Source organism: Bradyrhizobium betae (genome assembly GCF_004123905.1).
Lineage (GTDB): Bacteria > Pseudomonadota > Alphaproteobacteria > Rhizobiales > Xanthobacteraceae > Bradyrhizobium > Bradyrhizobium betae_A.
This window is the reverse complement of record NZ_MZXW01000053.1, coordinates 56,241-113,044: the sequence shown is the minus strand read 5'-3', so window position 1 is coordinate 113,044 and position 56,804 is coordinate 56,241. Positions and strand designations below refer to the sequence as shown.

The following is a 56,804-nucleotide window of genomic DNA, read 5'->3' as shown; positions in this document are numbered from 1 at the left end:
TGATCCGGCCCAAAAGGCTGGTGACGAAAAACGCCCCCGGAGAGCCGGGGGCGTTTTTGTTTTGGGGGGCCGCTGCCGCATCGCTGCCAAACCCGTCATCCTGAGGCGCGAGCGGCGCGATGCAAAGCATCGCGCCGGGAACGGCCAGCCGGGCCGTCGCCCTTCGAGGACCGCTGACGGAGCGGCCACCTCAGGGTGACGGTTCGACGTCAATGACCGGGATGGAGATCTTACCGTTCGAACGCGGCCTTCAGCGCGTTGAGGTGCGGCACCAGCGGGTTGCCGATCGCGGGCACATCGACCGGCGGGGTGTGGATGGTGGTGTCGAGGCGGCGGACGCGGGTCTGCAGGCTCATCGAGCGGTGGATCAGATCCTGCAACTGCGAGGGCAGCTTGTCGATGGTGTCGGACGCGCCGGGATCGGCGGCCGAGAGCTTGACCTTGGTCTTTTCGCGGTTGGCCTGGACCAGCGTCATCTCACCTTCCTTCACCGCGCGGTGCAGCAGCAGCCACGAGGCGAGCTGCATCAAGCGGGTGGTGAGGCGCATGCTCTCGGTCGCATAGGTCAGGCTGACGGCGCGGTCGAGCGCCTTGGCTTCGGTGCGGCCGGCACCGTCGAGATAGGCGGCGGTCTCTTCGACCAAGTCCATGCCCTCGCGGAACAGGACGCCGAACGCCGCAGAATTGGTGAACCGCTCGCTGAGTTGAACGAGAGCACCTTCGGCTTGCAAACGTTCCATGGTTAACGCCCCTTACGCAACTGTTTACCCACCCGGCTTTGGCGCCGGCTTTATGATGAACAAATCATTGCGCGGGCGAGACCCGGAGTCCAGCGACAAGCGCGGATATGGTTTCCGCGGGTCATTCTTCGGTATGCAACCGGTGTGAGACGCAAAAAAAGAGCCGCCGGAGGACCGGCGGCTTTGAAAGTTGATAACAGGGAGGCGTCAAACAGAGTGGACAGGAGCCACTCGGTGTCCAAACGAGGACAGTTCAGTCATAAACCCGAAAGCTTAATGCGGAGTAAATGAGCGATTTTTTTGAGGGTTCGTTAGCCATGTCGGCCAGCGGCCGAATGCGCTGCGGAACAAACTGCTCGTCATTCCGAGGCGAGACGAAGTCGCGCTGACCCGCAATCAACGACTCAAGACGCTTGATGCGCCGCCGCTGTCGAAGACGCCGGCGGCGTCGGCTCGAGCGGAAGCTTGTTGTATTTGCGAAGGCCCTTGTCGACGAAGGATTCCGGCAGGAAGCGGCGCATCAGGCTGACCTGCATCGCCACCTTTCCCGCCGTGTAGCGCCGTCTAGGCGTTGCCGCATTGGCCGCCTTCACGACCGTATCGGCGACCACCTCCACCGCGTCTCCGGTCTCGACGATCTCGCGCATCAGCTTCTCTGCGTCGGCGCGCACGGCGTCATATGCCGCCAGCGGATGATCCGCCCGCGTGAGATTTTCCTCGAACGATGTGCGGGTGGCGCCGGGCTCGACCAGCACGACGCGGATGCCGTGCGTTCGCACTTCGTGGTCGAGCGATTCCGAGTATCCTTCGAGCGCATGCTTGGTCGACGCATAAAGCGCGTTGTACGGCGCGGGGATCAGCCCGAGGATGGAGCTGAGGTTGACGATCCGGCCCGCGCGCTGCCGTCTCATCACGGGCAGGACCGCATTGGTCAGACGCACCACGCCGAACACATTCACGTCGAACAACGCCTTTGCCTGTGCCGTGGAGGACTCTTCCGCAGCGCCGAGAAGTCCTATCCCGGCATTGTTGACGAGAAGATCGATCCGCCCGGCGCGGCTCACGACGTCCTCGACCAGAGCCTGGACCGAGGCGTCATCCGTGACGTCGCAGACCAGCATCGTCACCCCATCCGAGGTGTTGGCGGCCGGTTTCCGGCTGGTTCCGAACACCCGGTAGCCGTCGCGCCGCAGCGCTCGTGCCGTCGCCAGCCCGATGCCGGAGGACGCGCCGGTGACCAGCGCAACGCCGCGTGTTGTCTTGCTCATCTTTGTCCGCTCTCATTTTGCCGTGGAATATCGATGCGTTGGGTGTTACTACTAATTCAATAGTAAGTCACTATCGAAAAGATACGGACATGGTCAATTTGTCAGATCAACCCTGCGTGATCGCCCGGTGCGCCGCGCTGGTGGGGGACGCCTGGAGCATCCTGATCCTGCGGGACGCGCATGCCGGGTTCACCCGGTTCGACGAATTCAGGAAAAGCCTTGGTATCGCTCCGACAATTCTGACCCGCCGGCTGGCCACCTTGACCGAAGAAGGGTTCCTGGAGAAACGCCGCTACTCGGACCGGCCGCCGCGCGACGAGTACGTTCTGACCGCTGCCGGCAAGGACTTCCTGCCGGTGCTGTTCGCGTTCGGTGCGTGGGGATGGAAGCACCGCGGCGGGGGAAATGATGTCACCCGGTTCTTCGACGCCGAGGCCGGAACCGAGATCGACCCCGTCACGATCGATCGCGCAACCGGCGCGCCGATCGGAACGCGTCCCATTCGAATTGTCGCTCCGGAGTAGAGCGAGGAGGTCGTTACTTCTTGAAAAAACTATCCGCCGCGTCGCGCGAGGCGCGCTTCTTGGTGGCGGCTTCTTCCAGCCTTGCGATCTCGGCATTGAGCAGCGCGACGCGCTCGGTCAGTTCCTCCACCGACAACAGTGAGAGATCCTGTCCGATCTCATGGCTGATCTTCTTGCGCGGGCGGTCGTCGTCTTCCGTCGGCATTCTCGTTCCTCCTGCATGCGCCTGAAGCGGTTGCCAGTCCGGACCGCGCTGGCTAAGCAATGGCCTCGTTTCCTCCCGCACCTTTGCTCAAGGACACATCATGGACAAGCTGCCCGCGCAAATGACCGTGGTCGCCATTTCCAAGCCCGGCGGACCGGAGGTGCTGGTGCCGGAACAGCGGGCGCTGCCGCAGCCCGGCCCCGACGAGATTTTGGTCAAGGTGCAGGCCGCGGGCGTCAACCGCCCCGACGTGGCGCAGCGCTCCGGCGCCTATCCGCCGCCGCCCGGCGCCAGCGACCTGCCCGGTCTCGAAATCGCCGGTGAAGTGGTCGCAATCGGCAGCAACGCCAAGCGGCACAAGGTGGGCGACAAGGTGATGTCGCTCGTCGCCGGTGGCGGCTATGCGCAGTATTGCATCGCGCAGGACGCCCAGGCGATGAGCGTGCCGCCGGCACTCTCGATCAAGGAAGCCGGCGCGCTGCCGGAAACCCTGATGACGGTCTGGCACAATGTGTTCGAGCGCGGCGGGCTGAAGGCCGGCGAGACGCTGCTGATCCATGGCGGCTCCTCCGGCATCGGCACCATGGCGATCCAGCTTGCGAAAGCGTTCGGCGCAAAAGTGTTCGTCACCGTGGGATCGCAGGACAAGATCGATGCCTGCGTCAAGCTCGGAGCGGACCGCGCCATCAATTACAAGACCGAAGACTTCGTCGAGGTGATCAAGGCGGAGACGAACAAAGCGGGCGTCAATCTGATCCTCGACATGGTCGCCGGCGAGTATGTCGACCGCAACTATGATGCCGCCGCAGTCGACGGCCGTATCGTCCAGATCGCGACCCTCAACGGCCCCAAGGTCAGCGTCAACATCGCCAAGGTGATGGTGAAGCGGTTGACCCATACCGGCTCGACGCTGCGCCCCCGTAGTAATGCGGACAAGGCGGCGATGGTGGCCGCAATCGAGGCGAAAGTGATGCCGCTTTTGCGCGAAGGCCGCGTCAAGCCGCTGATGGACAGCGCTTTCCCGCTGGAAAAGGCAGCCGACGCGCACCGGCGCATGGAGACTTCGGCACATATTGGCAAAATTGTGTTGGAGGTCTAGGCCGCTGGCCCACCCGGCAAGGCGGAAACCCTTTGATTTTCCTCGCTTTCGTGGCATCTATCGCGACGCACCGAACCACTTCTGTCCGGTCTGAAATCGCCTTTACAGAGTTTGCGTCGAACGCGGAGAGCTGACCTTGCGTCTGATCAGGTGCCTCGCGCCCATCGCGCTGGGCCTCATGATTCTTGTCGCCGCGCATCCCGCGCGCGCGCTCGATGCCGTCAGCGTCCGCGGTGACGCGCCCGCGATCGACCTCACCGGTGTGCTCGAGCATCAGCGCAGCGACGCCGATCGTATCCAGGTCTCCACCGCGCCCGGCACCGACGGTATCGTCCGCCGCATCGAGGTGCGCGCCCGCGAGGGCGGCCAGAACTGGATCGTGTTCGCGCTCGCCAACAACACCGACGACCAGCTCGACCGCCTGATCGTCGCCCCGCATTACCGCATCGTGTCGTCAGGACTGTTGTGGCCCGACCTCGGGCTGTCGCGCATCGCCACCATCACGCCATCGACCGGCGACCGGCCGGAGCGGCAGGAAAGTCCGACCGCCGACGTGTTCCGCATCACGCTCGATCCCGGCGCCGTCATCACCTTCGTCGCCGAGCTGCGCACCGACAAGCTGCCACAGCTCTATCTGTGGGAGCCGGAAGCCTACAAGGACAAGGTCAATTCGTTCACGCTCTACCAAGGCATCGTGATCGGCATCTCGGGCCTGCTTGCGCTGGTGCTGACCATCCTTTTCGTGGTCAAGGGCAGCATCATGTTCCCGGCGGCCGCGGCGCTGGCCTGGGCGGTCCTGGTCTATATCGGCGTCGATTTCGGCTTCTGGGGCAAGGTGCTCGACATGTCGAACAACGCCGAGCGCATCTGGCGCGCGGCGGGTGAGGCGATATTGGCGGCCACGCTGCTGGTGTTTTTGTTCGCCTATCTCAACCTCAGTCGATGGCATGTGCGCTATTCGCACATCACGGTGGGCTGGCTGGCATTCCTGGGCTCCCTCGTCGCGCTCGCGCTGTTCGATCCGGCGGTCGCCTCCGGCATTGCGCGCATCTCGCTGGTGCTGATCGCCTTCGCCGGCTTTGCGCTGATCGTCTATCTCTCCACCCACGGTTTTGACCGTGCGGTGCTGCTGATCCCGACCTGGTTCCTGCTGGTCGTCTGGGTCGTGGCCGCCGGTATGACTGTCGCCGGCTCCGTCACCAACGACATCGTCGGCCCGGCCCTGCTCGGCGGACTCGTGCTGATCGTGATGCTGATCGGCTTCACCGTGATGCAGCACGCCTTCGCCGGCGGCGGCGCCACCACCGGCGTCGTCTCCGACATCGAGCGGCGCGCGCTGGCGCTGGCCGGTTCCGGCGACCTGATCTGGGACTGGGACGTTTCGGCCGACAAGGTTTTTACCAGCCCCGAGACCGAATCCCTGCTCGGCCTCAAGCGCGGCACGCTGGAGGGACCGGCGGCGTCGTGGCTGGAAGTGCTGCATCCGCTCGACCAGGACCGTTTCCGCGCCGCCCTCGACAGCGTGCTCGACCAGCGCCGCGGCCGCCTGGTGCAGGATTTCCGCCTGCGCACGCCGGACGGCCACTTCATGTGGTTCGCGCTGAAGGCGCGCCCGGTGGTCGGCTCCGACGGCGAAGTCTCGCGCGTGGTCGGCACGCTCACCGACGTCACTGAGCTGCGCAACGCCGAGGAGCGGCTGCTGCACGATTCCGTGCATGACAACCTCACCGGCCTGCCCAACCGAAAACTGTTCATGGACCGGCTCGGTGCGGTCGCGCATTTCGCCAAGACCATGCCGACACTGCGGCCGACGCTGATGGTGATCGACCTCGACCGCTTCAAGCAGGTCAACGATTCCGTCGGCATCGCGGTCGGCGATTCCATCCTGTTGACGCTGGCCCGCCGCCTCACCCGCATCCTGAAGCCGCAGGACACGCTGGCGCGGCTTGCCGGCGACCAGTTCGGCCTGATCCTGCTCTCCGAACAGGATCCCGCCCGCATCACCGCTTTCGCCGAGACCATCCGCAAGACCATCCGCGCGCCGATCGCTTTCAACGAGCGCGAGATTTTTCTGACGGCCTCGATCGGCCTCGCCCTTTCTGATCCTCAGACGCAATTGACTGACGAGATCATCAAGGACGCCGAGCTCGCGATGTATCACTCCAAGCGCATCGGCGGCGACCGCATCGATGTGTACAAACCAGCAATGCGTGCGCGAAAAACCGACCGGCTGACGCTGGAGAGCGAGCTGCGCCGCGCCATCGAGCGGCAGGAGCTCACGACCCTGTACCAGCCGATCGTGCGGCTGGAGGACCGCTCGGTCGCGGGCTTCGAGGCGCTGGTGCGCTGGGATCATCCGAAACTCGGACGCATGGCGCCGTCGGAATTCATCTCGATCGCGGAAGAGACCGGCCTGATCGTCGACCTCGGCATGTTCGTGCTCGACCAGACCGCAAAACAGCTCTCGATCTGGCAGCGCGCGATGCGTTCGCGCGAGCCGATCTTCGCGTCCGTCAACGTCTCCTCGCGGCAATTGCTGCGCCACGATCTGATCCACGACATCCGCACCGTGCTGTCGCGCTCCTCGGTGGCGCGCGGCACGCTGAAGCTGGAATTGACGGAATCGCTGGTGATGGAGAATCCGGAGCACGCCGCGCAAATGCTGACGCGGATCCGCGAGCTCGGCACTGGATTGTCGCTCGACGATTTCGGCACCGGCCATTCGTCGCTCGCCTATCTGCAGCGCTTCCCGTTCGACACCATCAAGATCGACCAGTCCTTCGTACGCACCACCAACCGCGGCACCCGGCCCGTGATCCTCAAATCGATCATCGCGCTCGCGCATGATCTCGGCATGGACGTGGTGGCCGAAGGCGCCGAGACCGATTCCGACGCGGTCGAGCTCTACCAGATGGGCTGCGAATACGCGCAGGGCTTTGCCTTCGGCGAGCCGATGGACGCGGACGCGGCGATGCGCCTGCTGACGGAAGTGCGGCTGGAAGCGGCGAGCTAGACTTGCTCGTCTTCCTCATACCCTGAAACAAGCCCCGCAGTGTGAGCGATGGGAAGGCTATCCGCGACGTTTTCGCTTGGGACGATCGAGGAGATCCCTGAGTCGGACGATCGCTGGATCGTATTGGTACCAAAGGGCGCCGAGCATCAGGCACGTCAATCCCGACGCTGCAAGCCAGAATTGCCAGTAATCGGTCAATTGCGAGAGCGTTCGATGATAGCGCGCAGCTGCCAAGGCGCATCCGCCGATGAATGACACCGCAAGCGTGCCGACGAATCCGAGAAGCATCCGTCGATGGTTCCAAAGCAATCCGACGGTCAGCGCCACGTATCCCACCAGCAGCGCGAAACCAAATGCGAAATCCTTATTGAACGTCTCCTGGATCGGGCCGCACCCCCTGACCACGTCCGCGCAATAGTAGGAGAATTTGATGCTGTTGGTGGTCATCCGAAACGGCACCCACACCAGCAACGTGATGAATCCATAGGTCAGACACAGAAATGCGTCCTCGTTCGGATTCTTCAGGATTTTGCCGTCGCGAGGACGGCGAATGGATACGGCCGCATAGATGATGGCCATGATGATGGCCGCCGAGAGCGGCCAGACCATCAAGAAAAAGGCAAGCGCGTAGAACGGAAACAGCGTCGAATAGGGAGCGTCCGTTCCCTTGAAACCCTTCGAGCCTTTCGCGATCATTCGCCAGAAGGCTTCCTGTATCTCCGATCGGGCGGCCGCGTAGCTCTGAAGCCCTTCAACCGCAGCCGCGCTCGCTTGCGGCCCCAAGGGCTGGTCGTTGTCCGATGGCGCATCCCGCATTGGCACAGTGAGATAGAAGAACACGTTGGGCCAACACCTGCCCCTCATCCAGAACTCGTTGCGATAGGCCTGCATCAGCGCGCCGCCCGCCGTGTATGAAGCCAGTCGCTCTTTGTCTTGCTGATACTGGAGCGCCGCCTCTGGCGATGAGGCCGGACCAGGGTCGGAGGGACCGGAGCAGGTCGACAGCAAGTTCGGATGAATGGTCCATGGGACCTGCGGTACGGATATTTCTGACACGGTCATCGCAGTTGCGAGGAGCATGCCGGCCCAAAGCGGAGACGAATAAGTCAACCGGTCCGTGAAGCTGCCCGCGTTGAACGTCGCCTCCAGGAGAATTTGCAGCGGGCGATAGAGGGCGAGCAAGATAAACGGCAGGAAAAACAGCGGCCAGATGAACATGCCGCTCCATGCCGTCGCCATCCCTATCCAGGCATCGTAGCCAAACTCCCTGGCACCAACTGCATTGGGAACGACGCCGCAGAATATCCAGACTGCAAATGCTGCCGCCACATAGCCTACAGTCCACCAAGACCCGAGTTTGCTCTCCCCCTGCAATCCGCCTACGGCTTCTTGAAGAACCGCGACGATCTCGTCCACGGATGCAGTCGATGCCACCGTCTTGGCATCGATGTGACAGAGCATTTGAATTTCTTCGTCCTTGAGATCCTGCTCGCTCGGCATCTTTGCGCCGCCGACCAGCAGCGGCACGATTTCCTTCTCCAACTCGAAGGCGGCTGCGTGCTCACGCTCGAGGACGTCGGGTTTACCCTTGTTTTCGTCGAACAGCCGAAGCCAATCCTCGCCGATCAGAGAAATGAACAAGTCGCAATTCGAAATGGCCTTGTAGATGCGACCTTCAAAATAATCGCCCGCCCTGATTTCCTTGGTGTCGATGAAAACCGCCTTGAAACCCAGGCTCTTGAGCGCATCCTTGAGACGGTCAATGAAAGGAGGCGTCGACGGCCCAGGCCCTCCCGGCCCAGGCACCTCGCCCAGCATAAAGGTATCGCGACGGCGATATGACACGAACGCACGCAACGCGCGTGCCATGACCAGTCCCCCCAACCTCACCAGCAGCGGTTGCAATGCTATATCCGGCAGGATGTCGAATCCAGCGATACCATCAGGAATTGAGGGCCGATCGTGCCTATTTTCCTTGCGATCGACGGGACACGGCACGCCGGCCGTCAGGGCTCCGCGTTGCGGTCCCTCGGGAGAATGTCACCCTGGAATGTTGAGGCTGCGGCCTTCTGCGGCGATACGCCAACCCGCCACATCGCCCAGCATCGCTTCGGCGGCGCTTTGCACGCGGGCGCGCAGGTGATCGAGGGACACAGGGTCGTTCGCGATCGCCTTGATGGCCCTTTCGAGGGCCGCCTCGGTCCGCTCTGACCGTCGGGCGATGCCTTCGAAATCGCCGATCACACGGATGCCGTAAGTGGCCGTCGCAAGCACCGGGAGGGCGACGGCCAACACCGTCACCCACGGTGGCTCATGCTCGGTGAGGTGCAGAATTGACGCTGACCATAGAACGATCAACAGCAGAACCGAAAGCGCGGCCGTGGCCCCAAACAAGGCCAAGCCAAAATGCTCCAGTCGGCGTTCCAGCTTTGCCATTTCGGAGGCGGTCGTTCGATGATACTCGCACTGGTCAACAAGCAACGCCAATATCGCGCAGCGCGCCGCCGAAAGCCCCGCTTCATCCAGCGATCCTGACAGGAAGCTTTGCTCGCGGCAAATCGCACGAACGTACCATCCGGTCCAGGCCGGCTCCACGCCCGTAAAGCTGTTCGGACGGATTCCCAGGGTCCACTGAACGAACGCACTGCGCAGGCGTTCGGCCACTTCCCGCGCCTCGAACCAGCGGGAATGCCAGCCAAGCCGCCGGCCAATCACGGTATTCACCCCGACGACCACGATCAGCGACAGCTCGATAAGAACAAAATACAGCTTCTCGTGCTCGGACAAGACCGAGCTCGCAGCAACAATGATGGCGATCGATGCGAACGTGAAGTTTACGACGAAGGCACCTCGGAACATCTGTGCGAACCGAAGTCCGATGGCGTCGGCCCAGCCGAAGCTGCCGACGAGGATCGAAGGCCTGCGTTCTTTCTCATCATTGACCGTGCACCCGAGCCTCGACAGGTCTTCGGCGAGCCTCTGCGGAGAAGAAGGCATCCAGTCGCGAACACGCATTGCGCGCACGCCGAACAATGTCTTGAGAGCCGGAAACCCGAGAAAGACATTGAGCCTGCGACGGCCTTCCGCGAGAAACCGCAGCAACGACCGGCGCTCGGCCTCCGACGCGGGCGGACGAACCAGCTTTGCAACAAGGCTCTCGAGCCCAGTCTCGAAATCGATGTCAGGCAGGTCGCCAACCCTGTGAGCCGGCACGGGGAAGTCGCTGATCTGGCTCCAGCGAATGACCGGCCCCGACTTGGCGCTGGCATCGACGTGGATGACTGGAACGTCGAGCCGCGCTGCGTTTTCCAATGTATCCGTGGTCCCGCCGCCACCGGCCGAAGGGCCGCCGTCCCAAATCGCGAGAATGATGTCGGATTGACTGAGCAAAGTCAGACTAAGTGTCTCGTAAGCCCGCGTCGTGTTCGAGCCATCGCCTGGAAGAACCAGAACAGATCGCGCCTTGGGGAGAAGACTGTTGAACTCCTCGCTGGATGCGGCTGTTGCAAACTGGGCGATATAAACTGGCCGGGGAAACGGCAGCACCACGTCGAGAGTCCAGCCCGGTTGTGCAAGCGCAGCGTGAGCGGCTATGCGGTCGGCGCCCTCGGCGAGAGGGCTTACAAGCGAAAGCAGGGGGGCGGCAGGCGAGAAGAATTCTGCATATGTCTTCTGTGCGACAGCCGCCTCCTTACCGAGACGCTCAAGCACGGTGGCGACGGCGGCCGCAACCTTGTCCCGGGCATGGTCCGGAAGCCTGTCCGGGCGATGGCCGACAATACCGACAGTAAGGGCAAACCTTGGCCTGGGGGGTGTATCATTCATTTTCTTCGACCAAAGGATGAAAAATATGACTGCCCCCTTCTTGGCAAAAATCAGGGACGTTTCCTAGTCCGGTTTGCGACCTCGTCCGATCCGGCTCCCGAAATGACGCCACCTTGGCCAGCGAAGGATCATGCGGGCCGCCCTCACCTGCGGCGAGATTTCAGCTTCGTGAACCGCACGCTCGCGCCATCAGGCATCCGCATCGCCTTAAATCCGGCCGCGAGGCAGGCCTCGCGTTGCGGCATCTGGATGTCGGGGCTACGCAGGCTGTCCCACCATGAGGCGCGATTGGCCGCGCGCGGCAGCGCCGCGCCGATGATCTCCTCGATCTGCTCGAAGGTCAGGACGAACTCGGCCTGCTTGTGCCGCATCAGATAGTCGCGCAAGGCGTCGTAGTCGTTCACGATTGTCCTCTCGTTGGAAGCCCGGACTGGCCTGCTCGGTTTTGCCGAAAAGCGTCAACCGATTAAACCGTTTCTTAACTCATTGCGGCAGCGCCGTCCCGCCTTAAACACTACTCAAGATTTCGGGCGCATCCATCGGGATCGGGAGCAAACGATGCTGTCTGGATGGCGCGAAGTCACGGCCCGCCGGCCGTGGCGAATTTCGGCGAAGCTGCTGATCATCTCGTCCGTGGTGACGGTGATCGGCTTTTCCGCCATTTGCGTCAACGTCATGCTGGACATGCGCCGGGGCGAGGAGGCGCTGGCCCGCCAGACGCTGGAGAACCTCGCCACCACCATCGAATCCGACATCAGCCGCAACATCGAGATCTACGATTTGTCGCTGAAGGCGGTCGCCAGCAACATGCTGCTGCCGGAGATCGCGACGGTTCCGAAGGCGATCCGCCACCTGATCCTGTTCGACCATGCGACCACGGCGCGGCACTTCGGCGCGATTCAGGTGTTCGATGCCGACGGCAGGCTGACCATCGATGCCTCCACGCTCGATCCCCTGCCGGCGAACCGCAGCGAGGAGGATTACTTCAAGATTCACCGCCACAATCCCGGCGCCGACCTCTTCATCAGCCGCCCGATGCTGTTCCGCGGCGCCTATTCGATCGTGCTGAGCCGGCGCATCAGCGACACCGACGGCGGCTTCCTCGGCGTCGTCGCCGGCTCGATCCGCTTCAGCTATTTCCACGAATTGTTCGAGCGGCTGAACCTCGACCCCGACGACACCATCACCGTGCTCAAGCGCGACCGCACCATCATGATGCGGCGGCCGTTTGACCTCGACGTGATCGGCACGAACCTCGCCGAGCGCCAGGCCTGGAAGGCCGACAATCTCAAAATCGGGACGTCCTATTCGGGCCAGGGCCCGGTCGATCCGACGCCGCGGCTCTATGCGCGCAGCGGCGACAGCGGGCCGCTGTTCGTCGTGGCCGGAAAGCCCTTGAGCGCCGTATTCGAGCTCTGGCGCAAGGAGGCCATTCGCATCGGCGCCGTGGTGCTGCTGCTCGCGCTGTTCCTGCTGGGATCGGCGATCGTGCTCGCGCGCGAGATCGGCCGGCGCGCCGAAGCCGAAAGCAAGCTCGAGGAGATGGCGACGACGGACGCGCTCACCGGTCTGAAGAACCGCCGCAAGTTCGATTCCGTCATCGACAGCGAATGGCGGCGCGCGATGCGCGCGAAGACGCCGGTTGCGCTGCTGATGATCGATGCCGATCACTTCAAGGCCTTTAACGACACCTTCGGCCACCAGGCCGGCGACCAGGTGCTGGTCGGCATCGCGATCTGCATTTCCGATTCGGTCAGCCGAGCCGGCGATTGCGCCGCGCGCTATGGCGGCGAGGAATTCGCCGTGCTGCTGCCGAACATTTCAGTCGCCGACGCCTACAAGGTTGCCGAGACGATCCGCGGCAAGGTGCAGGGCTGGTCCGACGACCAGACGATTTCGACCGTCTCCTGCGGCATCGCCAGCCTCGTTCCCACTGTTGGCATGGACTGGACGGTGCTGGTGGCCGCCGCCGACAAGGCGCTCTACGCGGCGAAGGCCGGCGGACGTAATCAGTCCGTGGTCGCGAGCCTTCCAAAACTGTCGCTGGTGGCGTGAGGCTGCTCCTCACCGCGGTCATTGCGCGCGACGCAATCCGCCACACCACCTGTGTCGTCCCTGCGAACGCAGGGACCCATAACCACAGGGAAGACTTTGACGAAGACTCGTCGTTCGGTACGCCGACCGACCGCGATCGATAGATCACGCGGTATGGGTCCCTGCGTTCGCAGGGACGACACCGAGGTTGTGGCTCTTACTCCCCCAGATACTTCTTCATCTCCGCGATCAGCCCATCGCGCAGTTCCGGCCGCTTCAGGCCGTAGGCGATGTTGGCGCGGAGGAAGCCGGGCTTGGAGCCGCAATCGTGGCGCTCGCCCTCGAACTCGACGCCGTAGAACTTCTGCGACTTGGCAAGCCCGATCATGGCGTCGGTGAGCTGGATCTCGCCGCCGGCGCCGCGCTCCTGGGTCTCCAGGATCTTGAAGATCTCGGGCTGGAGGATGTAGCGGCCGGTGATCGAGAGGTTGGAGGGCGCGGTGCCCTTGGCCGGCTTCTCGACCATGCCGTCGACCTCGAACATCTTGCCGGTGCGTTTTCCCACGCCGCAGATGCCGTATTGATGGGTGAGATGGTCGGGCACGGCCTCGACCGCGATGACGTTGGATTTTTCGCCGAGCTTGGCGGCAGTCTCGATCATTTGCTTCAGGCAGCCGGGCGAATTGAGCACGAGCTCGTCGGGCAGCACCACCGCGAACGGCTCGTTGCCAACGATGTCGCGCGCGCACCAGACCGCGTGGCCGAGGCCGAGCGGCGCCTGCTGGCGGGTGAAGCTGACGGCGCCGGCTTCGGGCTGGTTCTGCGCCAAAATCTCCTGCTCGGCCTTCTTGCCGCGCGCGGCCAGCGTCGCATCGAGTTCGAACATCTTGTCGAAATGATCTTCGATGACATTTTTGTTGCGGCCGGTGACGAAGATGAAATGCTCGATGCCGGCTTCCCGCGCTTCGTCATAGACGTACTGGATCAGCGGCTTGTCGACGATGGTCAGCATTTCCTTCGGCATCGCCTTGGTAGCGGGCAGGACGCGGGTGCCGAGGCCGGCGACGGGGAATACGGCTTTGCGAATTTTCATGGGATTGATCGAATACCTGAGGACGTGAAGGGAGCAATGGTCTCTTGCTAGCTTGTTTGCAGCCGCTAACAAAGGCGGATGTGGGGCCTCGCGATCCCAGAGTTAAGAAAAAATCAGCCACTAAAATTTCACCTTTGTTAAGCTATTGGCAACCGGTACCGGGCCTCCTGATGGCGGATTTTTGGCCGGACGGGTGAGGTATGATGCAATCCGTGGCAGCGCTGGCGAAACGTGCTGGATTTGTGACCAACGTAACAATCGTTGCGGCCGTCTTGTTGATGCCGGCCAGCGTGAACGCCCAGTCGCAAAATGGCCTATCCAATCTGTTCGGCGGCATTTTCTCCGGTCCCAATGCTGCGCCTCCGCAAGCCCCGCCCGGCCCCGGTGGCGCGCAACCCTGGACAGGCGAAGACGGCGCCTCCGGCCATCCGCTGATGACGGCCGCCGCGATCCGCGAGGCGGCCTCCAATTTCAACAATTGCGTCGCGGGCATGTGGCCCGATGCCGCACGCCGCAACATCACCCAGGAGAATTTTCAGCGCTTCACGGCAGAGCTCTCACCCGATTTGCGCATCATGGACTTGATGGACTCGCAGCCGGAGTTCACAAAATCGATCTGGGACTATCTCGACATCCTCGTGAACGACAACCGCCTGGCCAAGGGCAAGGAAGTCCTCGCCAAATACAAGGCTCAGTTCGACGCCACCGAAAAAGCCTATGGCGTCGATCGCTATATCATCGCCGCGATCTGGGGCATCGAGTCCAATTACTCGACGCAGATGGGCGACCGCAGCGTGCTGCAATCGACCGCGACGCTCGCCTGCATCGGCCGCCGCCAGGCCTATTTCAAGGATGAGTTCCTCTCGGCGCTGGAGATCGTCAATCGCGGCGATCTCAGGCCGGAGCAGATGCGCGGCTCCTGGGCCGGCGCCTTCGGCCCGACCCAGTTCATGCCGACCGCGTTCAAGCGCTTTGCCGTGGACGGCGACGGCGACGGACGCCGCGACGTCGTCGACAATCCCAGCGACCTGATTGCGTCGACCGCCAACAATCTGAAGAAGGACGGCTGGCAGAGCGGCGCGACCTGGGGCTTTGAGGTCGTGGTGCCGCAGGGATTCAACTACATGCTGGCCGACCGCGCCAAGGCGATGACGATCGCGCAATGGGAGAAGCTCGGCCTCAAGCGCCCGACCAACCAGCCCTTCCCGCATCCGGCGGAAAAAGCCTACCTGCTGGCGCCGGCGGGCGCGCAAGGCCCCGGCTTCCTGATGCTCCAGAATTTCCGGGTCATCATGAAATACAATCCGGCCGAGGCCTATGCGATGGCGATCGGCCATTTCGCCGACCGCCTGCGCGGGGGGCAGCCCTTCGTGCAGCCCTGGCCGCGGCAAGAGCGGGAGCTGGCCCGCACCGAGCGGCTGGAACTCCAGCAGCTGCTGGCCCAGCGCGGCTTCTACAAGGGCACTCCGGACGGCCAGTTCGGCGGCCAGACCCGGGAGGCGCTGCGCAATTTTCAGGCCTCGATCGGGGTCCCCGCGGACGGATTTGCCTCCTCCGACGTGCTGGACCGGCTGCGCGGGCGGTAAAATCGCGCCGAAAGTAACCCTGAACAGGGATTTTGGCAGGCAGCCTTGACGGGGGCGGCTGTTCCCCGGTGTATGGGGCAAGAATCTGCAAGAAATCTGCAACAGAATCTGCCCGTTTGGCGCCCGATTCCGTTATTATATTGAGCCTATTCCGTCCCCTATTGCGCGTGCCCGAGATCGCATGTCGAAGCCAAAATCCTTCTTCAAGGCGCTGACCGAGACCGGCCCGTTGATCGCGCTGGGGACGGCGCTTGCGATTCTGGTTTTGATCGCGGGACCGGCCTCGGCGCAGTTCTTCAACTTCCCCGGCTTCGGCGGCCCGCCCCAGCGGCAGGCCCCGCCGCCGCGCAACGGCGGAGGTGGCGGCGGCTGGTTCGGCGGCGACTTCTTCGCACCGTTCCAGCAGCAACAGCAGCAGGCACCGCGCCAGGATTTTTCGCGCGCACCTTCGCCGGCCAAGCGCGACGCGATTGCCGACAAGAACGTGCTGGTGATCGGTGACGCCATGGCCGACTGGCTCGCCTATGGCCTGGAAGACGCCTACAGCGAGCAGCCCGACATGGGCGTGATCCGCAAGCACAAGACCACCTCCGGCCTGATCAAGTACCAGCCGAAGGGCGAGCCGTCTGACTGGACGACAGCGGCGAAAGGCATTTTGGAGACCGAGAAGCCTGATGTGATCGTCGTCATGCTCGGCCTCAATGATCGCATCTCGATCCGCGAGGCCGCGCCCGACAAATCGGACAAGGCCTCGGACAAGGACAAGAAGAACGACAAGGGCGCCCGCGCCAAGCAGCAAGGAAAAGGTGACGCCAAGCCCGGCGACGCCAAGCCCGACGCCGCCGCCAAGCCGGACGACAAGCCTGCTGATGCCGACCTGCCGCAGGATGATGCCGACAACGCCGACACCCCGGCGGCCGCGCGCGAAAAGGCCGCGCGCAACCCGAACGGTCTTTACGAATTCCGCGACGAACGCTGGGTCGAGCTCTACGGCAAGAAGATCGAGGAGCTGGCCAACGTCCTCAAGGCCAAGGGCGTGCCGGTGCTCTGGGTCGGCCTGCCCGCGATCCGCGGCCCGAAGGGCACGGCGGACATGCTGTTCCTGGATTCGCTCTATCGCGAAGGCGCGGCCAAGGCCGGCATCACCTATGTCGACGTCTGGGACGGCTTTGTCGACGAAGCCGGCCGCTTCCTCCAGAAGGGCCCGGACTTCGAGGGCCAGATCCGTCAGCTCCGCAGCGGTGACGGCGTCTATTTCACCAAACCCGGCGCGCGAAAGCTCGCGCACTATGTCGAGCGCGAGATCACGCGCCTGCTGGCGGGACGCTCCGGCCCGATCGCATTGCCGAGCGAACCGGCGACGCCCGACACCAGCGCCGAGCCCGGCAAGCCGGCGCCGCGGCCGCTCGCCGGCCCGATCGTGCCGCTGATTGCGGCCTCGATCTCGACCGACCAATTGCTGGGTGGGCCGGGCTCGCGCCCCGCCGCCGTCGACGCACTCGCTGCGAAGACGATGGTGAAGGGTGAACCGCTGGCCGCTCCGGCCGGCCGTGCCGATGATTATGCCTGGCCGCGCCGCGAAGTCGGCCGCGAGCAGGCCAAGGGCGATACGCCGATGGCTGCGACGAATCCTGACGGCAGCGCGGCTTCAGGTACGCCCGGCGCTGCCGCTGCGATCACGCCGCCCAAGCTCGCGCCGAAGAAGCCGCCGGTGGTGCAGCAGCCGGCGCAAGCGCAACCGTCATTGCGCGATTTCTTCGGCTTCGGCTCGCCACAGCCAGCGCCGCGTCAACTCGCGCCAGGGCCGCGCAATCCGAATCCGAACGCCAATCCCGGAATCCCGCGTCCTCCGGGCAATGTCGGACGATCGGCGGAGATGTTCCGGTAAGCGAAGGTCTCGCGTCCCGGACGCGTCCCAGCACCTCCTGGTGATGCGACGCTGAGCCGGGACCCAGCTCTCCCACAACATCCACAAAAAGAATGGGCCCCGGCTTAGCAAAGCAGCGTTTCCTCGACGATGCTACGCATCGCCTGGGCTGCACTGCGTCCGGGGCACGAGTCCGCGTTAGCAGCTGTTAGCCGTAATAGCGCCAACGCGACGGCGGCGGACGGCGCGCGGGACGCGACATCAGCAGCGCGAGCGCGAAGCCGATGCCGCCGGCGACCAGCAGGGCGCCGAGCGGATTGTCCTGCACCTTCTTCGAAATCGCCTGCGCGCCATCGCGAAGAGTGTCGCCGCTGTTGTCATAGGCGTCCTTGGCGTAGCTTGCCGCGGTGTCCGTGGCGTCACGCACGGCGTCCTTGGCCTGACCATAGAGATTTTGCACGGTGCCTGCGGCCTCGCGTGCCTTGCCTGATGCCTGTGTCTGCGCGTCGCCTGCGAGATCACCGACGGCGCCTTCCGCGCGTCCGGCGAATTCCTTGGCCGATCCGACAATCCGATCCTTGTCCATGATGCTCCTCCTCAGGGGTCAGCCCAAGTAACCGATCAGGAGGAGCGCAGTTCCAAAGGGTTTAGAGAATGAGCCCGCCATCGACGACCAGCGTCTGGCCGATGATGTAGGACGACAGCGGCGAGGCCAGGAACAGCGCCGCGCCCGCCATGTCGGCCGGCGTGCCCAGTCGCCGCAGCGGAATGCGCGACAATGCACCTTCGAGCCGCTTGGGATTATCGGTCGTCACCTTCGTCATCTTGGTATCGACGAGGCCGGGCGCGATGCCGTTGACGCGGATGCCATCCTCGGCCCAGGCCTCGCCGAGCGTGCGGGTCAATCCGACCGCGCCGGTCTTCGACGCGTTGTAGGCGGGATTGCCCATGGTGGAATGATAGGCCGCGGTCGACGACACCATGATCAGCGCGCCCTTGGTCTCCCGCAACATGGAATGAAATCGCGTCGCGCAGGCCATCAGGCTCATCAGATTGACCTCGACGACCTTACGGAAGCCGGCCATCTCGAATTCACCGCGGCGATAGAGGACCGCGCCCTGCGCGAGCACGAGCACGTCGAGCCGATCGAACGATGGCTTGAACGCTTCGATCGCACTGGCGTTGCTGACGTCGAGCTGCGCATAGGAAAGACCGGTGAGATCGGAACCTTCCTCCGCAAGATATTCCTTCGCGTGAGCACGCGTGCCGCAAACCGCAACGGCTGCGCCTCTGGCGCGAAACGCTTGCGCGATGCCGTTGCCGATACCGCTGGAACCGCCGACCACCAGCACCTGCTTGCCTGAGAAATCGAGCTCGTTCGCCATCGCGGCCTCCCGTTTGTTTTGCTTGTTTGACCTCTCTGCGGATCGATGCCAGCCTTGTCAATCATAACAACAAACAAGACGCCGCGAGGAAACAGCATGGCCGACTTCAAAGAGCTCAGCAGGTCGGTGAAGGGCCTGACCGTTCTCGTCACGGGCGCGGCCAGCGGCATGGGGCGCGCGACCGCGCGTGTGTTCGCCGCCGAAGGCGCGAACGTCGCCGTCACCGATTGCGAGGCGCAAGGCGCGCATGCGGTTGCCAGGGAAATCGCAGCGAACGGCGGATTGGCGGAGGCCTGGAAGCTCGACGTCGCCGACGGCGGCGAGATCAAGCGCGTGGTCAGCGATGTCGCGGCGCATTTCGGCGGGCTCGACATCGTCGTCAACAATGCCGGCATCTCCGTGCGCGTCGCGATCGACGACGAGGCTTACGAAGACGCATGGGCCAGGGGAATCGCGGTGATGCTGACGGCGCACCCGCGCGTCATCCGCGCCGCACTGCCTCACTTGCGCAAATCGAAGTCCCCGCGCATCGTCAACATCGCCTCGACCGAGGCGCTCGGCGCGACCGGATTGCACAGCCCCTATTCGGCAGCGAAGGGCGGCGTTGCGAGCCTGACGCGCTCGCTCGCAGTGGAGCTCGGCCGCGAGGGCATCACCGTCAACTGCATCTGCCCGGGACCGATCCGCACCGCCATCACCGACCGCATTTCGGAGGAGCACAAGACGATCTACGCCAAGCGTCGCACCGCACTCGGCCGTTATGGCGATCCCGAGGAGGTCGCGCACATGACGCTGAGCCTGTGCCTGCCGGCGGCATCGTTTCTCACCGGCGCGGTGATCCCGGTCGATGGTGGGTTGATGGCGCGGAATGCGTGAGAGGTATGCACGCCGAGCGTTGACATCTGCGGTTGCGGGAGTAGCTTTTTTGCCAACAGAGCGGGAGCAACCGCTCGCGGTCCGCGGGAGAAAACGCCATGACGATCGCCATCCGGCAGCTTCAGACGCATTTTGTCGGCGAGGTTTCCGGCCTCGATTTACGAAAGCCGCTCACGCCGGACGAGGCCCGCGAGGTCGAGTCCGCCATGGACCAATACGCGGTGCTCGTCTTCCACGACCAGGACATCAACGACGAGCAGCAGATGGCTTTTGCGCTGAACTTTGGTCAGCGTGAGAATGCGCGCGGCGGCACTGTTACACAGGCGAAAGACTACAGACTCCAGTCGGGACTCAACGACGTCTCCAATCTCGGCAAGGACGGCAAGCCGCTGGCGAAGGACAGCCGCACGCATCTGTTCAACCTCGGCAACTGCCTGTGGCATTCCGACAGCTCTTTCCGCCCGATCCCGGCAAAATTCTCGCTGCTGTCGGCGCGCGTGGTCAACCCGAAGGGTGGCAACACCGAATTCGCCGACATGCGCGCGGCCTATGACGCCCTCGACGACGAGACCAAGGCGGAGATCGAGGACCTCGTCTGCGAGCACTCGCTAATGTATTCGCGGGGATCGCTCGGCTTCACCGAATACACCGACGACGAGAAGCAGATGTTCAAGCCGGTGCTGCAACGGCTGGTGCGGACCCATCCGGTGCATCGCCGCAAGTCGCTGTATCTGTCATCGCATGCCGGCAAGATCGTCAGCATGAGCGTGCCCGAAGGACGGCTGCTATTGCGCGATCTCAACGAGCACGCGACGCAACCGGAGTTCGTCTACGTCCACAAATGGAAGCTGCATGATCTCGTGATGTGGGACAACCGCCAGACCATGCACCGCGTCCGCCGCTACGACCAGTCGCAACCGCGCGACATGCGGAGAGCAACGGTGGCAGGGACCGAGCCAACGGTGCAGCAGCAGGCGGCGGAGTAGGCGCGCCGACCGACAGTGTCATCGCCCGGCCTTGACCGGGCGATCCAGTACTCCGAGACGGATGTGATAGAGCCGATACGCTGCGGTGTACTCGATGCCCCGGTCAAGCCGGGGCATGACAGCGGAGGGTGGCGCACGACACCGAGGGGGACGCAATAGCTACGCGTGCCCGGCCTCGTTCGAGAGCATGCCGGGGTCGATGCCGATCTTGCGCAGGGCGCGGCCGTATTTCTCGTCGACGTCGTCGCCAAAAATCAGATCGGCATCGGCGTCGCAATGCAGCCAGCCATTGCTCTGGATCTCGGTCTCGAGCTGGCCCGGCGCCCAGCCGGCATAGCCGAGCGCGAGGATGGCGTGCTTGGGGCCGGAGCCGTTGGCGATCGCGCGCAGGATGTCGACGGTCGCGGTGAGGCAGACGCCGTCGTCGATCCGCAGCGTCGCGTTCTCGATGTAGAAATCGCTGGAGTGCAGCACGAAGCCGCGGCCGGTGTCGACCGGACCGCCGCGCAGCACCTTCATGCTTTCGGCATTCTCCGGTAGCTTGATGTGCTCGCCCTTCTTGATGATGCCGAGCTGCTGCAACAGTTCGGGGAAGTCGATGCTGCCGGCCGGATGGTTGACGATGATGCCCATGGCGCCTTCGGCCGAATGGGCGCAGAGATAGATCACCGAACGCTCGAAGCGCGGATCGCCCATCACGGGCATCGCGATCAGAAGCCGGCCGTCGAGATAGCCGGCCGAGTTGGCGAGCGCGGGGCTCGCGCCGCGCGTGCTTTCGCCCGTCCTCTTGCCTGTGGGAGTCATCGGTGAAGCACTCCGGTTTCAATTCCTATCCTGATGTCGGGCCGGGCCGCTGTCAAATCAAGGCTTGCAGAGACTTGATTCGAATGCATCCATCACAAGCAATTCAATGGTTTGCCCCGGGGTGACCCTGTAAAGACGTGCCATGCTGACAAGAGTTCCCCTGCGTGCGGCGATTGGCGTCGCGACAACCTTGCTTGCGTCGTCACTGGCGATGGTAGCCCGTGCCGACGATTCTTCGCCGTGGCAGCGCGACGGACATTCCGCGGTGCGATTGCTCGCGGGCTCGCGCAGCGGCGCGGTCCTGCTCGGCGGCATCGCCTTCCAGATCCAGCCGGGATGGAAGACCTATTGGCGCATGCCGGGCGATTCCGGCGTTCCGCCGCGGTTCGACTTCTCGAAGTCGGACAATGTCGAAGCCGTGACAGTGATGTGGCCGGCGCCGCAAAAATTCGACGACGGCGCGGGCGGGCATTCGATCGGCTATCACGACCAGATCGTGCTGCCCTTGCGCATCGTCGCCAAGGCCGCCGACAAGCCGGTGACGCTGCGCGCCGAGATCAATTACGCGGTCTGCGAAAAGCTCTGCATTCCCGTCGAGGCCAGTGCCGAGCTCAGCTTCAACAACGTCGCCTCGACCGAGGACACGAACTTGCGTGCCGCGCTGGACACCGTGCCGAAGCCCGCCAACATCGGCGATCCCAATCCGCTGACCATCCGCGACGTCAGGCGCGACGGGCCCAAGAACGTGGTCGTCGATGTGGTCGTGCCTGACAGCCGCAACGTCAATCTTTTCGTGGAAGGGCCGACGCTCGACTGGTCGCTGCCGATCCCTGCGCCGGTCGAGCCCAGCCCGCCCGGCGTGAAACGATTTTCCTTCGAGCTCGACGGGCTGCCGCCGGGCGCCAAGCCTGATGGTGCGGCGCTGAAATTCACGCTGGTCGGGCCGGAGAAGTCGTACGAGTTCAATACGAATCTGGAGTGATGTCTCCCGTCGTCCCGGACAAGCGTAGCGAAGCGGAGCGCCGATCCGGGACCCATAGCCACAGGGAGTGGTTTGGCGAGGACGCGGAGTTATCAGCTAGCGCAAAAACTTCTCCCTGGGGTTATGGATCCCGGATCTGCGCTGACGCTTGTCCGGGACGACAGCGGGGCTGAGGCAGCAGCACGCCCACCCAACCGAATCTTAACGAATGGTTGCTAATCCCCAAGGCTGCCGCAGCATGCGGGACGCCTTGATACGGACGCCCTGGGGACCCTCGACTTGGCCGTGATGGATGCAGAACCTGCAACGACCGGACCTGCCGGGCTGATCGGGCGGCTGCGTGCCAAATTGACCGGCGGCTCGAGCGAGGCGTCGCTGACGCGGCGGCTGGCCGGCACCATCTTTATCATCCGCGTCATCAGCGCGGGCCTCGCCTATTTCTCGCAGGTGCTGCTCGCGCGCTGGATGGGCACCTCCGACTACGGTATCTATGTCTATGTCTGGACCTGGGTGCTGCTGCTCGGCAGCATGATGGACCTTGGCATCTCGGCTTCCGCGCAAAAGATCATTCCGGAGTACCGCAGCAGCGGCGAGCAGGCGCTGCTGCGCGGCTTTCTTTCCGGCAGCCGCTGGCTGACCTTCGCGGTGTCCGCGCTGGTGTCGCTTGGGCTTGCCGGCATCGTCAAGCTGCTGTCGCCCTGGATCGATCCGGCCGAGGTGCTGCCGCTCTATATCGGCTGCATGACGCTGCCGGCTTTCGTCGTCGCCAACACCCAGGACGGCATCGCGCGCTCGCATGACTGGATGCAGCTCGGCCTGATGCCGCAATTCATCATCCGCCAGGCGCTGATCATCGGCATCACGGCCGCGGCCTTCCTGCTCGGCTATCATCTCGGCGCGGTCGCCGCGATGGTGGCAAGCGCCGGTGCAGTATGGATCGCGATGACCGGACAGATGGTGGTGCTGAACCGCAAGCTCGCCGATCACATCGAGCCGGGCCCGAAGGCCTACGACATCGGCGGCTGGCTTGCCGTCTCGCTGCCGATCCTGCTGGTCGAGAGCTTTTATCTGCTGCTGTCCTACACCGACGTGCTGGTTCTGCAGCAGTTCCGCCCCTCCGACGAGGTCGGCGTCTACTTTGCGGTGGTGAAGACGCTGGCGCTGGTCTCCTTCATCCACTACGCGATGTCGGCGACGACGGCGCATCGCTTCGCCGAATACAACGCAAGCGGCGACAAGGCACGCCTGTCGGCCTATGTCGCGCATGCCATCAACTGGACGTTCTGGCCCTCGCTGGCGGCGACCATCGTGCTGCTCGCGCTCGGCAAGCCGCTGCTGTGGTTGTTCGGCCCGCAATTCATGGTCGGCTACGACATCATGTTCGTCGCCGCGATCGGCCTCGTGGTGCGCTCTGCGATCGGTCCCGTGGAGCGCCTGCTCAACATGCTCGGCCAGCAGAAGATCTGCGCGCTCGCCTACGCGCTGGCCTTCGTGATGAACGTCGTGCTCTGCATCGCGCTGGTGCCACGCTACGGCGGACACGGTGCCGCGGCCGCGACCTCGATCTCGCTCAGCTTCGAGACGGTGCTGCTGTTCTGGATCGTGCGGCAGCGGCTGGGGCTGCACGTGCTGGCGTTTGGCAAATAGGCCTGACCGCTTGCCCTGGCTTACGGGGAACGCCATTTCGCGAGATGCCCGTGTGCGAGGCTAAATGACTGCCCAATTCGGGTCGGCAGCATGATTCTACTTATTTGGGGCCAAGTAGTTGCGCCTCCGGGAAATTATATTCTACGTCATATTGCCAACTGACGAGATAAACCTAAGATTCCCCGGACATGATCGATCCACTCTACGTCGCCTCCGGTTTTGGCGTCGGCCTGCTTGTCGGGATGACCGGCGTGGGCGGCGGCTCGTTGATGACGCCGCTGCTGATCCTGTTGTTCGGCATTCATCCCTCCACCGCTGTCGGAACCGACCTGCTCTATGCCGCCGCCACCAAGACCGGCGGCGGCGTGGTGCATGGCTGGTCGCGCAGCGTGCACTGGCCGGCAGTGCTGCGGCTTGCCTGCGGCAGCATTCCCGCGAGTGCGCTGACGCTGCTGGTGCTGTGGAAGCTCGACCTCAAGAGCGATTCCGAGCGCAATCTCGTCAACCTCGTGCTGTGCTTCGCGCTGCTGCTGACCGCGACCTCGCTGATCTTCCGCAAGTCGATCATGGAGCGCTATCGCCGGCGCCTCGAGCAGGTCGGCGAACGCACCACGGCGATTGCGACCGTCATCACCGGCATCGTGCTCGGTGTGCTCGTCTCGATTTCATCCGTCGGCGCCGGGGCGGTCGGCGTCACCGTGCTGCTGCTGCTCTACCCGCGCCTGCCGATGGCAACCATCGTCGGCTCCGACATCGCCCATGCGGTGCCGCTGACGCTGGTGGCCGGCATCGGGCACTGGCTGCTCGGCTCGGTCGACTGGGCGCTGATGGGGGTTTTGCTGATGGGCTCGCTGCCCGGCATCATCCTCGGCAGCTACAGCGCGACGCGCGTGCCGGAAACGGTGCTGCGCCTGACGCTTGCCTGCGTGCTGTTCGTGGTCGCCGGCAAGATCCTGTTCGCGGAATTGAATTTGCAAGCCGCGATCGTGACGGCGCTGGCCTGGAGCCATTGAGCGACGAGCGGACGACGGAATCGTAGGGTGGGCAAAGCGGAAGCGTGCCCACCATCTCTCTCAATCGCGGAAGCATGGTGGGCACGGCGCAAGTGCGCCTTTGCCCACCCTACGGCATCGAGGCCTTACTCCGCCGTCCAGCCGCCGTCGATCGACAGGTTGGTGCCGGTGATCTGCGCGGCATCGTCGCCGCACAGGAACAGCGCGAGGGCTGCGACCTGCTCGGACGTCACGAACTCCTTGGTCGGCTGCGCGTCGAGCAGCACGTCGTTGATGACCTGCTCGCGCGTGAGATTGCGGGCCTTCATCGTGTCGGGAATCTGCTTCTCCACCAGCGGCGTCCAGACATAGCCGGGGCTGATGCAGTTGCAGGTAATCTTGTGGGTCGCGACTTCCAGCGCCACGGTCTTGGTCAGGCCGGCGATGCCGTGCTTGGCCGACACATAGGCCGACTTGAAGGGCGAGGCGACCAGCGAATGCGCCGACGCCGTGTTGATGATGCGGCCCCAGCCCTTCTTCTTCATGCCGGGCACGGCGGCGCGGATGGCATGGAAGGCCGAGGACAAATTGATCGCGATGATCTGGTCCCACTTCTCGACCGGAAATTCCTCGATCGGCGAGACGAACTGGATGCCGGCATTGTTGACGAGGATGTCGACCGAGCCGAAGCTCTTTTCGCCGAGCGCGATCATCCCGGCGATCTCGGCGGGCTTGGTCATGTCGGCGGGCGAGTAGACCGCCTTGACGCCGAAATCGGACTCGATCTTCGAACGCTCCTTCTCGATGTCCTCCGGCGAGCCAAAGCCGTTGATGACGACATTGGCGCCCGCGGCCGCGAAGGCGCGCGCATACGCAAGGCCAATGCCGCTGGTCGAACCTGTTACGACGGCGTTTTTGCCTGACAGACTACCCATCTTATTCGCTCCTTTTTGGCGGGGGCGCGGTGACGTCCCCCGTGAGATCGTAGGTCACCATGGTCTCGCCGGACTGCGGCTTATCGAGCCAGTCCTTGTGGCGCATCGACAGATGCACGTCGCGCACGCCGCTTTCCCAATGCTCGACCATCGCGACATGCGAGAAGTCGTAGTCCTTGGACGAGGATTCGTAGTTCTTGCTGCGGTAGATCAGGTGCACCACCGTGACGGTGCTCTCACGAGATGCCTTGGCAAGGAATTCGACGGAAGGGTCGTTCTTGAGATAATCGGGCAATTTGGAAATCAGGTCGCGCACCGCCCTGCGGGCGTTGTGGATCTGCTTGTTCTTGTCGGTGTTCATCCGGGTCCGGCTGGAGAAGCGGATGTCCTTCTCGCGCTCGGTGGCTTCGAGCAGCGAATTCGGCAGGTCGCCGCGGGCGCTGAACAGATCGACCTGGAAGATCAGCATGTCACGAGCCACCTCGGCATCGAGCACGTAATCGAGTGGCGTGTTGGAGGCGATGCCGCCGTCCCAATAATGCTCGCCCTCGATGACGACGGACGGAAAGCCGGGCGGCAGCGCCCCGGAGGCCATGATGTGCTCCGGACCGATCCTCTTGCCGAGCTTCTTGAACTCGTAATTGTCGAAATATTTGAAGTTGCCCGAGGTCACGCCGACGGCGCCGACGGAGAAGCGCGTCTTGAGATCGTTGATGCGGTCGAAATCGACCAGACGCTCCAGCGTCTTCTTCAGCGGGGAGGTATCGTAATAGCTCTCGGCCTGCGGGCTACCGGGCGGCCACATCGGCGCGGGCGGAACGCGCGGCACGAAGAAGCCGGGCACGCCGAAGGTCGCGATCAGCGCGGCGCTGGTGGAATTGAACAGCTCGCGGCTGTGGTCGCTCTTGCCGATCGGCTTCCACGGCACCGGCGCGGAGACCATCTCCCAGAATTCCTTGAGCCGCTTGACGCGGGTGTGGCCTTCGTTGCCGGCGATGATGGCGGCGTTGACCGCGCCGATCGAGATGCCGGCGACCCATTCCGGCTCAAAACCGTAGCCGCACAGCGCCTGATAGGCGCCGGCCTGATAGGAGCCGAGCGCACCGCCGCCCTGGAGGACCAGGACGCGTTGTGCATTCGCGGGGACGCTGGCGGATTCCGGGCTATGATCTGTCATCAGGGAACAATAGCAAATGGCGAGCCACCGTGGCGACAGTTTCGCCGCGGCACCAATGCATCCCGGGATCAAGTCTGGCTTATCGAGGGTCCGTCGAGGCCAGGATCATGGTCCAGAACACCTTGTACTTGGTGCCCGGAGCATAGCTCGCCGCAATGCCCAATTTTGTGACACCGCCCTTGAGCATATTGGCGCGATGGGGAGGCGAGTCGCGCCAGCCGGAAAACGCTTCCGCCAGCGTATGATAGCCGGCCGAGACGTTCTCGACCGCCACAGTCGCGGGATAACCGCCGGCGCTGAGGCGCTTGGCCAGCGGCGCGCGGACGTCATGGTCCATCTTGTTGGCCGCAGCCATGGCCTGGGACTGGGATTCAGCGAGACTCATCAGGGCGGGATCGATCACGACGGTGCCGAGGGCGTTGTTCTGGCGGTATTGCGAGATCATGATCGCGGCAGCCTGCGCATCGAGCTTCGAGCCCGGGACGGACATGTCGGCATACATCGACGGCTGCTGGACCGGCGGCTCATTGCCGGCACAGCCGGCGAGCAGCAAAGTGATGAGAATTGCGGCCGCAGCGCGCATGAATCGAGGCCCCCAAATGAAGGGCCGTTGTTGCATACCAACCGTGGCTGAAAGGTGAATTTTAAGGAAAATTTGACCTGCCGGAGGCCGCTCAGGCGCCCGCAAATATCCGGTAACGCCGCGGATTGAGGCCAATCGTGTCTCCGGCGCGCAATTCCCTATTGCGGGGCGCGTCGATCTCGATGGTCTCGCCGCCTGATAGTGCGACCTCGGCCCGCTGCACGGGGCCGAAATTGCGGACGTGCTGGACCGCGCCCTCGAAGGCGCCGGAGCCGGGCGGGCCGACCAGCATGTCGTGTCGCCGCACGAACAGTTTTGACGCGCCAGGCGCAAGGCCGTCGGCGGCGAGTGGAAGCGGCTGGTCGCCGAGCCTGATCACGCCGCCCTCGACCTGGACCGGCAGCTCGATGGACTCACCGATGAAGCCGTGGACGAACGCGGTCGCCGGGGTCTCATAGACGTCATCGGGCGACCCGATCTGCTCGATCCTGCCCTTGTCCATGACGACGACGCGGTTGGCGACTTCGAGCGCCTCCTCCTGATCGTGGGTGACGAAGATCGAGGTAACGTTGATCTCGTGGTGCAGTGAGCGCAGCCACCTCCGCAGCTCCTTGCGCACCTTGGCATCGAGCGCGCCGAAGGGTTCGTCGAGCAAGAGAATCCGCGGCTCGATCGCGAGCGCGCGGGCAAGCGCGATGCGCTGACGCTGGCCGCCGGAAAGCTGGCTCGGATAGCGGTCGGCGAGCCAGTCGAGCTGCACGAGATCGAGCAGCTCTTTGACGCGCGCACGGATCGTCGCTTCGTCCTTGCGGACCGCGCGCGGCTGCACGCGCAGGCCGAAGGCGACATTCTCGAACACCGTCATGTGTCGGAACAGCGCGTAGTGCTGAAACACGAAGCCGACGTGACGCTCGCGCGCGCCCTGCGCCAGCGCGTCCTCGCCGTTGAAGGCGACGTCGCCCGTATCAGGCCAGTCGAGGCCTGCGATGATCCGCAGCAGCGTGGTCTTGCCGGAGCCTGAGGGACCGAGCAGCGCCAGCAATTCGCCATTGTCGACCTTGAGATCGACACCGTCGAGCGCTTGGAAGCTGCCGAACTTCTTGACGAGATTCCTGACTTCAATGGTCATTGACGTCTTGTCCTTCGTCGAGATGATGTTCGAGAACGGTCTTGGCGATCAGGGTGATCAGCGCCAGCATCGCCAGCAGCGAGGCGATCGCAAACGCAGCGACGAACTGGTACTCGTTGTAGAGAATCTCGACCAGCAGCGGCATGGTGTTGGTCTCGCCGCGGATGTGGCCGGAGACGACGGAGACCGCGCCGAACTCGCCCATCGCGCGGGCATTGCAAAGCAGGACGCCATAGAGCACGCCCCATTTGATGTTGGGCAGCGTGACGCGGAAGAAGGTCTGCAAGCCGGAGGCGCCGAGCGAAATCGCGGCCTCTTCCTCCTGCGTGCCCTGCTCCTGCATCAGCGGGATCAGCGCGCGCGCCACGAACGGGAACGTCACGAACGTCGTGGCGAGCGCGATGCCGGGCACTGCGAACAGGATCTGGATGTCGTGATCCCTGAGCCAGCCGCCGAAATAACCCTGCGCACCGAACAGCAGCACGAAGACCAGACCGGAGATCACCGGGCTCACCGAGAACGGCAGGTCGATCAGCGTGATCAGGAAGGTCTTGCCCGGGAATTCGAATTTGGCAATCGCCCATGCGGCGACGAGGCCAAAGACGAGATTGAGGCCGACCGAGATCGCCGCCACCAGCAGCGTCAGCTTGATCGCGGATAACGCCTCCGGGTCGGCGAGCGCAGCGAAATAGGCGAGGACGCCCTTCGAAAACGCCTGCGCGAACACCAGGACCAGCGGCAGCACCACGAAGGCGGAGAGGAACAGCACCGCCAGCGCGATGATGACGATCCGCACCGCGGGCGGTTCGGTGCGGAGGCTGTCGCGCGCCGCTGCGGCGTGCGCACGTGCGCGCGCATCGGGCGGGGTCAGCGAGACGGGCTCTGCGATCTGCATCGTCATCGCATCCCCCTCAGCGCGCCGGAATCCGGCTCTGCGCCCAGCGCTGGAGCCGGTTCACCGCAAAGATGATGACGAAGGAGACGACGAGCATGACCACCGCGATGGCCGTCGCATCGGCATAACGGAATTCGGAGAGACGGATCACGATCAGCAGCGGCGCGATCTCGGAGACATTGGGCAGATTGCCGGCAATGAAGATCACCGAGCCATATTCACCGACGGCTCGCGCAAAGGCGAGCGCGAGCCCGGTGAGCAGCGCCGGCGCGAGGGAGGGCAGGATCACGCGGATGATGGTTTGCCAGCGGCTGGCGCCAAGACTACCCGCAGCTTCCTCGATCTCGGGATCGAGATCCTGAAGCACCGGTTGCACGGTACGCACCACGAAGGGAATGCCGATGAAGATCATCGCGACGAAGATGCCGACCGGCGTGAACGCCACCTTGATACCGAGCGCGGCGAGCGGCGCCCCCAGCCAGCCCTTTTCGGCAAACAATGCGGTCAGCGCGACGCCGGCAACCGCCGTCGGCAGCGCGAAGGGTACGTCAACGATCGCATCGAAGATCCGGCGGCCGGGAAACCGATAGCGCACCAGCGCCCAGACGATGATGCTGCCCATCACGAGATTGACGCAGGCCGCCGCGAAGGCGAGGCCGAACGAGACCCGCAGCGCGTTCAGGGTCCGCCGGCTGGAGAGGATGGCCCAGAACTGTTCCGGGCTGAGCTCGAGCGATTTCAGGAACAGCCCGGCGAGCGGAATCAGGATGATGACGGACAGCCAGGACAGCGTCAGTCCCATCGTGAGACCGAAGCCCGGAAGAGTCCGTCGTCGTGCTGCAAGTGCGCTCACCAGGCCCCCTGTTGCCCCTCCGACAGCGCCCGATCAGTTCTTGTAGATCTGATCGAAGACGCCGCCGTCGGCAAAATGTTCCTTCTGCGCCTTGGTCCAGCCGCCGAAAATTTCGTCGATCGTGAACAGCTCGACCTTCGCGAAGGAGTTTTCATACTTTTTAGCGATCTCGGCATCGCGCGGACGGTAGAAGTTGCGCGCGGCGATCTCCTGTCCCTCCTTGGTGTACCAGTACTGGAGGTAGGCGTCGGCGGCGTTGCGGGTGCCCTTTTTGTCGGCAACCTTGTCGACGATCGTAACAGGCGGCTCGGCAAGGATCGACAGCGGCGGTGCCACGATCTGGAACTTCTCCGGACCGAATTCCTTGAGTGCGAGATACGCCTCGTTCTCCCAGGCGAGCAGCACGTCGCCGACGCCGCGCTCGACGAAGGTCACGGTGGCGCCGCGCGCGCCGGTGTCGAGCACCGGCACCTGCTGGTAGAGCTTTCCAATGAACTCCTTGGCCTTGTCGGCCGAGCCGTATTTCTTCTGCGCAAAGCCCCAGGCCGCCAGATAATTCCAGCGTGCGCCTCCCGACGTCTTTGGATTGGGCGTGATGACGGCGACGCCCGGCTTGAGCAGGTCGTCCCAGTCCTTGATGCCCTTGGGATTGCCCTTGCGCACCAGGAACACGATGGTCGAGGTATAGGGTGATGAATTCTGCGGCAGCCGCTTCTGCCAGTCGGCCGCGGTGAGGCCCTTGGCCGCGATCGCGTCGACGTCATAGGCGAGCGCCAGCGTCACCACATCGGCCTGCAATCCGTCGATCACGGCGCGCGCCTGCGAGCCGCTGCCGCCATGCGACTGCTTGATCTCGACGCTCTTGCCGGTTTCCTTCTGGTAAGCGCTCGCGAATGCCTTGTTGAATTCGGCATAGAGCTCGCGCGTCGGATCGTACGACACGTTCAAGAGATTAATGTCAGCAGCGAGAGCCGAGCCTGCCAACAATCCAGTCACGAGCAGCCCTGCCGCGAGCGGAACGATACGGCGCATCATGTCCATCTCCATTCGCCTCGACGACTTCAGCGTCACCGATGGCATGCGGGCATAACTCGGGGCGAAACGCGTTCAAGTCAACGGAACCTGATTTTCTTGTTTGAAGACTCGCAGCCTGACTGTGCTACGAAGTCTTCATCGTGTGGATGCCGCATTCTGTCTTGGCCCGGCCGCGCCAGCGACCGGCGCGCGCATCCTCGCCTTCAGCCGTTCTGCTCGTGCAAGGCATACACCCAACCGACAGGAAACCGGAGGCAGCCAGTGGATGACGCGGCAATTTGGCGCGGACGAAGATCGCCTCGAGTTCCTCGCGCGACACATTGGCGAAGGGGTTGAACTTCAACCGCGCGCCGTCGTCCTCGACAACCGGAATGTCGGCACGCGTATTGCCCTGAAAGCGCTTGCGACCGTTGAGCCAGGCATCGAACGGTTTTAGCGCGCGCGCCAGCGGCTCGACCTTGCGAATGCGGCAGCAGGCGTCGGGGTCGGAGAACCAGAGGTCGCGATCGGCATCTTCGCGCGCCAGCGTCTCTTCCGCCGGCTTGATCGAGCGGACGTCCTTGAGACCCAGCGTCTCGATCAGCGTGTCGCGATAGGCCAGCGTCTCCTCGAATAGCCAGCCGGTATTGAGGAAGATCACGGGGATCGCCGGATCGACGTCCGCCATGACCTTCAGCAGCGTCGCCGATTCCGTTCCGAAGGACGACACCAGTGCGAGCTTTTCACGACCAACCGCCTTCAGAGCCATAGCGACGACCTCTGCGGGAGAGGCATCGCGCAAGGCGCGATCGAGCTCTGCCGCCGAAGGCAGCGTGGACACGGACGAGACCTGAGGCGCGATTGCGTTCACGTGCCGACACCTTCGGAGTGACGCAGCTGCATGCGCCGGTGCAGCGCCGTGATACGGCCGTCGCCGGTCGGCTGGTAGAACACCGAGTAGCGCTTTGCCGTCAGCATGAAGGCTTCGGCATCGGCCTGCTTCTTGACCTCGAAGGAATCGAAGCCGGCACGCAGCATGAACACGAACTGGTCGCGCAGCACCTGGCCGGTGGCGCGCAGATCGCCACGATAGCCATAGCGTTCCCGCAGCAGCCGCGCCTGGCTGTAGGCGCGTCCGTCGCGGAAGCTCGGGAACACCAGCGCGACCACGGCGAGCTTGACGAGATACGGCACGAGCTCGGCGATGTCGCGATTGTTCGGCCAGATCACGCCGACCTTGCCGGCGCGCTTGAGCAACGCATCAGCCTCGCCGACGAAACGCTCGGCCGGGACCAGGATGTCGCCGCTCTCGGGCAGCGGCGTGTCGACGGCGAGCTTGACGAAACTGTCGTCGACGATTTTTCCGCCGTTAACGAGTGGCATAGACGCGCTCCTTGAAGGGTTCGACGCCGAGGCGTTTTACGGTGTCGACGAACAGCTCCTCCGGGCGCTCGCGCAGCGCAAGATAGGCTTCGACGATGTCCTCGACGACGTCGGCGACCTCGTCGAACTTGACGCCGGGGCCGATCAGATTACCCAGCGCGGCACTCTCGTCGGCACGGCCGCCGATGGTGATCTGGTAGACCTCCTCGCCGTTCTTCTCGACGCCGAGAATGCCGATATGGCCGACATGGTGGTGACCGCAGGCATTGATGCAGCCGGAGATGTTGATGTGCAGACGGCCGATCAGGTTGGCGAGCTCGTGATTGGCAAAGCGCCGCGTCAGCTCCTGCGCGATCGGGATCGAGCGCGCATTCGCCAGCGAGCAATAATCCAGCCCCGGGCAGGCGATGATGTCGGTGATCAGGTTGACGTTCGGCGTTGCCAGGCCAAGCTTGTCGAGCGCCTTCCACAGCGCCGGCAGGTCGCGCTTGGCGACGTGCGGCAGAGCCAGGTTCTGCTCGTGGCCGACGCGAAGCTCACCGAACGAATATTTGTCGGCGAGATCAGCCAGCGCATCCATCTGCTCCGCCGTGGCATCGCCCGGAGGCGCCCCGATCGGCTTGAGCGAGATCGTCACGATGGAGTAGCCGGGGTTCTTGTGCGCGGCGACCGAGTTCTTGCGCCACGCTTCGAAATCGGGATCGGCCGCGGCCTGCCGCAGCTCGTCCGGCATGTGCGGCAGCTTTTCATACGCCGGATAGATGAAGCGCGAGCGGATGTCCTCGATCACTTCGTCATCGATCTGAAGCGAGGAGTAGCGGATCTGCTGCCACTCCTCCTCGACCTCGCGGGAGAATTTCTCGATACCGAGCTCGTGCACCAGGATCTTGATGCGCGCCTTGTAGATGTTGTCGCGGCGGCCGTACTGATTGTAGACGCGCAGGATCGCCTCGATATAGCTCAGCAGATCGCGGCCGTGAACGAAGTGCTTGATGGTCTTGCCGATGAACGGCGTGCGGCCGAGGCCGCCGCCAACCAGCACCTCAAAACCGGTTTCGCCCTTCTCATTCTTGATCAGGCGCAGACCGATGTCGTGAACCTTGATCGCGGCGCGATCGTGGTCCGACGCAGTGATCGCGATCTTGAACTTGCGCGGCAGGAACGAAAATTCCGGATGCAGCGTGGTGTGCTGACGGATCAGCTCGGACCAGATACGGGGATCCTCGATCTCCCCGGGCGCGACGCCGGCCCACTGGTCCGAGGTGACGTTGCGCATGTTGTTGCCGGAGGTCTGCATCGCATGGATGCCGACTTCGGCGAGATCGGCCAACGCGTCCGGCAGGTCCGAAAGCTTGATCCAGTTGAACTGGATGTTCTGCCGCGTGGTGAAATGGCCGTAGCCGCGGTCGTATTTGCGCGCGACATGGGCAAGCGCCCGCAACTGGTTCGACGCCAGCGTTCCATAGGGAATCGCGACGCGGAACATGTAGGCGTGTAGTTGCAGATAGACGCCGTTCTGCAAGCGCAGCATCTTGAATTCGTCCTCGGTGAGCTCGCCCGAAAGGCGGCGCTGCACCTGGTCGCGGAATTCCGAGACGCGCTCGTTGACAAGCGTGCGGTCGATTTCGTCGTAAGCATACATTGAAGCGTGCCTTAACCCTGAGCCGGCAGCTCGATGGTGACGCCGGCCTTGCGGATCTGTTCGCGCAGATTGCCCGGCTCGATCTTGCCGTCATCGCCAAGCTGCACCGGTGCGATATAGGGACCGATGGCGCCGACGTCATCGGCAACGGCTTCGGCAAGCAACGCCTTCGCCTCGTCGGAATTGCGCACGATCGCGGCATCAGCGAGTTCCGCCGACCAGCCCTTGCTGCCGGTCCGGTAGACGACGATGCCGTCCCAGGTGCGGTTGGCGGTCACGATGGAGGGACCGGCGATCTTGATTTTCTGTTGCAGGGGGGAGGTCATTCGGCAGCATCCAGGAGGTCAGAGATGATTTGTTTGGGTGTTTGGCGGCGAAGCGAACCGGCATGCCGGACCACGTCGCCGATGACGAGGATGGCGGGACCGCCATGGGTCCGCCGCACCAGCTCGGGCAGGTCGCGCAGCGTGCCGATCGCGCCTTGCGCGTCGGGACGCGTGACCCGGGCGAACACGCCGACCGGTGTCTCCGGCGAACGGCCGGCGGCGAACAGGCCGGCGCGGATCGCGGGCGCAGCCGTCATGCCCATGTAGACCACGACGGTCATCTTGGTGTCGGTCAGCGTCGACCAGTCCACGGTCTCGGCGTCGCGCGCCTTGTGCGCGGTGAGGAAGGTGATCCGGGTCGCTTCATGGCGGTAGGTGAGCGGCACCTCGAAATCGGCGGCGCCGCCGAGGCCTGCGGTGATGCCGGGAATGATCGAATAGGTGACGCCGGCGGCGCGCAGCGCTTCGACCTCTTCGCCGCCACGGCCGAACACGAAGGGATCGCCGCCCTTCAGCCGCACCACGCGCTGACCGGCTTGCGCGGCCTCGATCATGCGCTTGTTGATGGCGTCCTGGCCGATGCCAGGCTTGCCGACGCGGCGGCCGACCGGAACGCGCGTGGTGTCGCGGCGGATGCGGTCGAGAATTTCGGGTGAGACCAGCTCATCGTGAAAGACAATGTCGGCGTCCTGCAACGCGCGCAGCGCCTTGATGGTGAGAAGGTCAGGATCGCCGGGACCGGCGCCAACCAGCGCGACCGAGCCTTCCGGCTTGTCGGCGCGCGCGAATTCAGACGGATCGGCAATCGCCTTGAGCGCGGCATCCGCGTCGCTTTTGCGGCCGGCGAGCACGGCCGCGCCGATCGGGCCGTCAATGACGCGCTCCCAGAAGCGGCGGCGCAGCGGAAACTCGGCAATGCGCTCGTTGATGGATTTGCGGAAGCCGCCGATGAACTCGGCGAGCTCGCCAATGCGCGCCGGCAGCAGCGCCTCGATCTTCTCGCGCACGCGCCGCGCCACCACCGGCGAGATGCCGCCGGTGCCGACCGCGACCACGACATCGCCGCGATCGACGATCGCCGGGAAGATGAAGCTGGAATGTTCGAGATCGTCCATGACGTTGACGGGCAGACCGAGCGCCTTGGCGCGGACCGACACGGCGACACCGACGTCGCCTGCGCCCGCGCATACGATGGCGATGACACCTGACAGATCGGCGGTCAGCGGATCGCCGGCCGCGATTTCGATACGCGCCTCGTCCTCGGAGCTCAGAGCCAGATCATGATTGCCGTCGATCGCGTGCACGCGGAGGCGCGCGCCGGCAGCGGTGAGCACGCGCAATTTTGCGCGCAGAAGCTCTCCCGCGCCGATGAGGACCACCGGACCGGCCTTGAGATCGAGGAACACCGGCAAGAACCGCATGCGATACTCGCTTCCCCCACATCCGGGGTTGACTGGAATTATTTTCTATATATGTGTCGTTTCGAGCGCGCAAAGAGAAATTTTTTTCTTCTCTTCTGCACCGCAACTATAGAAAATTCGCCTCCAAACGCAAAGTGGCAGAGATGCATCTTCTCAGGACCGATTCCGGTGCAGATGGACGGGATTCCCGGCCCGCCGTTTCCGAGCAAATTCCTCTCGGGCTGACTGCCCCCAGCATGGACCATTTGGACCAGCTGGAAGCACAGAGCATCTACATCTTCCGCGAGGCTTTTGGCCGTTTGAAGAAGATCGCCCTGCTGTGGTCGCTCGGCAAGGACTCCAACGTCATGATCTGGCTGGCGCGGAAGGCATTCTTCGGCCGGCTGCCGTTCCCGGCCCTCCATGTCGATACCGGCAAGAAGTTTCCGGAGATGTATCGCTTCCGCGATTATTACGGCAAGGAATGGGATCTCGATCTGCGCGTCGAGCCCTGCCCGCCCATCGATGCCGTCGACCCAACGCTGCCGCCCGCCGCCCGTTCCGCCGCGCGAAAAACCGAGGGCCTCAAGATGGCGCTCGGCAAATACGGCTTTGACGGCCTGATCGCCGGCATCCGCCGCGACGAGGAGGCGACGCGCGCCAAGGAGCGCGTGTTCTCGCCCCGCGGGCTCGAAGGCAATTGGGACGTCCGCGACCAGCCGCCGGAGTTCTGGGATCATTTCAATGCATCGCCGCCACAGGGCGCGCATTTGCGCATTCACCCGATCCTGCATTGGACCGAGGCCGACATCTGGGCCTACACCAAGCGCGAGAACATCCCGATCATCCCGCTGTATCTCGCCAAGGACGGCAAGCGCTACCGCTCGCTGGGCGATCAGGACATCACCAACCCGGTCGCCTCGACCGCGTCGAACATCGACGAGATCCTGATCGAGCTCGAGCAGACCAAGGTGCCGGAGCGCGCGGGACGCGCGCTCGACCACGAGACCGAGGACGCCTTCGAGCGCCTGCGCGTCGCCGGCTATCTCTGATCCAAGGACGCGAGCGCGACATGAACATGATCGTTACCCCCGCTTCGCCCGCCACGCCGAACGGCACCACGCGACCGCAGGTCCGCATCGTCATCGTCGGCCATGTCGACCACGGCAAGTCGACGCTGGTCGGCCGCCTCCTGCATGAGACCGGCAGCCTGCCCGACGGCAAGCTCGAGATGCTCAAGGCCGTCAGCGCGCGGCGCGGCATGCCGTTCGAATGGTCGTTCCTGCTCGACGCGCTCCAGACCGAGCGCGACCAGGGCATCACCATCGACACCACGCAGATCCGCTTCCGCACCAATTCGCGCGACATCGTGCTGATCGACGCGCCCGGCCATGCGGAGTTCCTGCGCAACATGATCACCGGGGCGTCGCAGGCCGACGGCGCGGTGCTGATCATCGATGCGCTCGAAGGCGTGCGTGACCAGACCCGTCGGCACGGCTATCTCCTGCATCTGCTCGGCGTGAAGCAGGTTGCGGTCGTCGTCAACAAGATGGACCGCGTCGATTTCTCCGCCGAACGTTTCAAGGACATCAGTGACGAGATCTCGGCGCATTTGCAGGGCCTCGGCGTCAAGCCCACAGCCGTGATCCCGATCTCCGCGCGCGACGGCGACGGCGTCGCCGAACGCACCGACCGCATCGGCTGGTACAAGGGACCGACCGTGGTCGAGGCGCTGGACCGGCTCGAGCCGGCCCGGCCGCTGGAAGCGCTGGCGCTGCGCCTGCCGGTGCAGGCGATCTACAAGTTCGACGACCGCCGCATCGTCGCCGGCCGCATCGAGTCCGGCAGCCTCATTGCCGGCGACGAGATCGTGATCATGCCTGCCGGCAAGATCGCCAGGATCAAGACGGTCGAGAGCTGGCCGGTGACGCCGGTCGCAGGACGTCAGGGCGCGGGCCGCTCGGTCGGCATCACGCTCGACCGCGAATTGTTCATCGAGCGCGGCGACATCATTGCGCATACCGACGCCGCCCCCCGCGAGACGCGCCGGCTGCGCGCACGCATCTTCTGGCTGCACGACAAGCCGCTCGCCAAGGGCGATCAGCTGCTGGTGCGTTGTGGACCGAAGGAAAGCCGCGCCACCGTCGTCGCCATCGAGAAGGCGGTCGACCCCGGTGAGCTCTCCAGCACCGAGAACAAGGCGATCGGCCGCAATCATGTCGGCGAGATCGACATCTCCCTGTCCAATCCGATCGCAACCGATCCCTACACGGAAAATCCGCGCACCGGCCGCCTCGTGATCGAGGTCTCCGGGCGCATTGCCGGCGGCGGCCTCGTGCTGTCGGTCGATGCCGGCCAGCGTGCCGTGCCTGTCGACATCGTGCCGGTGGAATCCGCGCTGCGGCCGGACGAGCGCTCCGCCCGCTATCGTCACAATGGCGCGGTGGTCTGGCTCACCGGCCTGCCGGCCTCCGGCAAGTCGACCCTGGCGAAGGCGCTGGAGCGACGGCTGTTCACCAATGGCGGCTCGCCGATCCTGCTCGACGGCGACACGCTGCGCGCCGGGCTCAATAGCGATCTCGGCTTCTCCGCCGCCGACCGCAGCGAGAACATCCGCCGCCTCGCCGAGGTCGCCACGCATCTGGCCCGCAACGGCCACATCGCGATCGTTGCCGCCGTCTCGCCCGCCCGTGAAGACCGAGCCACCGCGCGCCGCATCGCCGACACCGCCTTCCGCGAGATCCATGTCGCGACACCGGCCGGCGTCTGCGAGGAGCGCGACCCCAAGGGCCACTACAAGAAGGCCCGCGCGGGAGCGCTTGCCTCCTTTACGGGCATCGGCAACGACTACGAGACGCCGCAAGCGGCCGAGCTCGTGATCGACACCTCGGCGCGGACGGTCGCCGAGGCGGCCGACGAGATCGAGCAGATGCTGAAGACCACCGGCGTGCTGTTCGATGAAGTCGTGGACCTCGCTGCGAATATTTGAGGCTGTCCTAGTCCCCGCTGTCGTCGTCCGGCTTGACCGGGCGACCCAGTATTCCAGAGACAGCGTTGGGATACGGAAAAGCCGCTGCGTACTGGATTCCCCGCCTTCGCGGGGAATGACACCGGTGTGTGCCGCCCTCACCTCACCTTGACATTTTGACAAGCCCCTGGGGGTCTTCTCACCGCCCCGATTTTGGGGCTAATAGGTCTCTGAAAGCTGCCCCCTGTGGGCGCATTTTGCTGCTGTCGGGTCAAAAGCAGCCAAAAACAGCCATTTCCAACAAGAAAGACCATCATGAAACGCGTCGACGCCCACGGATTGAAGATCGCTCCCGTCCTGTTTGACTTCATCGCCAAGGAAGCGGCCCCGAAAACGGGGATCGCGCCGGATGCGTTCTGGGCCGGCGTTGCAGGCATCATCAAGGAGTTGGGGCCGAAGAACCGCGCGCTGCTGGCGGTGCGTGACACGCTGCAGGCCAAGATCGACGACTGGCACCGCGCCAGCAAGGGCAAGGCGTTCGACCTCGACGCCTACACCGCCTTCCTGAAGGAGATCGGCTATCTCGTCCCGGAGCCCGCGACGCAGAAGGTCGAGACCGCCAATGTCGACGAGGAAATCGGCAAGATCTGCGGCCCGCAGCTCGTCGTCCCCCTCACCAACGCCCGCTATGCGCTGAACGCGGCGAATGCGCGCTGGGGCTCGCTCTATGACGCCTTGTACGGCACCGACGCGATCCCGCACGATCCGTCCGAGAGCGGCAAGGGCTACAACAAGGCCCGCGGCGACAAGGTCATCGCGAAAGCAAAAGCGTTCCTCGATGCCGCCGCGCCGCTGGCGACCGGCAGCCACACCGACGTCACCGCCTATAGCGTGGTCGCGGGCCAGCTCGCGGTGAAGCTGAAGAGCGGCAACGCGACCGCGCTGAAGAACGCCGTGCAGTTCGCGGGCTTCCAGGGCGATGCGGCCGCGCCGAGCGCCGTGCTGCTCGCCAACAACGGCCTGCATGTCGAGGTCAAGATCGACCGCAGCAGCACCATCGGCAAGGACGATCCGGCCGGCGTCGCCGACATGATCATGGAATCCGCCGTGTCGACCATTCTCGACATGGAGGACTCGGTCGCTGCCGTCGACGCCGAGGACAAGGTGCTGGTCTATCGCAACACGCTCGGCCTGATGAACGGCACGCTGTCGGCCGACTTCGAGAAGGGCGGCAAGACGCTGACGCGTTCGCTCAATGCCGACCGCTCCTACAAGACGCCTGACGGCAAGAGCGAGGTCAAGCTGCACGGCCGCAGCCTGCTGCTGATGCGCAATTGCGGTCACCACATGTTCACCGATGCGGTGCTGGACGAGAGCGGCGAGGAGATTCCGGAAGGCCTGCTCGATGCCGCCGTCTCCGGCCTGCTCGCGATCCACGACCTCAAGGGCAACTCCAAGACCAAGAACAGCCGCACCGGCTCGGCCTACATCGTCAAGCCGAAGATGCACGGCCCCGACGAAGTGTCGCTGACCTGCGAGATTTTCGACCGCGTCGAGAAGTTGCTCGGCCTGCCCGAGAACACGCTCAAGGTCGGCATCATGGACGAGGAGCGGCGCACCACCGTCAACCTCAAGGCCTGCATCCAGCGCGCCTCCAAGCGCATCATGTTCATCAACACCGGCTTCCTCGACCGCACCGGCGATGAGATCCACACCTCGATGGAAGCGGGTCCGATGATCCGCAAGAACGAGATGAAGGCGCAGGCCTGGATCAAGGCCTATGAGGACTGGAACGTCGACATGGGCCTGATCGATGGCTTGCCCGGCCACGCCCAGATCGGCAAGGGGATGTGGGCCGCGCCCGACAAGATGGCGGACATGCTGCAGCAGAAGCTTGCCCATCCGCAGGCCGGCGCCACCACTGCCTGGGTCCCCTCGCCGACCGCGGCGACCTTGCACGCGCTACACTATCACCAGGTCAACGTCACCGCGCGCCAGCAGGAGCTGACCAAGGGCGGACCCCGCGCAAAGCTGTCGGACATCCTCACCATCCCGGTGTCGAAATCGAACTGGGCACCCGACGACGTCAAGCAGGAGATCGACAACAACTGCCAGGGCATTCTGGGTTACGTCGTGCGCTGGATCGACCAGGGCGTCGGCTGCTCCAAGGTGCCTGACATCCACGATGTCGGCCTGATGGAAGACCGCGCGACCTTGCGCATCTCCAGCCAGCATCTCGCCAACTGGCTGCACCAGGGCGTCATCACGGAAGCGCAGGTGATGGAATCGCTCAAGCGCATGGCCGTCGTCGTCGACAAGCAGAACGCCGGCGATGCGATCTACAAGCCGATGGCGCCCGCCTTCGACGGCGTTGCCTTCAAGGCGGCCTGCGACCTCATCTTCAAGGGACGCGAGCAGCCGAACGGTTACACCGAATACATCCTCACCGCGCGCCGCCGCGAGGCGAAGGCGGCTGGTTGAATCTGCTCACTTGGATGTCAAAAGCCCCGGCCTCGGCCGGGGCTTTTCGTTGGGCGAAACGTCGCGGCGCGCATCGGAACGGCCGCTCGCCGGTCGCGTTGTACGGCCATCAACCCCATGGGAGATGGTCATGGACTGGAATCGCATCGAAGGAAACTGGAAGCAGTTCAAGGGTTCCGCGAAAGAGAAGTGGGGCAAGCTCACTGACGACGACCTGCAACTGATCGAGGGACGCCGCGAGCAGCTCGAAGGCCGGCTTCAGGAACGTTACGGCAAGGCAAAGGATCAGGTTCGTCAGGACGTCGACGACTGGCTCAAGTCGCTGCACTAGCCCAGCACGAACGAAGCCCCGACTCAGGCCGGGGCCTTTTGTTGGACACCCGTAGCCCGGATGGAGCGAAGCGAAATCCGGGGCCGCTCGCCCGGCAGGCGGCACCTTCCCGGATTGCGCTGCGCTCCATCCGGGCTACAAGGCCCCCGCTAGAACACCGTGAGGTATTTCAGCAGCGACACCACGCCGATGATGATGACGATCACGCGCGCGATCTGCTTGGCGCGGCCGTCCATCGGCAGCATGTTGATGAGGTAGAGCACGAGAATGACGACGAGAAAGGTGACGAGTGCGCCGACCAGCATCGCTAGGACCCCCCTTCAGGCAAATTGCTGACAGTCTCTTAACGCGCAACTCCCGCGTTGGTTCCATCGCAGCAACCCACTGCAACTTCTAGTAAATGCGTACTTCTACGATGAGCCGCCCCTCCTAAAACTTTACCCTTTTCGTTTCAGATGCGGAAACCGTTTGGGCCATGAGCCGCAAACGGCATGCGATTGCCGAACTGCCGCGCCCCCGTTTGTCGATGTTGCCGGGCGTCTTCACGAACTTTGAAATGGGAATTTTGGGGGGACTTCGATGCTCAATCGTCTGACCATATCCGCGCTGCTGAAAGCAGTGATTGCGATCACGTCGGTCTGTGTGGTGATTGCGCTCTCGCTCACCGCCTACGAGTCCTGGGGGCGCCTGAAGACCGCCAGCCGCATCTCGCAGATCGCTGACGCCTCCGCCGATCTGTTCAAGGCGATGCACAATCTGCGCACCGACCGCTCGACCACCAACCGGCTCCTCAACTCCACCGAGCCGATGGATTCCGAGATCGAAAAATATCTGCGCGCGATCCGGGACGCCGAGATGCCGGCGATGGCACGCGCGCTGGCGCTGTTGCCCGCCATGGAGTTTCCGCAGTCGAGCACGTTGGTGCCGGAGCTCGCGCGTCTGTACAAATCGGCGAGCGAGCAGCAGAAGCAGTTTTGGGAAGACGTGGCCAAACCGAAGGATCAGCGCCGCGCGGGCCTGCCGAAGGACTACATGGGGACGACGCAAGGGCTGCTCGAGACGCTGGACAAGCTCTCGAACGTTCTGGCCGCAACCGTCAACCACCAGGACGCGGCGATCGACCAGTTGCTCTCGATCAAGCAGAACGCCTGGCTGCTCCGCAACACCGCGGGCGAAGCGTCGCTGATCGTCTCGACCGGTCTCAACGCCGGCCGCATCACGCCGGAGGCCCGTCTCGCCTATACCCAATTCGTCGGCGGAACGACCGCGATGTGGCAGGCGCTGGAATTGTCGACGTCCGGCATGCAACTGCCGCCGGCCCTGTCGTCCGCCGTGGCCGCAGCCAAGACCGCCTATTTCGATCCGCAATATCTGGCGCTTCGCGATCGTCTCGCCAACACACTCGCCAATGGCGAGAAGGCCGAGATGACCGCGAACCAATGGACTCCGGTCACGGTGGGACGCCTGTCCAGCGCGGTTGCCGTGGCCGAGAGCGCACTCGATGCCGCCAAGGGCCATACGCTGGATCAACGCGACGCAGCTCAACGCGCGCTGATTATGCAGCTCGTGCTGCTGGCGCTCGCCATCGGCCTTGCCGCCGGCGCGATCATGCTGGTCAGCCGCCGCGTCATCACCCCGCTCAACACCATCCGCGATGCCATGCTGAAGGTCGCCGGCGGCGATCTGGCCGTCAACAGCGGCTATCTCGACCGCCAGGACGAGATCGGCGCGCTGGCCGGCGCGCTGGAAACCTTCAAGCAGCAGGCGACCGAAAAACTCAAGATCGAGGAGCACGAGCGCGAACGCAACGTCGGCGCAGCCGCACGCCAGCGCGCCGTCGAGGCTTATGTCGGGGAGTTCGAGGGCGCCGTGCGCAAGACGCTCGGCGAATTGAGCGAGGCGTCCGGCGAGATGCGCAAGACGTCAGGCGATCTCTCAAACGTGTCGCGTCAGACCAATGACCGGGTCCAGACGGCCGGGAAGGCTTCGAACGACGCGTCCATGAGCGTCGACAGCGTCGCCGCGGCCGCCGAGGAGCTCTCCGCCTCGATCAACGACATCAGCCAGCAGGCCGCGCATGCCGCAGGCATCGCCAGCCGCGCCGTGACCCAGGCGCGTGAGACTGACGGCACGGTGCAGGGATTGCAGAAGTCGGCCGGCCGCATCGGCGAGGTCGTCGGCCTGATCAACACCATTGCGCAGCAGACCAATCTGCTGGCGCTCAACGCGACGATCGAGGCGGCCCGCGCCGGCGATGCCGGACGCGGCTTCGCGGTGGTGGCCTCGGAGGTGAAGTCGCTGGCGAGCCAGACGGCGAAGGCGACCGAGGAAATCTCCGAGCAGATCGCCGACATCCAGAAGGTCGCGGGCGACGCCATCAACGCAATCCAGACCATCGGCGGCATCATCGGCGAAGTGAACGAGGTCGCGACCGCCATCGCCGCCGCGGTGCAGGAGCAGGGCGCGGCGACCCAGGAAATCACCCGCAGCACGCAGTTCGCGGCGCAGGGCACCAAGAACGTCACGGACAACATCACCGGCGTGAAGGCCGACGCGGACGCCGCCGCAGCCGCTGCCGACAACGTCAAGCACGCCTCCGAGATGCTGGAGAGCCAGAGCCGCCAGCTCGGCCATGAGGTCAGCGACTTCCTGGGGAAGATCCGCGCGGCGTAAGGGCTGCGAGTTGGGTCCCGGATCGGCGCTCCGCTTGTCCGGGACGACGGCGGAGATGGAGGCGACAGCGCCGCGCCCCACCCGAAGCCACCTACTCCTTCGCCACCACCGGCACCTGACGGAACCTTGCGCGGACCGACTCCGGCAGCGGAGAAAAATTCATCGCAACACCGCGGCGGTCGTTGGCGTTGCGGTTGGCGACGACGAGGCCCTCGCTGCCCGCGACGATGTCGCCCTTGCGCAGGGTGGGATCCTCCTCGGCCTTGACCTGAGCGAGACCGACCGGATCCTTGCCGTTGCAGGTGCAGCCCGCGACGATCTCGTTGCGATAGCGGAACGCGTTCGGCAGCTCGGAATAGGATTTTCCCTTGTCCGTCGTAGCGTCGTCGATGTTACTGCCGTAGACCAGCGAGGTTTCCGACGTCGGGCAGAAGCTCTTGCAGGATTGCGCCTTGCTCTCGGCATCATTTCCCTGCGCCGGGAAGTAGCGACCGTCGCAACCGCGCACGCAATAAGCGGTGCCGCCGCCATAGGAAGCCCGCTGGCGCGGTGTGTCGTAGCGCGGCATGTCGTCATTCGCGAACGGCATCTGGATTTGCGGCGGCGGCCGCCTTCCGAAGCCACCGAACAGCGCCGAGAAGAAATCCTCCGCATGCGCCGATGGCGTCAGCGCGAGGCCGACGGAGGCGACGGCGAAGACCGCCGCCGCACCGCTCGCCAGTTTGCTGATCGAACGTCCAGTCATGTGACCTCACTCAGTTTCTTTAGTTCACGGCCGACGTCGGGATATTCAGCGCCTGCCGGCCTGAGGGCAGCGTCGTCATCGCCGGACGCTTGCGCCAGGAATCATTCCCCTTGTCACCTCCCTTGGCCATCAGCGGCGCATTCTTCGGCAGCACCACGACCTTGGTGCCGACACTGACGCGGCTGAAGAGATCGCTGACGTCCTCGTTGGTGAGACGGATGCAGCCGGAGGAGACGAACTTGCCGATGGTGGTGGGATCGTTGGTGCCGTGGATGCGGTATTCGCTCGAGCCGAGATACATCGCGCGTGCACCGAGCGGATTGCCCGGGCCGCCGGCGACGAAGCGCGGCAGATAGGGCTGGCGCGCGATCATCTCGGCCGGCGGATGCCAATCCGGCCATTCCGCCTTGCGCGTCACGCTCTGCACGCCTGCCCAGGTGAAGCCTTCGCGGCCGACGCCGACGCCGTAACGGATCGCGCGGCCATTGCCGAGCACATAATAAAGGTAGGTGTTGGCGGTATCGATCACGATGGTGCCGGCGGGCTCACCGCGGTCGAAGCTGACGATTTGCTTGCGCAGCCGGTCAGGCAGCGCAGCGTCCTCGTCCGCGGCTTGCGGCCCAGCCGAATAGCCCTGCGAATAGGTCGCCTGGTCTTGCGGATAAGCCTGCGGCTGCATCGGCGCGTAGCCGAGCCTCTGGGCGTGTGCCGCGAACGGCACGGTCAGCAATGCTGTCGCGAAGGCAAAAGCGGTGACGGCGCGCGGCGAGAAGCTGCGGCGGGCTGAAGACAACTTTGTCATGTGCTGCCCCGTGAGATGTCTGCATCAGGGTGATGCGGCTTCCTAACAAACGCGGACGAACCGACTCAAGTTCCACTGAGCGATGCGGCGATGAAGTCACAGTCAAGCGAGCGCAGCTTCACGAAGCCGCGATGGAACCGGAGCCCACTCTGCACGTTGGTTGAACGGGTCATCAATGGGCGCGCGGAGGCTCCCGTGCGGGAGAAGTATTGTGCGCGTCCTTCCCAGTGAACGTCTGATGTCCGGCAGCAGCGAAGGTGAACCCCTCCCCGGCAGTCATGCCGAGTTGCCGCCGGTGATCCGCCGCGCCGAGTTCGTCGCCTTTGCGCTTGCCGGCCTGCTGCTGATCGCCGTGGTCGCGGTCCTCTACATTGCGAAGGCGTTCTTTCTCCCGGTCGTGATGGCCATTGTCGCCGGGACCATGTTGTCGCCGGCCGCATCCTTCCTGGAGCGGCGGCACGTCCCGCGTGCGGTCGGCGCCGTCCTGATCGTGATCGCGGTGACCGCGCTTGTTACCTTCGTGTTCGCGCTGATTGCGGCGCCCGCGATGGAGTGGAGCTCGCGCCTGCCCGAGCTCGGCGCCCAGTTGAAGGACAAGCTGCACGTCTTCGACCGGCCGCTGGCCTTGTGGAAGGAGCTGCAAATCATGGTCGGCGGCCCCGAGGGGTTGCCGGGTTTCCAGGTGCCGAAATTCGAATGGGTGCAGCCGACGCTGGAATTCCTGTCGCCGACCTTCGCCGAATTCCTGCTGTTCTTCGCCACGCTGATCCTGTTCATCGCGAGCTGGCGCGACCTGCGGCGGGCGCTGATCATGACCTTTGGCGACCGCGATGCACGCCTGCGCACGCTGCGGATACTGAATGAGATCGAGATTCATCTCGGCAATTACCTCCTGACCGTCACCGTCATCAATATCGGCGTCGGCATCGCAACCGGCGTTGTCTGCGCGCTCACCGGCATGCCCAATCCGGCCGGGCTCGGCGCGCTCGCGGCGGCGCTCAACTTCATCCCTATCATCGGACCGATCGCGATGTTCGTCGTCCTGGTCGTGGTTGGGCTCGTCGCCTTCCCGACGCTGGGTGGCGGGTTGATGGCCGGGCTCGCCTTCGGCGGCATCACCTTCCTGGAAGGGCACTTCGTCACGCCGACCATCATCGGGCGCAGGCTGGCGCTGAACGCACTCGCCGTGTTCATCGCACTGGCGTTCTGGACCTGGCTGTGGGGGCCGATGGGCGCGTTCCTGTCGTCGCCGCTGCTGATCGTCGGGCTGATCCTGAAGGAGCACCTGATGCCGGTGAATTCGCCGCAGCTGCCGCAGGAGTAATGGGATCCCGCGAACGGAACTTCCGTCATAACGAAACGTTTTCCGGCTATCTCAGCCGCCAACAATTCGGAGCCCCAGATGTCAACGAGCAACGCCGAAGCCGGGATGAGAGACTGGACCGACAAAGCCACCAGAGAACGCCTCGAGAAGGATGTAGCAGCCGTGAAAAGCGATATCGCCGCCCTCACCGATCAGATCACCGACGCGCTCAATACCTTTGCAAACGCCACGGGCAAGCAGGCTCGGCGTGGTTACAAGCAGGCACGCGAGAACATGGATTCGACGCTCGACGACATGTCGGAGCGCGGCAGCGCCATGATGGGTGCGGCGCAGGACGCCTACGGCTCGATCGAGGAGACGCTGGAGGACGCGATCACGCAGCGGCCGCTTGCGACCGTCGGGATCGCGCTCGGCATCGGCTTCCTGATCGGCGCCGCCTGGCGCCGGTAAGGCTGCCGGGATCGCGGTGACGGCGCGCTGTGGCGCCGCCGCGATCGGCTGGCGCAAATTTGGCTTGTGGGGCATTGAGGAGCAAGTCCATGTTTCAACGCATCATCGATGGTATCAGCGCATCGACCGGCGCGACGGTCCGGCTGACGTCGCTCGCCGCAGGCGCTGCGTTCGCGCTGTTCATCACCACATGCTTCCTTTGCGCCGCCGCCTTCATCTCGGTGCTCCAGACCTACGGACCGGTGCAGGCCTGCCTCGCCGGCGCCGGCATCTTCTTCCTGCTGACGCTCACCGCTGCCGGGACCTATTGGGGCTACAAGCGCCAGATGCAGGAGCGTGCCCGGATCGCGGCCGAGCGCGCCGCGAAATCGGCGGCCTCGAGCATGCTTGCCGATCCCATGCTGATCGCGACGGGGCTTCAGATCGTGCGCGCCATCGGGGTCAAGCGGCTGCTGCCGATCCTGGCGATCGGCGGCGTTGCCCTTGGAATCATGGCAAGCCGCGCCGGCGCCCCCGACGAGGCGGCGGCTGAGCCGGCCGAGTAGCACTGGCAATCCGGATCAGTTCCGGCTGCGGACGATGCAGATCGCGGCTACCGCGAGCGGAACGGTCAGCGCGATCCACGACAATTGTAGCCATATTCCAGTCTGGCCCAGCAGCGCCGACAGCAGGCCGAAAATGCTCAGCGCCGCGAGCAAGGCCGGCCAGCGCCAGATCAGGCTCGGCGAACGGTTGGTCATTCTGCCGCTCCCGGCGACGACAACGGCAGAGCCGAGGTGGACCGTTGCGGCGTCTTCGCGGCCCGAGACCGCGCGAACCAGAGATACAGCCCGCTGCCGAGCACGAAGATGGTGACGAGGTCAAGCACCACCCAGATGATCTTCAGCGGCATGCCGCCATAGTCGCCGAAATGCAGGGGACGCGAGAGTTCGAGCGCGCGCAGATACCAGGGCATGGTGACCGCGGACGCCAGCGCGCCGCTTCTGGCATCGACCAGCACCGGGCTGAACAGGCGCGAGGTCAGCGGCTCCTTGCCCTTGGTCCAGACCACGTAGTGGAAGGGCGAGCCGAATGGCGAGCCCGGATACACCACGCTGGTCGTGGTCATATCGGGCAACGCCGCCTTCACCGTGTCATAGGCCGCTTGCGGCGAAGACAGTTCGGAGGCCTGGGGCATCGGCTTGCCTTGCAGCGGCGCCAGCATCGCGCGCACGTCGGTCTGCTGCCACAGCGCAAACAATGGCGTCGAGAGCTCGTTGATCACCCCGGTGGCGCCGACCACCAGCGCCCAGCCGAGCGTGACGACACCGAGCAGATTGTGCAGGTCGAGCCATTTCAGCCGCGCCGATCGGGCGGCACGCACGGTGCCGAAATCCAGCTTGCGCATGAAAGGCCCGTAGATCGCGATCCCGGACACGATGGCCGCGATGAACAGCAGCGCCATCGCACCGAGGAACAATTCGCCCGCGAGCCCGGCGAACAGGTCGCGGTGCAGGGACAGCATCAATTGCAGAAAGGTGAGCCCGTCCTCGCCGAACGGTTTCGTCTGTTTCAGCACGGCGCCGGTGCGGGCGTCGAACCGGATCGAGTGAAGCGCCCGGCGATTGGCCTTGAACGCCTCCCAGGAGCTCGCCATGAATACCATGATCTTGGGCTCGTCATCGTCGACGAACACCGAGAGGATGGTCTCGCCGGGATACATCATCCGGCTGGCCTCGACGACCCGGTCGAGGCTGATGTTGGGCGTGCCCTCGGCGACCTGCGCATAGGGCAAGGCGTCGTCGAGCAGGCCGTCGATCTCGTCGCGCAGCACCAGCGGCAGGCCGGTGATGCAGATCAGCAGCAGGAACAGCGTGCAGATCAGGCTCGACCATTTATGCACGAACAGCCAGCGCCGCAGCGCCGGCTTTCGCTCGTATACACGTTCCTCGAAGATGGCCTGATCGCTCATGCAGTGACCTCACCAGCGGTAGCGCAACGTCGCGATGACGTTGCGGCGGAGACCGTAATAGCAGCCAGTATCCTGGCAGACCTCCACATACGTCTTGTCGAAGATGTTGGTCACGTTGGCACTCGCGAGAAAGCCCTTGAACTGGGGACCAAGGGCCGCAAGGTCGTAGTGCACGCCGAGATCGAACAGGGTCGTGGCGGGAACGTCGAACGTATTGAGCGAATTGCCCGGCGCGGCGCCGAGATAGCGGACCCCGCCCGACAGGCCGAAGCCGTCGAGCGCGCCCCCGTGAAATGTGTAATCCGCCCAGAGCGAAGCGGCATGAAGCGGTATGCCGGGAACGCGCTTGCCGAGGTTCGTCGTATTCGACTCGGTATTGACGATCTCGGTGTAGGTGTAGGAGCCGAGCATCGTGAGATTGCGGCTTATCTCGCTCTTGCCTTCGAGTTCGACGCCACGTGAGCGTACCTTGCCGGTCTGCACGTTGGAGCGCACGCCTCCGATGATGTGGGTCGGGTCGGGGTCGGGCGTCAGCACGTTCTGCTGTTCGAGGTTGAAGGCCGCCAAGGTCAGGAGCGTCTTCGGATCGGGCTGGTACTTGACGCCGACCTCCTCCTGCTGGCCCCGCGTCGGCTTGAATGCCTGGCCGAAGAAATTGGTGCCGAGCCGCGGCTGGAAGGATTCGGTGTACTGAACATAGGGCGCGACGCCGTTGTCGAACTTGTAAAGCAGCGCGGCGCGCTTGGTCAGGGCGCCGTCCGATTTCGGCGCGGTCGTACCCGCTAGGAGATTGTCGGTGTTGAGGTCAGCCTGGTCGTAGCGCAGGCCGAGCAGCGCGACGAAACCGCCGAACTTGACTTGGTCCTGGCCATAGAATCCCACTTGCTCGAGGTTCTGGCGGTTGTAGGAGGCGACGGAGAGCGGCGGAAGCGGCAGACCGTACACCGGATTGAAAGCATTGATCGCGGGCACACCGATGGTCGCGTTGCGGCCGAGCGCAGTATCGACGGAGTTGCGATAATCGATGCCAAGCAGCGCGGTGTGATCGAGGGGACCGGCCCGGAACTTCAGCTCGCCCTGATTGTCGAGGGCAAGGGAGCGCAGCGTCTCATAGGTCGCGAAGGCGCCACGCGCCAGGCTGAACGGATTGGTCCCTCCACTGGGAGAGACCACCGCAAAGTCGGTCGAGTTGTCCATGTAGCGAAGGTTCTGCCGCACCGTGAGCACGTTGTTGAAATGGTGCTCGAACAGATAGCCGATGGAGGCCACCGTGCGGTCGGTCTTGTCGAAGCCCGGCTCACCCGAATAGAAGCTGGTCGGAATCTTCGCGCCGCCGGCGACGGGGAACACCGTGCCGTTGGCCGGCAGAAGGTTGAAAAAGCCCGCCTTGGGGTCGCGCTGATAGGTGCCGAGGACCGTGAACGTGGTCTGGTTGTCCGGCCGCCATGTCAGCGACGGCGCGATCGAGACGCGCTGATAACCGGTATGATCGACCTGGCTGCCGACGTCGAAGCCGGACGCGGTGAAGCGGTAGAGAAACTCCTTGTTCTTGTCGATCGGCCCGGACAGATCGACGCCTGCCTGAGCACGACCATAGCTGCCGGTCGAGACGAACATCTCGTGATAGGGCTCGAGCGTCGGCCGCTTGGAGACGAGGTCCACCACACCGCCGGGTGAAGCCTGGCCGTACAGCACCGAGGCCGGGCCATGCAGGATCTCAACGCGCTCGAGATTGAACGGCTCGACGATCGGATAGGCAAAGATGCCCGCATTCATCAGCCGGAGCGAGTCGAGATACTGATCGGCGAGGAAGCCGCGAATGTAGATCTGGTCGAAGCGTGCATCCGCACCGGTCGCCTCGGCGCGCACGCCCGACGTATAGCGCACCGCCTGCGAGACGCTCTGCGCGCCCTGGGCCTGGATCTGGTCCTGGGTCACGACGGAAATCGCGACCGGCGTCTCGATCAGCGGCGTATCGGTCTTGGTGCCGGTGCCGCTGCGGGTGGCGACCATGCCGTCGACATGGCCGAAGGCCGATTCCTTGCGACCGGCACCGGCGCCAGCCCCGGCTGCGGCCGCCGCCGCGGCGGCGCGGGCGGCAGTATTGGCGCGGGCGGCGGCTCGCGCACGGGCTGCGCTGCGGCTGCGCGCGGAGGACGGGTTGGCACGCTTCGGAGCCACGCTACCCTCGACGATGACCGGGATCAGCTCGGTTGCCGAGCCGCCGGACGAACCTGCCGTCGATGATTGTGCCGCCGCCGCTCCACTCATTGCCAACAAAACAACCGAGCTGACGGCCCCCACGAACCGCCAGCGCCCCACTTCCAGAATGCCCACGACACTTCCCCAACTTCCGACGGCTGCACATCGGCAGCCGGAGCTAGGAGTTACCGCAGCGGTTCAGTGCTACGGGCTAGAAGCCCTCCAAGCTGGAGATTTTCCATTTCCAGACTTCAGAAGCTCTGCAACCACCCGCAGAATGATGCAGCATCGGCGCCGACAGGTGCCTGTCCGCGCGGGTCCGGGAGGACGACCATCGCCGATGCCGCCCGGCGACCGCAGGGGCAGACCGTCTTCCTTTGCAAAAATTGCGTCACCGGCAAATCGACCGGACGCGCAGAAACGCAGCGACCCGCTTTGCGCAATTTTGCGCCATTCGGTACAAATTCCCGCCCACTCACGCAAACGCTACTCGGATGGGCAGCCAGTTGCCGGTAAAAGCATCATCCTGATTCCAAAACCTATTTTACTCAATGAAACCGTCCGTCAAGGTGAACCTCGCCGCATTTCATCACGACGCCAGGCTTTATCTGACGCTCGGCATTGCCAACTGGTCGGTGTTCGTCGACCACATCCCGAACAACGTCGTCAATTTGCTGACGCTGCGCAATTTCGGCTTCAGCGGCGCGGCCGATCTGTTCGTGTTCGTGGTGGGCTATGGCGTCGCCATCATCCACGGCAGGATCGCGCTGGAGCGCGGCTATGTCGTCGCGGCGACGCGGATCTTTCGCCGGGTCTGGCGGCTCTATGCCGCCTATGTCGTGCTGTTCGTCATCTATATCGACACCATTGCCTATGTCGCCTCGCAGTCGATGGCGCCGGAGATCATCCACGAGTACAACATATCAGGCATTCTCGAGCATCCGCTGCGCATCCTGATCCGCGGCCTCGTGCTCCAGGAAGAGCCGCTCAATCTCGACCTGCTGCAATTGATGATCCCGCTGATGGCATTCTTTCCGTTCGCACTGTGGGGTCTGTTGCGGCGGCCGAACGTGACGCTGGCGGCATCGGTTGCGCTGTACCTTGCCGCGCGCTGGTTCGACTGGAATTTCCGGGTGTATCCGGACCAGGAATGGACTTTCAATCCGTTCTGCTGGCAGATGCTGATGGTGCTGGGCGGCTGGTTCGCCGTGACAGGCGCGCCCGGACGCGCGCTGCACGGGATGTCCTGGCTGCGAATCCTCGCGGGCGCCTATCTCCTCTTCGCGATGGCCGTCACTCTGATGCGGCATTCGCCGGCGCTGTCTCCTTACCTGCCGGACGTCGTCCTCAACGGCATCGCGCCGACCGACAAGGAAAACCTCGCGCCCTATCGCGTGATCCATTTCCTCGCGCTCGCCTTCCTCGCGACCCATTTCATTCCGGCCGATCACCCCGGCCTGAAATTGCGGCCGCTTCAAGCGGTGATCACATGCGGCGAGGAATGGCTTGCGGTATTTTGCGTCGCCGTGTTCCTGTCCTTGGCCGGCCATCTCATCCTGATCACCGGGGCGAACCTGGTGGTGATGCAGATCGCTGTGAGCCTCGTCGGCTTCGCGGCGATGACGGCGGTGGCTTATTACATCGCCTGGTCGAAGCGGCAGGACCTGCCCGCGGCGCTGCGGCAGCAGGCCTAGCTGGCCAAAATAATCGTGCGATTCTGCTAGGCCGAAAGCTGTGGCTGCGCTATGCCGAATGGCTTTGCGTGAGGAGACCGGCGTGGCGATGGTGAAGGGCGGCGGTGACGAGGCTGACAGCGCACCCAGGCGCGGCCGGCCGCGCTCGATCGAGACCACCAACGCCATTCTCGAAAGCGCCTATGCGCTGATGGCGGCCACGGGTCTCGCCACCACAACGATCGACGCCGTCGCGCGCCACTCCAGCGTCTCCAAGATGACGATCTACAAATGGTGGCCGTCACGTGAAGCGCTGCTGATCGACGCCTTCCTGCATCACGCCGCGCAGATGCTGCCGCTGCCGCCGGTGAGTTCCGGAACGCCAGCGGCGCGCGCGCGCCGCCATGCCGCGGCCTATGCCGAAGCGCTCCAGGGCGAGTTCGGCAAGGTGCAGCTCGCCGTCATCTCCGAATGCATCTCCAGGACCGGTTCGGCGGAGCTGTTCTACGCGCGCTATCTGCAATTCCGCCGCGATGCGCTGGTCGAGATGATCGCCGCGGGCCAGACCGACGGAAGCGTTCTGGCCGAGGCGGCGCCTGAAGATCTTTACGACGCGATCTACGGCAGCCTGTTCTACCGCTACGTGTTCGGCATCGCGCCGATCACGCCGGCCTATGCGCGCAATCTGGTCGACATGGTCTTGCAGCCGAAGGATTAGCGAGGCGGCTATCGTGCAGGCCTGACCGGCGCGGAGAGCTTGTCGGTGCGATCGCGCTCGGTCATGTCGACCACCGTTTCCATCGGCGCGGTGAGCTCATAAACGTAGGAGACGTCGGTGAAGTAGCGCTTGGCGGTGCCGCCGAGCGCCTCTGGCGCGACACGGTCGAGCAGGATCAGGCCGAAATCGGAATCGGGACGACGCGTCGCCTCGCTGGTGTTGAACTCCTCCCAGCGGAAATGGAAGACCTCATCGGTCCCCTCGCCCGTCACCGTCCAGTTCGCGGTGATGTGCGGATGCTTGCCGACCAGCGACAGGCCCTCGTCGGAATGCGAGGCGAGCTCGAAGAACAGCAGCGACAGGCTTTGCGCCGCGCGCGCGCTGACCGCGATATCAGGACCGGTGACGGCGATGCGGTCGGCGTGCGGAATGGCGCGCGCCTCGAACAGGCCCTTGAGCTTGACGCCCTGCCACTGGCTCTCGCTGAGCAGCGAGACCACGTTGGACATGGCGTGGATGCGGCCGATCAGCAGCTCGCGCGCGCCATCGATGTCGGCGCCATGGCGCAGCGTTCGCGTCACGATCGACTGGATCACCGCCAGGATGTTCTTGACCCGGTGGTTGAGCTCGTCGATCACGGCCGTCAGCCGGCGCTCGAAGCCGATCCGCACCTGGATCTCGCGGCTGAGCCTTAAGTTGTTGTAGGCGACATAGCCGAACAGGCCGCACACCATCGCGGTGATGGCAAAGCCGATCGCCGCCACGATGATCGCGGTCTGCTCGGCGCGCCGCGCGGAATTGGTCTTGGCGTAATAGCCGAGCTGCCAGTCGCGTCCGCCAAAGCTGACGGTGCGCGTTGCCGATGGCGCCGGGCTATCGACCGCGGTCATGCGCGTGGAGACCACGCCCTGGTCGTTGGCGACGAGCTCGCCGCCGTCCTTGCGTGGATCCCTGAGCGCGACCGAGAACAACGACATGTCATCGTTGGTCAGCATCAGCGAAGCGAGCTCGTAGGAAAACGTGATGAAGCCGACAGGCTCCGTCGCGCCCTCGGGAATCACGGGGGCCGCGACGATGACGCCGACCGCCCCGTCCGCGCGCAGCAGCGGCACCGGATCGGAGGCGACAGACCTTTTCTCGATCCGGGCCCGGGCGAGCATCGCGCTGCGGACGGGGTCCTGGTCGTAGCTGCGGCCGGGCAGCGCCTTGGTCTCGTCGCTGCGCGGCTCGAGGTCCATCAGCACGTCGATCGGCTGGGTAAGGTTTGCGGAATTGATCGGCTTGTCGCCGTAGTCGCGGATCTCGGGCTTCGGGAAGCCGGCGGCCGCGATCGCAGCCTGCGCCGCGGCAAGCTCGTTCGGCTGGAGCCGGGCGACCCAGCCGGCCACGACGAAATCGGTCTTGAAGGCGTAGATCGCCGAACGCAGCGGCTCCAGCATGTTGGGCTTGAGCACCGATGGCGCGCGGAACAGGCCTGAGGCGACACGCGCGAGCAGCTCGCGCTCGGTCAAGCGATCCTGGACCAGGCTCGCATGGACGTCGATCGCACGCGCCAGCGCGATCCGGTCCAGCGCCAGCTCCTGGTCGTGGACGCGATAGGCCGCCAGCCCGGAGAGCAAGACCCCGAGCAGAGCGATGAAACCGATGATGAATCCCAGCCGGACCACGCGACTACTCAGGCGGAAGCAGGAGGTCGGCAATAAACACGGAGCATATGAACGCCGCTCGAACGGCCATGTGCCGAAACAGGGTGGACCCCAGTGGCGGAGATAATGGAGGAGGAGGCATCAGTACGCAACTTGGGTCGCCTGAAAAGCTTAATCTGCCCGGCCGATCGTCCGGCCAGATTGGCTTACAAGGCGGATTTGCCCCGGGCGCCGCGAAAGTAATTAATCGCCATGTCCGAAATTTGTTCCGCAAGATACGGCTTCGCCCCAGGCGTTAACGGCAAGAACGCCTGCGCCAAGTCGTCGCGTCGGTCAGCCCAGCCGTTTCAGGCCGCCTTTGGCCTCGATGAAGCCGACGATGCGGTCGAGCCCCTCGCTCTTCTTCAGGTTGGTCATGACGAAAGGGCGCTCGCCGCGCATGCGCCTGGCGTCCGTCTCCATCTTTTCGAGGGATGCGCCGACATGGGGTGCGAGGTCGATCTTGTTGATGACGAGGAGGTCGGAGCGGGTGATGCCGGGGCCGCCCTTGGACGGGATCTTGTCGCCGGCGGCGACG

The 56,804-nt window shown here is 64.2% G+C and carries 52 protein-coding genes (2 of these 52 cut by a window edge); 22 read left to right on the top strand and 30 right to left on the bottom strand.

Annotated features, from left to right (window positions below):
• Positions 1-3 carry the end of a 50S ribosomal protein L31 gene (rpmE, locus tag B5V03_RS35645; protein ID WP_008137002.1) on the top strand. It extends 225 nt beyond the left edge of the window, so only the last 3 of its 228 coding nucleotides appear in the window; its start codon lies off the left edge, out of view; its stop codon occupies positions 1-3.
• Between the two features lie 227 nt (positions 4-230).
• Here rpmE and B5V03_RS35640 read toward each other — a convergent pair whose 3' ends face one another.
• On the bottom strand, positions 231-740 hold the full coding sequence (locus tag B5V03_RS35640) for a DUF1465 family protein (RefSeq protein WP_129275059.1): 510 nt from the start codon (positions 738-740) through the stop codon (positions 231-233).
• Between the two features lie 404 nt (positions 741-1,144).
• Complete coding sequence (locus B5V03_RS35630) at positions 1,145-2,008, bottom strand: oxidoreductase (RefSeq protein WP_129275058.1); 864 nt, start codon at positions 2,006-2,008, stop codon at positions 1,145-1,147.
• An 89-nt stretch (positions 2,009-2,097) separates the two neighbouring features.
• Between B5V03_RS35630 and B5V03_RS35625 the strand changes: the two genes are divergently transcribed.
• Positions 2,098-2,532: a winged helix-turn-helix transcriptional regulator gene (locus B5V03_RS35625; RefSeq protein WP_129275057.1), complete on the top strand. Its 435-nt coding sequence runs from the start codon at positions 2,098-2,100 to the stop codon at positions 2,530-2,532.
• 13 nt (positions 2,533-2,545) lie between these two features.
• Here the strand turns inward: B5V03_RS35625 and B5V03_RS35620 are convergent, their stop codons facing one another.
• Entirely contained in the window at positions 2,546-2,737 is a 192-nt protein-coding gene (locus B5V03_RS35620) for a DUF1192 domain-containing protein (RefSeq protein ID WP_129275056.1), read from the bottom strand.
• 100 nt (positions 2,738-2,837) lie between these two features.
• Between B5V03_RS35620 and B5V03_RS35615 the strand changes: the two genes are divergently transcribed.
• Together B5V03_RS35615 and B5V03_RS35610 are read left to right on the top strand one after the other, a co-directional pair.
• Positions 2,838-3,836, top strand: coding sequence for an NAD(P)H-quinone oxidoreductase (locus B5V03_RS35615; RefSeq protein ID WP_129275055.1), 999 nt, complete (start codon positions 2,838-2,840; stop codon positions 3,834-3,836).
• A 136-nt stretch (positions 3,837-3,972) separates the two neighbouring features.
• Positions 3,973-6,849 carry an EAL domain-containing protein gene (locus B5V03_RS35610; RefSeq protein ID WP_164988506.1) on the top strand — a complete coding sequence of 959 codons (2,877 nt, stop codon included), beginning with the start codon at positions 3,973-3,975 and terminating at the stop codon, positions 6,847-6,849.
• 57 nt (positions 6,850-6,906) lie between these two features.
• Here the strand turns inward: B5V03_RS35610 and B5V03_RS35605 are convergent, their stop codons facing one another.
• From B5V03_RS35605 to B5V03_RS35595, 3 genes are all read right to left on the bottom strand, one after another.
• Entirely contained in the window at positions 6,907-8,718 is a 1,812-nt protein-coding gene (locus tag B5V03_RS35605; RefSeq protein ID WP_129275054.1) for a toll/interleukin-1 receptor domain-containing protein, read from the bottom strand.
• 171 nt (positions 8,719-8,889) lie between these two features.
• Positions 8,890-10,674 (bottom strand): hypothetical protein, encoded by a 1,785-nt coding sequence (locus tag B5V03_RS35600; RefSeq protein WP_129275053.1) that lies wholly within the window; start codon positions 10,672-10,674, stop codon positions 8,890-8,892.
• A 143-nt stretch (positions 10,675-10,817) separates the two neighbouring features.
• The gene (locus tag B5V03_RS35595) at positions 10,818-11,078 is read right to left on the bottom strand and encodes a DUF7662 domain-containing protein (protein ID WP_129275052.1); all 261 of its coding nucleotides are present in this window, start codon (positions 11,076-11,078) and stop codon (positions 10,818-10,820) included.
• Positions 11,079-11,232: 154 nt separating this feature from the next.
• Between B5V03_RS35595 and B5V03_RS35590 the strand changes: the two genes are divergently transcribed.
• The gene (locus B5V03_RS35590) at positions 11,233-12,729 is read left to right on the top strand and encodes a sensor domain-containing diguanylate cyclase (protein ID WP_129275051.1); all 1,497 of its coding nucleotides are present in this window, start codon (positions 11,233-11,235) and stop codon (positions 12,727-12,729) included.
• Positions 12,730-12,925: 196 nt separating this feature from the next.
• Here the strand turns inward: B5V03_RS35590 and galU are convergent, their stop codons facing one another.
• Entirely contained in the window at positions 12,926-13,801 is an 876-nt protein-coding gene (gene galU, locus B5V03_RS35585) for a UTP--glucose-1-phosphate uridylyltransferase GalU (protein ID WP_129275050.1), read from the bottom strand.
• A 203-nt stretch (positions 13,802-14,004) separates the two neighbouring features.
• On the opposite strand from galU, the gene B5V03_RS35580 reads away from it, so the two are divergent.
• Positions 14,005-15,387 (top strand): lytic murein transglycosylase, encoded by a 1,383-nt coding sequence (locus tag B5V03_RS35580; RefSeq protein ID WP_433995366.1) that lies wholly within the window; start codon positions 14,005-14,007, stop codon positions 15,385-15,387.
• A gap of 181 nt (positions 15,388-15,568) precedes the next feature.
• The gene (locus B5V03_RS35575) at positions 15,569-17,275 is read left to right on the top strand and encodes an SGNH/GDSL hydrolase family protein (RefSeq protein ID WP_129275049.1); all 1,707 of its coding nucleotides are present in this window, start codon (positions 15,569-15,571) and stop codon (positions 17,273-17,275) included.
• 187 nt (positions 17,276-17,462) lie between these two features.
• Here B5V03_RS35575 and B5V03_RS35570 read toward each other — a convergent pair whose 3' ends face one another.
• Entirely contained in the window at positions 17,463-17,840 is a 378-nt protein-coding gene (locus tag B5V03_RS35570; RefSeq protein ID WP_129275048.1) for a CsbD family protein, read from the bottom strand.
• Positions 17,841-17,901: 61 nt separating this feature from the next.
• Entirely contained in the window at positions 17,902-18,639 is a 738-nt protein-coding gene (locus B5V03_RS35565) for an SDR family NAD(P)-dependent oxidoreductase (RefSeq protein WP_129275047.1), read from the bottom strand.
• 96 nt (positions 18,640-18,735) lie between these two features.
• Between B5V03_RS35565 and B5V03_RS35560 the strand changes: the two genes are divergently transcribed.
• Entirely contained in the window at positions 18,736-19,515 is a 780-nt protein-coding gene (locus B5V03_RS35560) for an SDR family NAD(P)-dependent oxidoreductase (protein ID WP_164988505.1), read from the top strand.
• A 98-nt stretch (positions 19,516-19,613) separates the two neighbouring features.
• Positions 19,614-20,501 (top strand): TauD/TfdA dioxygenase family protein, encoded by an 888-nt coding sequence (locus B5V03_RS35555; RefSeq protein WP_129275046.1) that lies wholly within the window; start codon positions 19,614-19,616, stop codon positions 20,499-20,501.
• Positions 20,502-20,660: 159 nt separating this feature from the next.
• Here the strand turns inward: B5V03_RS35555 and B5V03_RS35550 are convergent, their stop codons facing one another.
• Positions 20,661-21,305 carry a YqgE/AlgH family protein gene (locus tag B5V03_RS35550; protein WP_129275045.1) on the bottom strand — a complete coding sequence of 215 codons (645 nt, stop codon included), beginning with the start codon at positions 21,303-21,305 and terminating at the stop codon, positions 20,661-20,663.
• 142 nt (positions 21,306-21,447) lie between these two features.
• Between B5V03_RS35550 and B5V03_RS35545 the strand changes: the two genes are divergently transcribed.
• The 3 genes from B5V03_RS35545 to B5V03_RS35535 all read left to right on the top strand — a co-directional run bounded on the left by B5V03_RS35545 (position 21,448) and on the right by B5V03_RS35535 (position 24,947).
• Positions 21,448-22,287 (top strand): protein-disulfide reductase DsbD domain-containing protein, encoded by an 840-nt coding sequence (locus B5V03_RS35545; protein WP_129275044.1) that lies wholly within the window; start codon positions 21,448-21,450, stop codon positions 22,285-22,287.
• Between the two features lie 279 nt (positions 22,288-22,566).
• Positions 22,567-23,934 carry a flippase gene (locus B5V03_RS35540; protein ID WP_164988504.1) on the top strand — a complete coding sequence of 456 codons (1,368 nt, stop codon included), beginning with the start codon at positions 22,567-22,569 and terminating at the stop codon, positions 23,932-23,934.
• A gap of 188 nt (positions 23,935-24,122) precedes the next feature.
• On the top strand, positions 24,123-24,947 hold the full coding sequence (locus B5V03_RS35535; protein ID WP_129275042.1) for a sulfite exporter TauE/SafE family protein: 825 nt from the start codon (positions 24,123-24,125) through the stop codon (positions 24,945-24,947).
• A 125-nt stretch (positions 24,948-25,072) separates the two neighbouring features.
• On the opposite strand, the gene B5V03_RS35530 is transcribed toward B5V03_RS35535, so the two are convergent.
• From B5V03_RS35530 to cysG, 12 genes are all read right to left on the bottom strand, one after another.
• The gene (locus tag B5V03_RS35530; RefSeq protein ID WP_129275041.1) at positions 25,073-25,861 is read right to left on the bottom strand and encodes a 3-hydroxybutyrate dehydrogenase; all 789 of its coding nucleotides are present in this window, start codon (positions 25,859-25,861) and stop codon (positions 25,073-25,075) included.
• A 1-nt stretch (position 25,862) separates the two neighbouring features.
• Entirely contained in the window at positions 25,863-27,038 is a 1,176-nt protein-coding gene (locus tag B5V03_RS35525; RefSeq protein WP_129275040.1) for a DUF3734 domain-containing protein, read from the bottom strand.
• A 79-nt stretch (positions 27,039-27,117) separates the two neighbouring features.
• A complete protein-coding gene (locus B5V03_RS35520) occupies positions 27,118-27,621 on the bottom strand; it encodes a CAP domain-containing protein (RefSeq protein WP_129275039.1) in 504 nt (167 codons plus the stop codon).
• Between the two features lie 91 nt (positions 27,622-27,712).
• Positions 27,713-28,750 carry a sulfate/molybdate ABC transporter ATP-binding protein gene (locus B5V03_RS35515; protein WP_129275038.1) on the bottom strand — a complete coding sequence of 346 codons (1,038 nt, stop codon included), beginning with the start codon at positions 28,748-28,750 and terminating at the stop codon, positions 27,713-27,715.
• Positions 28,740-29,651 (bottom strand): sulfate ABC transporter permease subunit CysW, encoded by a 912-nt coding sequence (gene cysW, locus B5V03_RS35510; protein ID WP_129275037.1) that lies wholly within the window; start codon positions 29,649-29,651, stop codon positions 28,740-28,742. The genes B5V03_RS35515 and cysW overlap by 11 nt, the downstream gene beginning before the upstream one ends.
• 10 nt (positions 29,652-29,661) lie before the next feature.
• Complete coding sequence (cysT, locus tag B5V03_RS35505; RefSeq protein WP_164988503.1) at positions 29,662-30,498, bottom strand: sulfate ABC transporter permease subunit CysT; 837 nt, start codon at positions 30,496-30,498, stop codon at positions 29,662-29,664.
• Between the two features lie 33 nt (positions 30,499-30,531).
• Positions 30,532-31,545, bottom strand: coding sequence for a sulfate ABC transporter substrate-binding protein (locus tag B5V03_RS35500; RefSeq protein ID WP_129275495.1), 1,014 nt, complete (start codon positions 31,543-31,545; stop codon positions 30,532-30,534).
• A gap of 112 nt (positions 31,546-31,657) precedes the next feature.
• Positions 31,658-32,383, bottom strand: coding sequence for a phosphoadenylyl-sulfate reductase (locus B5V03_RS35495; RefSeq protein ID WP_129275035.1), 726 nt, complete (start codon positions 32,381-32,383; stop codon positions 31,658-31,660).
• Positions 32,380-32,895, bottom strand: a complete 516-nt coding sequence (locus B5V03_RS35490; RefSeq protein ID WP_129275034.1) for a DUF934 domain-containing protein — start codon at positions 32,893-32,895, stop codon at positions 32,380-32,382. Before B5V03_RS35490 ends, B5V03_RS35495 begins: the two co-directional genes overlap by 4 nt.
• Entirely contained in the window at positions 32,882-34,537 is a 1,656-nt protein-coding gene (locus B5V03_RS35485; RefSeq protein ID WP_129275033.1) for a nitrite/sulfite reductase, read from the bottom strand. The genes B5V03_RS35490 and B5V03_RS35485 overlap by 14 nt, the downstream gene beginning before the upstream one ends.
• 11 nt (positions 34,538-34,548) lie before the next feature.
• Entirely contained in the window at positions 34,549-34,863 is a 315-nt protein-coding gene (locus B5V03_RS35480; protein ID WP_129275032.1) for a DUF2849 domain-containing protein, read from the bottom strand.
• Complete coding sequence (cysG, locus tag B5V03_RS35475; protein WP_129275031.1) at positions 34,860-36,284, bottom strand: siroheme synthase CysG; 1,425 nt, start codon at positions 36,282-36,284, stop codon at positions 34,860-34,862. Before cysG ends, B5V03_RS35480 begins: the two co-directional genes overlap by 4 nt.
• A gap of 236 nt (positions 36,285-36,520) precedes the next feature.
• Here cysG and cysD point away from each other — a divergent pair, with 236 nt between their 5' ends.
• The 4 genes from cysD (at position 36,521) to B5V03_RS35450 (ending at position 42,043) form a co-directional block, all read left to right on the top strand.
• Positions 36,521-37,315, top strand: coding sequence for a sulfate adenylyltransferase subunit CysD (gene cysD / locus B5V03_RS35470; protein WP_129275030.1), 795 nt, complete (start codon positions 36,521-36,523; stop codon positions 37,313-37,315).
• Between the two features lie 20 nt (positions 37,316-37,335).
• Positions 37,336-39,252 (top strand): adenylyl-sulfate kinase, encoded by a 1,917-nt coding sequence (gene cysC, locus B5V03_RS35465; RefSeq protein ID WP_129275029.1) that lies wholly within the window; start codon positions 37,336-37,338, stop codon positions 39,250-39,252.
• Positions 39,253-39,546: 294 nt separating this feature from the next.
• A complete protein-coding gene (locus B5V03_RS35455) occupies positions 39,547-41,712 on the top strand; it encodes a malate synthase G (protein ID WP_129275027.1) in 2,166 nt (721 codons plus the stop codon).
• Between the two features lie 130 nt (positions 41,713-41,842).
• Positions 41,843-42,043 carry a CsbD family protein gene (locus tag B5V03_RS35450; RefSeq protein WP_008546815.1) on the top strand — a complete coding sequence of 67 codons (201 nt, stop codon included), beginning with the start codon at positions 41,843-41,845 and terminating at the stop codon, positions 42,041-42,043.
• Positions 42,044-42,192: 149 nt separating this feature from the next.
• On the opposite strand, the gene B5V03_RS35445 is transcribed toward B5V03_RS35450, so the two are convergent.
• A complete protein-coding gene (locus B5V03_RS35445; RefSeq protein ID WP_129275026.1) occupies positions 42,193-42,348 on the bottom strand; it encodes a Thivi_2564 family membrane protein in 156 nt (51 codons plus the stop codon).
• Positions 42,349-42,622: 274 nt separating this feature from the next.
• Between B5V03_RS35445 and B5V03_RS35440 the strand changes: the two genes are divergently transcribed.
• Positions 42,623-44,716: a methyl-accepting chemotaxis protein gene (locus B5V03_RS35440; protein WP_129275025.1), complete on the top strand. Its 2,094-nt coding sequence runs from the start codon at positions 42,623-42,625 to the stop codon at positions 44,714-44,716.
• 91 nt (positions 44,717-44,807) lie between these two features.
• Here B5V03_RS35440 and B5V03_RS35435 read toward each other — a convergent pair whose 3' ends face one another.
• Together B5V03_RS35435 and B5V03_RS35430 are read right to left on the bottom strand one after the other, a co-directional pair.
• Positions 44,808-45,461, bottom strand: a complete 654-nt coding sequence (locus tag B5V03_RS35435) for a DUF2865 domain-containing protein (protein ID WP_129275024.1) — start codon at positions 45,459-45,461, stop codon at positions 44,808-44,810.
• A gap of 19 nt (positions 45,462-45,480) precedes the next feature.
• A complete protein-coding gene (locus B5V03_RS35430; protein ID WP_129275023.1) occupies positions 45,481-46,263 on the bottom strand; it encodes a L,D-transpeptidase in 783 nt (260 codons plus the stop codon).
• A 211-nt stretch (positions 46,264-46,474) separates the two neighbouring features.
• Between B5V03_RS35430 and B5V03_RS35425 the strand changes: the two genes are divergently transcribed.
• The 3 genes from B5V03_RS35425 to B5V03_RS35415 all read left to right on the top strand — a co-directional run bounded on the left by B5V03_RS35425 (position 46,475) and on the right by B5V03_RS35415 (position 48,582).
• On the top strand, positions 46,475-47,587 hold the full coding sequence (locus tag B5V03_RS35425; protein WP_164988501.1) for an AI-2E family transporter: 1,113 nt from the start codon (positions 46,475-46,477) through the stop codon (positions 47,585-47,587).
• Positions 47,588-47,665: 78 nt separating this feature from the next.
• Positions 47,666-48,037, top strand: a complete 372-nt coding sequence (locus B5V03_RS35420) for a DUF883 family protein (RefSeq protein ID WP_129275021.1) — start codon at positions 47,666-47,668, stop codon at positions 48,035-48,037.
• Between the two features lie 89 nt (positions 48,038-48,126).
• A complete protein-coding gene (locus B5V03_RS35415) occupies positions 48,127-48,582 on the top strand; it encodes a hypothetical protein (protein WP_129275020.1) in 456 nt (151 codons plus the stop codon).
• A gap of 15 nt (positions 48,583-48,597) precedes the next feature.
• Here the strand turns inward: B5V03_RS35415 and B5V03_RS35410 are convergent, their stop codons facing one another.
• From B5V03_RS35410 to B5V03_RS35400, 3 genes are read right to left on the bottom strand one after another with little or no spacing between them, the layout of a single operon-like run.
• A complete protein-coding gene (locus tag B5V03_RS35410) occupies positions 48,598-48,777 on the bottom strand; it encodes a hypothetical protein (RefSeq protein ID WP_129275019.1) in 180 nt (59 codons plus the stop codon).
• Entirely contained in the window at positions 48,774-49,988 is a 1,215-nt protein-coding gene (locus tag B5V03_RS35405) for a PepSY-associated TM helix domain-containing protein (protein WP_129275018.1), read from the bottom strand. Before B5V03_RS35405 ends, B5V03_RS35410 begins: the two co-directional genes overlap by 4 nt.
• A 9-nt stretch (positions 49,989-49,997) precedes the next feature.
• Positions 49,998-52,259 carry a TonB-dependent siderophore receptor gene (locus tag B5V03_RS35400; protein ID WP_129275017.1) on the bottom strand — a complete coding sequence of 754 codons (2,262 nt, stop codon included), beginning with the start codon at positions 52,257-52,259 and terminating at the stop codon, positions 49,998-50,000.
• Between the two features lie 482 nt (positions 52,260-52,741).
• On the opposite strand from B5V03_RS35400, the gene B5V03_RS35395 reads away from it, so the two are divergent.
• The gene (locus B5V03_RS35395) at positions 52,742-53,884 is read left to right on the top strand and encodes an OpgC domain-containing protein (RefSeq protein ID WP_129275016.1); all 1,143 of its coding nucleotides are present in this window, start codon (positions 52,742-52,744) and stop codon (positions 53,882-53,884) included.
• A 58-nt stretch (positions 53,885-53,942) separates the two neighbouring features.
• Positions 53,943-54,581, top strand: a complete 639-nt coding sequence (locus tag B5V03_RS35390; RefSeq protein WP_129275015.1) for a TetR/AcrR family transcriptional regulator — start codon at positions 53,943-53,945, stop codon at positions 54,579-54,581.
• 8 nt (positions 54,582-54,589) lie between these two features.
• Here the strand turns inward: B5V03_RS35390 and B5V03_RS35385 are convergent, their stop codons facing one another.
• Together B5V03_RS35385 and ureG are read right to left on the bottom strand one after the other, a co-directional pair.
• Positions 54,590-56,248: a CHASE domain-containing protein gene (locus B5V03_RS35385; RefSeq protein ID WP_129275014.1), complete on the bottom strand. Its 1,659-nt coding sequence runs from the start codon at positions 56,246-56,248 to the stop codon at positions 54,590-54,592.
• 312 nt (positions 56,249-56,560) lie between these two features.
• Positions 56,561-56,804, bottom strand: partial view of an urease accessory protein UreG gene (gene ureG, locus B5V03_RS35380; RefSeq protein WP_129275013.1) — the 3' end only. The gene runs 380 nt beyond the window's last position; the window shows 244 of its 624 coding nt (coding positions 381-624); the start codon falls outside the window, past its right edge; it ends in the stop codon at positions 56,561-56,563.

What these genes read in the sequence shown, in the direction of transcription:
- B5V03_RS35500 (WP_129275495.1), bottom strand. Translation starts at nt 31,545, where the DNA reads ATGGAGATGGACATGATGCGCCGTATCGTTCCGCTCGCGGCAGGGCTG.
- B5V03_RS35395 (WP_129275016.1), top strand. Translation starts at nt 52,742, where the DNA reads ATGAAACCGTCCGTCAAGGTGAACCTCGCCGCATTTCATCACGACGCC.
- cysC (WP_129275029.1), top strand. Translation starts at nt 37,336, where the DNA reads ATGAACATGATCGTTACCCCCGCTTCGCCCGCCACGCCGAACGGCACC.
- B5V03_RS35535 (WP_129275042.1), top strand. Translation starts at nt 24,123, where the DNA reads ATGATCGATCCACTCTACGTCGCCTCCGGTTTTGGCGTCGGCCTGCTT.
- B5V03_RS35525 (WP_129275040.1), bottom strand. Translation starts at nt 27,038, where the DNA reads ATGACAGATCATAGCCCGGAATCCGCCAGCGTCCCCGCGAATGCACAA.
- B5V03_RS35550 (WP_129275045.1), bottom strand. Translation starts at nt 21,305, where the DNA reads ATGACTCCCACAGGCAAGAGGACGGGCGAAAGCACGCGCGGCGCGAGC.
- B5V03_RS35590 (WP_129275051.1), top strand. Translation starts at nt 11,233, where the DNA reads ATGCTGTCTGGATGGCGCGAAGTCACGGCCCGCCGGCCGTGGCGAATT.
- B5V03_RS35415 (WP_129275020.1), top strand. Translation starts at nt 48,127, where the DNA reads ATGTTTCAACGCATCATCGATGGTATCAGCGCATCGACCGGCGCGACG.
- B5V03_RS35515 (WP_129275038.1), bottom strand. Translation starts at nt 28,750, where the DNA reads ATGACCATTGAAGTCAGGAATCTCGTCAAGAAGTTCGGCAGCTTCCAA.
- B5V03_RS35435 (WP_129275024.1), bottom strand. Translation starts at nt 45,461, where the DNA reads ATGACTGGACGTTCGATCAGCAAACTGGCGAGCGGTGCGGCGGCGGTC.
- B5V03_RS35555 (WP_129275046.1), top strand. Translation starts at nt 19,614, where the DNA reads ATGACGATCGCCATCCGGCAGCTTCAGACGCATTTTGTCGGCGAGGTT.
- B5V03_RS35560 (WP_164988505.1), top strand. Translation starts at nt 18,736, where the DNA reads ATGGCCGACTTCAAAGAGCTCAGCAGGTCGGTGAAGGGCCTGACCGTT.
- B5V03_RS35485 (WP_129275033.1), bottom strand. Translation starts at nt 34,537, where the DNA reads ATGTATGCTTACGACGAAATCGACCGCACGCTTGTCAACGAGCGCGTC.
- B5V03_RS35480 (WP_129275032.1), bottom strand. Translation starts at nt 34,863, where the DNA reads ATGACCTCCCCCCTGCAACAGAAAATCAAGATCGCCGGTCCCTCCATC.
- B5V03_RS35620 (WP_129275056.1), bottom strand. Translation starts at nt 2,737, where the DNA reads ATGCCGACGGAAGACGACGACCGCCCGCGCAAGAAGATCAGCCATGAG.
- B5V03_RS35630 (WP_129275058.1), bottom strand. Translation starts at nt 2,008, where the DNA reads ATGAGCAAGACAACACGCGGCGTTGCGCTGGTCACCGGCGCGTCCTCC.
- B5V03_RS35570 (WP_129275048.1), bottom strand. Translation starts at nt 17,840, where the DNA reads ATGGACAAGGATCGGATTGTCGGATCGGCCAAGGAATTCGCCGGACGC.
- B5V03_RS35490 (WP_129275034.1), bottom strand. Translation starts at nt 32,895, where the DNA reads ATGCCACTCGTTAACGGCGGAAAAATCGTCGACGACAGTTTCGTCAAG.
- cysD (WP_129275030.1), top strand. Translation starts at nt 36,521, where the DNA reads ATGGACCATTTGGACCAGCTGGAAGCACAGAGCATCTACATCTTCCGC.
- B5V03_RS35565 (WP_129275047.1), bottom strand. Translation starts at nt 18,639, where the DNA reads ATGGCGAACGAGCTCGATTTCTCAGGCAAGCAGGTGCTGGTGGTCGGC.
- B5V03_RS35520 (WP_129275039.1), bottom strand. Translation starts at nt 27,621, where the DNA reads ATGCGCGCTGCGGCCGCAATTCTCATCACTTTGCTGCTCGCCGGCTGT.
- B5V03_RS35430 (WP_129275023.1), bottom strand. Translation starts at nt 46,263, where the DNA reads ATGACAAAGTTGTCTTCAGCCCGCCGCAGCTTCTCGCCGCGCGCCGTC.
- B5V03_RS35420 (WP_129275021.1), top strand. Translation starts at nt 47,666, where the DNA reads ATGTCAACGAGCAACGCCGAAGCCGGGATGAGAGACTGGACCGACAAA.
- B5V03_RS35530 (WP_129275041.1), bottom strand. Translation starts at nt 25,861, where the DNA reads ATGGGTAGTCTGTCAGGCAAAAACGCCGTCGTAACAGGTTCGACCAGC.
- B5V03_RS35440 (WP_129275025.1), top strand. Translation starts at nt 42,623, where the DNA reads ATGCTCAATCGTCTGACCATATCCGCGCTGCTGAAAGCAGTGATTGCG.
- B5V03_RS35390 (WP_129275015.1), top strand. Translation starts at nt 53,943, where the DNA reads ATGGCTTTGCGTGAGGAGACCGGCGTGGCGATGGTGAAGGGCGGCGGT.
- B5V03_RS35625 (WP_129275057.1), top strand. Translation starts at nt 2,098, where the DNA reads ATGGTCAATTTGTCAGATCAACCCTGCGTGATCGCCCGGTGCGCCGCG.
- cysG (WP_129275031.1), bottom strand. Translation starts at nt 36,284, where the DNA reads ATGCGGTTCTTGCCGGTGTTCCTCGATCTCAAGGCCGGTCCGGTGGTC.
- B5V03_RS35640 (WP_129275059.1), bottom strand. Translation starts at nt 740, where the DNA reads ATGGAACGTTTGCAAGCCGAAGGTGCTCTCGTTCAACTCAGCGAGCGG.
- B5V03_RS35580 (WP_433995366.1), top strand. Translation starts at nt 14,005, where the DNA reads ATGCAATCCGTGGCAGCGCTGGCGAAACGTGCTGGATTTGTGACCAAC.
- B5V03_RS35405 (WP_129275018.1), bottom strand. Translation starts at nt 49,988, where the DNA reads ATGAGCGATCAGGCCATCTTCGAGGAACGTGTATACGAGCGAAAGCCG.
- B5V03_RS35445 (WP_129275026.1), bottom strand. Translation starts at nt 42,348, where the DNA reads ATGCTGGTCGGCGCACTCGTCACCTTTCTCGTCGTCATTCTCGTGCTC.
- B5V03_RS35575 (WP_129275049.1), top strand. Translation starts at nt 15,569, where the DNA reads ATGTCGAAGCCAAAATCCTTCTTCAAGGCGCTGACCGAGACCGGCCCG.
- B5V03_RS35410 (WP_129275019.1), bottom strand. Translation starts at nt 48,777, where the DNA reads ATGACCAACCGTTCGCCGAGCCTGATCTGGCGCTGGCCGGCCTTGCTC.
- B5V03_RS35455 (WP_129275027.1), top strand. Translation starts at nt 39,547, where the DNA reads ATGAAACGCGTCGACGCCCACGGATTGAAGATCGCTCCCGTCCTGTTT.
- B5V03_RS35545 (WP_129275044.1), top strand. Translation starts at nt 21,448, where the DNA reads ATGCTGACAAGAGTTCCCCTGCGTGCGGCGATTGGCGTCGCGACAACC.
- B5V03_RS35400 (WP_129275017.1), bottom strand. Translation starts at nt 52,259, where the DNA reads ATGAGTGGAGCGGCGGCGGCACAATCATCGACGGCAGGTTCGTCCGGC.
- B5V03_RS35615 (WP_129275055.1), top strand. Translation starts at nt 2,838, where the DNA reads ATGGACAAGCTGCCCGCGCAAATGACCGTGGTCGCCATTTCCAAGCCC.
- B5V03_RS35600 (WP_129275053.1), bottom strand. Translation starts at nt 10,674, where the DNA reads ATGAATGATACACCCCCCAGGCCAAGGTTTGCCCTTACTGTCGGTATT.
- B5V03_RS35450 (WP_008546815.1), top strand. Translation starts at nt 41,843, where the DNA reads ATGGACTGGAATCGCATCGAAGGAAACTGGAAGCAGTTCAAGGGTTCC.
- galU (WP_129275050.1), bottom strand. Translation starts at nt 13,801, where the DNA reads ATGAAAATTCGCAAAGCCGTATTCCCCGTCGCCGGCCTCGGCACCCGC.
- cysW (WP_129275037.1), bottom strand. Translation starts at nt 29,651, where the DNA reads ATGACGATGCAGATCGCAGAGCCCGTCTCGCTGACCCCGCCCGATGCG.
- B5V03_RS35605 (WP_129275054.1), bottom strand. Translation starts at nt 8,718, where the DNA reads ATGGCACGCGCGTTGCGTGCGTTCGTGTCATATCGCCGTCGCGATACC.